Consider the following 57,671-nt stretch of genomic DNA (forward strand, 5'->3'; position numbering starts at 1 on the left):
AGAACCACCCTCAAGACCCAGACCCACAAGGGCGAGGGCAGCAACGAACTGCGATTCGAGGACGAAGCGGACAAGGAACAGATCTACGTCCACGCCCAGAAAGACCTGGACCTGCTGACGGAAAACAACCGCACCGAAGTCATCAAAAATGACAGCCACCTGACCGTGGACAACCACCGAAAGGCCCACATCAAGGGCAATGACCACGCCACCGTGGACGGCGAGAAGCGGGAATCCATCGGCGGTGATTACAGCCTCACCGTCAACGGCAGCCACCACAGCAAACAGGGCAAGGGCCAGCTCATCGAAGCCGGCAGCGAAATCCACCACAAGGCCGGCATGAAAATCGTCATCGAAGCGGGTGCGGAAGTGACCCTCAAGGCTGGGGGGAGTTTTGTGAAGGTGGATCCCAGCGGTGTGACGGTTTCAGGACCCATGGTGAAGATGAATTCCGGGGGTGGGCCTGGGAGCGGTAGTGGCGTTGGGGCACAAATGCCTGAAAAGCCCGACCTCATCGAGCCAGTGGTAGGTGCCAATGTGACGCAGGATTCGTTAGCCGAAACCGGCACACGAATCAATGCTAAGCCAGGTAGTGTTGCTGGAGCCAAGACTAAGTCCGGGGGCAGCAACGGGCCTACACCTTTCAGCGCTTCTCCGACGCAATCCGATGGTGTCTTAGAGGAAACCCCTGTTGTCAACGAATCTGGCCGGCTGGTCGACGTTCGTGGTCGGGGAACCGACGATGAAACAGTGAAAAGCGCATTGGCACCCGGTAAGGAGGGCACGGTATGAATCAACCCCTGAACCTCAAACGTGAGCCTCTCGATAAAACGGTCCGCCTGAGGGCGGAAAATGACAAGGGCGAGCCTGCGGGGATGGCGCTTGCCATCCCCACTCAAGACGGCGGCTCCTTCATGGTGCCCGTTCTGGACGACTGGCAATCCACGGAAGAAAAGCCGGAAGGTGAATTGGGCAATACCTTGATGAGTGTTTGCCCTGTTGCTGAAATTCATAGCAAACGCCCCATTGAGTCCGGTGGCGTAACGGTCTTCGGTGGCCGCGCGGTGTCCCTTATGCGCCCGGGTTACCTCTATGTATTCAGGGGCCAGACACTTTGGCGCGAATTCGAGATTGGTCCGGAAGGCACTCTCAGCGAAGTCGATCTCGTGACCGCGCGCCAGAATAAGGCCTCCGCCCGTTTGGCGGCGGGTAAACCAGCGACCGATTTTCTGGTGCCAGTATTGCTGCAGAATCGATTTGAACTGACGGACTGCCGCATTGCCTATAGTGAAATCCAGTGGCCATGGTCCTATATTGAAAAGCTGGAAAACGCGCCAGCCGTTCTGGAGAAGAAGGCCCTGTCCATCGCGCCTGCCTGGGCCGCAGCCGTCGACGATAGCCTAAATTTTGACAGCGGTTTTCCGGCTTCAACCATCACATCGGTATCCAAGTTGCGCCCCAGGGATCTGGGCATTGAACTGATGCTCAGGGACCCTTCCGGATTTACGCCCGAGTTTCGGGTGCCGGGCAGTGGTGAGTTGATTTCCCGAGTCGTTGAACGATGGAAGCGGATTCCTACGGATGACGAGGATCCGGGTAGGGAACTGCCGGATCTGGATTTGCAGGCCGAGGCCGCAGAGGACGCATTGGTCGGTGCCCGGGAGCACAGCGCCATCGTATGCGTGGCCATCCCCGACCCGCTGTTTCGCCTACGTCATGCCCTGGCTCAATTGCACCTGGCCCTTCATTACCTCGATGCGATTGACCTGTCGCTTAAAGATCAACCGTTGATTCACTCCGCCACGCTAATCCGCCAGGCCTTGTTCGATCCGCAGGTTTCAGCCTCCAGCGATCAAGTCGAAACCCTGCGAGCGGCGGTGGACCGGGAGAAACTCAACAAGACTCTGGACCATCCCGAGCGCCGGAAGGTGCTCGGAGAAATCGCTGCCCACCTGGAAACCCTGGAAACATTGGTCAACAGCGGCGACTTTGAAACCGTCTGTGATGACTACCTTAACCACGACGGGTTGGGGCCATGCGAAGCTTTTGCGCTACAGGCGGATCTGCTCAACCTGGCACAACAACTCCCCGGCGTGTTGAATGCCCATGGCCTGGAATCACCGGGCATCTTGTCACGGCTGCTCAAGCAGGGCCTGGGAAAGAACACCCTCATCAATGCCCTGGCTGACAGTGAAAACCCAGCCAACGACCTTCATCCCATGCTGGCGCAGCTCAAGGAACTGGCGAGGGACCAGAACACGCTGACAGAGGCGCAGCTGACCGGGGCGGGCCTGTCGTCTGTCAGTGCACTGGCCCAGCAACTGGCGCAGCAGGAGGGTGGGTCCAATGCAGAGAATGGCGCATCATCGGTTCCCAGCAGCGCGCCAGGCACGGCGGCGAGCATGGTGAACACCGCCGTGGGTGGCTGGAGCGCAGCCATACTCAAGGTAGTGGACAACCTGCGCCAGAGCGACGACTTGGCGGCCATCAAACTCAACCGAGTGTTCGCTTCCGTCAAACAAGCCGCTGACATTGCCGATCCTGGCCTGGATGGCGAGCTACAGGTGATGTATCGGGACGAGGTAGACCTGACCCGATACAGCATCGTCGGTGTTCATGGGGAAGGCCTCTCCTTCGGCCTGACCGATGAAGACCGCAGAAGCGAGGCCCTGACCAGGCGCAACGACTACCTGTTCGCCGACAGAACCGACGCCGCTGGCCAGCGGGTCGCCTCCACCAGCCCCAGCCGGCTGGCCGATGAAGGCGCGGAAACAATGGTGAAAGCCGCCGCCCATGCCTGGGTGTTTGTGCTGCCCATCGACCACCCCGAAGCCCGGAAATTCAGTGCATTAAAGATTGATTGGGCGAACAAGGCCAGAGCGTTCGTCGATGGGCCGGGGTTGTCCAGGGTGTTGGTGGGGTTGGCTGCTTTTAATTTTGCTTCCGAAATTTGGACTGCGAGACAAATAGAAACTGGAAAGGTTCTCAAAGTTTCGGGGGCCTTGTTGGACTTGTCGGCAGCGTTGATGAAACTTCATGTTGTTAGCTCCCCGGCGGGGAGTCGGTTAGCACCGAAGATAATATTAAGACCACTGTTTGAGGTGAAGGCTGTTCCGCTGATTGGACCGATTATCCAGAAACGTCTTTTGGAGGTTGGGGCAGGTACCATTGTCCGAACAATGGGGCTAGTGAACTTCGTCGCTGGTGTGTTTATGGTAGGCGCTAGCGCCTGGGATTACCGAAACAGTGTTAGTCGCGGGGATTTGGATGCTGCATTTGGTCACGGACTTGCTGTTGCCGGCGGTAGTGTCTTTCTCGTATCCCCCCTGTTAAGCGGATTGCTGGCGATACCTGGCTGGGGTTGGGCGCTGCTAGGGTTGGGGGTTGTGCTCGGCGGTAGCATTTTTGCGGCGTTTTCTACCGATAGTGAGATAGAGCGGGTGCTGAAGCAAGGGCCACTCGGTGTAGGGCCAGACCACAAGGGCCTTCCAGCGAAGGACTCCGCGTATTTCCCTCAGTTGCTAAGTCAGTTCTCGCCGGTCACAGTATCCGTGAATCGTTACGGTGACTTGAACAGTCAAGAACAGGCAATGTTTTCAAACCACACACCCTCATCAGACGACTATCGGATAACGGTCAGTTCGCCGCTTATCAGCCGTTTCAAACTGGGCCAGCGAATACAGGATAGGGCTGCGGATGCAGAGCCCGCACTGAGGCTGGGCGTTCAGGAACTGGAGTATACTGTCAGTACACTGAATACCCCGACGGGCCTGGTTGATGAATACAATCTAACCGGGAAAAGACAACTGAAACGGGTGGCTGCTTATGTGCCTGAGCCAGGTGCCAATGCTGTGCATTTTCTGGTCGAACAGCACTTAACCGGTGGCGAAACCCATGGGTTTGGTCTGAGTCAAAGACGCTACATCACGTTAAGAGTAGTGTTGCAGGCCAGTGTCGAAAGCGAAATGGGCGCGTTTAGGCTCCCCATGCCGGTTCTTGATACTTACGAACCGTTTGACACTGCTAGTCACGGCGAACTGCCTGATAAGAAGCGGAACGCCTTAAACCCGTTTGAAAATGAGCCGGTGCCCTACTGGATCGTAAAAGAGGTAGATGTGTGAGTGAAAAACACCGCCTAACCGAGCAGGGCGATACTGGTTTTCGGGCCGATCAAGTTCCGAATCTACCAGAATCTGAGACCAGCAGAAAACGGCTCGGTGAAGATCCGCAGCCGGTGGGTGATTACGCTGGCATCGCCCCCTATTACCGGACGTGTGAGGATGCAGCGGCAGTCCAGTATCAGGATCAGAACATCGTTGAGTCTGAGGATGGGTGGTGGAATCACCAGCAGATTCGCTTTGTAAGTGGAAAAGCCTTTGTCGGCATTTCGGCTCTACTGTTGCTAATACCTTATGCTTGGGGCACTGCGGTCCTAGGGGGGGGCGAGATGTTGGCTGTCTACTACTCATTTCTTTTGACGTCGGAGTCGCCCCGTATTGTTCAGCTTTTCGTTGTTCTCGTCGCGGGTCTCGGTTGGATAGCTCTCTCGATCTACATCCTCATAAAAACCATGCCCTGGGTCACGGGCGGCTTCGCCCTTTTGCTGCGCCCATTTGACAAACTGCTAGGTAAACTCCTGGACCGCGGACTGGAAGCAGGCGAGAGCGCCTTCAGCCGTGCCACGGGTGAGGTCAGCTTCGCCCTCCCGAGGGGTAAGAAACTGACCGCACCCTTCGAGGAGTTCGATGCCTATGTGGAACGCGTGATTCAGCATGGCGGTATCTTCTATCGCCTGATATTTGTTCACCGCTACACTGGCAAGCAGTTCACTCAGACGTCCTTAAGCCGGATTGAGCCAACAAAAGAAGAAGTCATGGCTCTATGGGATATGCTGCAGAGGTACATGGATGCATCCCAGCCGCTGCCGGATATGCCGAGGCTGGAACCCTTCCGCCACCTGGACCCCGTCACCGCCGAACACGATCAGCAAACCGGCCGTGATCCCCGTTTCTGGCGTGACCTGGATCTGGAAGTCTGGAAGCAGGGTGAGGGGGCCGAGTGGTTGAAGCGCCAGACTGAGTACCCCTGGAACAAACGCACCTGCAAACTCACACCGCAGATCGGCAAAATCTCAATGGAGGCCTACAGGGCTAAGATGACATCCTCAAGTGACCTCGGAGAGCTCAAAGAGTTTGCAGGATGAGGCCGAGGCATGAGCCTCTGCCTCAGAATACCTAAGCCTCCCGCAACTCCCGAGCCGCAGCCACCATCCCCTTGAGCGCCGGAATCACCTCCTCCCAGGACCGGGTTTTCAGCCCGCAGTCCGGGTTGATCCACAGCCGCTCGGCGGGGATCCGCTCTGCAGCCTTGTTCATCAGCGACACGATCTGCTCGGTACCCGGCACGTTGGGTGAGTGAATGTCGTAAACGCCGGGGCCGATGTCGTTGGGGTACTGGAAGCCCTTGAAAGCATCCAGCAGCTCCATGTCAGACCGCGAGGTTTCGATGGTGATGACATCGGCGTCCATGCGGGCGATGGCTTCGATGATGTCGTTGAATTCCGAATAACACATATGGGTGTGTATCTGAGTGTCGTCCTTCACGCCGTTGGACGTAATCCGGAAGGCTTCGATGGCCCAGTCCAGGTAGGTCTGCCAATCGCTCTGGCGCAGGGGCAGGCCTTCTCGAAGGGCGGCTTCGTCGATCTGAATGATGTTCACGCCAGCCTGTTCCAGGTCCAGTACTTCCTCACGGATGGCCAGTGCCAGTTGCAGGCAGGTGTCTTTCCGGGGCTGGTCGTCGCGCACGAAGGACCAGTTCAGGATGGTGACCGGGCCGGTGAGCATGCCCTTCAGAGGCTTGTCTGTCAGCGACTGGGCGTAGCGGATCCATTCCACGGTCATGGCTTTGGGCCGGGAGATATCGCCGAACAGGATGGGTGGTTTCACGCAGCGGGAACCGTAGGACTGTACCCAGCCGAAGCGGCTGAACACGTAGCCTTCCAGTTGCTCGCCGAAGTACTCCACCATGTCGTTGCGTTCCGCCTCACCGTGCACCAGCACGTCCAGTCCCAATTGTTCCTGTTCCCCAACGCAGTGGCGGATTTCCGCGCGGATTCGCTCGTGATATTCCTCGGGTGCGAGCTCACCCTTACGAAACTTGAGCCGTGTTTGGCGGATATCCTTGGTCTGGGGGAACGAGCCGATAGTGGTTGTGGGGTAGCGCGGCAGCTTCAGGTGGCTTGCCTGGATCGCCGAGCGCTGCTGGTAGCTGCTCTTGCGCTGACCCAGCTCAGGCGTGATCGCCGCGACCGCCTCGCGAACCTGTGGGTCCGTCACGCGGGTTGAGTTCCTGCGGCTGAGTGTGGCGTCTGCATTGCTCTTCAGTTCCCGGGTCACCGCATCCTGGCCATCGGTAAGTGCCGTGGCCAACAACTGCAGTTCTTCCAGTTTTTGCCGCGCAAAGGCCAGCCAGGAGCGTATTTCCGGGTCCATGGTGGTTTCGTTGTTCAGGTCCACCGGCACATGGAGAAGTGAGCAGGATGGCGCTATCCACAGCCGTTCTTGCAGCTTCTGGTAGACCGGTTCGAGCCAGTCGAGGGTTGCCTGCAGGTCTGTCTTCCAGATATTGCGGCCGTCAATCACGCCCAGTGAGAGTACCTTGTGCCCCGGCAGCCAGTCAGTCACGCGGGATACTTCGTCACGGGCGTTTGTCGCATCCAGGTGCAGGCCGGCAACCGGTAGTTCGCAGGCCAGTTGCAGGTTTTCCCGCAGTTGGCCGAAATAGGTGGCCAACAGCAGTTTTACCGGGCTGGTCTTGAGGTTGTGGTAAGCCAGGTTCAGGGCGTGCCGCCAGTCGCCTCCCAATTCTGTGACCAGGATTGGCTCGTCAACCTGCACCCACTCTGCGCCATTGTCGGCAAGAAGCTTCAACAGCTCCGCATAGACCGGCAGTAAGTCCTCCAGCAGGCTGAGCCGGTCTGTGTTGTCCTTGGATTTGCCAAGCCAGAGATAGGTGACAGGGCCGATGATAATCGGCTTGGCGTTAACGCCCGCAGCTTTGGCTTCGGCCAGTTGTTCCAGTAAACGCGATGGATTCAGGGTGAACTGTGTATCCGCGCCAAACTCCGGGACAATATAGTGATAGTTGGTGTCGAACCATTTGGTCATTTCTCCGGCATGCACGCCACAGCAATCGTCGTCCGCCGGAGAGCGGCCACGGGCAATGCGGAAGTAGCGGTCCAGTTCGTGGTCATCGGCCTTGCCTGAGCGCTTGGGCAGGTTGCCAAGTGTGGAGCTCATGTCCAGTACGTGGTCGTAGAGCGAGAAGTCCCCGACCGGCGCCAAGGTGAGTGGTCGCTGGTTCTGCCAAATGCTGGCGCGCAGCCCGGTGGCGGTTTGCTGCAGGCTGTTTTCGTTCAGTTCGCCCTTCCAGTAGCCCTCAAGGGCAAACTTGAGTTCGCGACGTTCGCCAATCCTGGGAAAGCCCAGGTTATGGGTGGTTACCATGATGAATCTCCTGTCGTCATTCAGTCAGGTCATCAAGGCTAGCGATGATCTGCCATGAAAAATAATGGTAAAATCTCATGAATCCATGATTTTTTTTCAAAAGGCTGGCCAATGATTGAGCGCAACCACCTGGAGATTGTCCGGGAAGTGGATCGGAGCGGCTCACTGACTGCGGCGGCGGACGCCCTGTGTCTGACCCAGTCTGCCCTCAGCCATGCCATGAAGAAGCTGGAGAAACAATTGGGGACGCCGGTGTGGGTGCGTGAAGGCCGTAAACTTCGGCCAACCCAGTCAGGGTTGTATCTGTTGTCACTGGCGAACCGTTTGTTGCCGCAGTTTGAGCACGCGGAGGAATTGGTAGGCCAGATTGCCCGGGGCCAACGGGGCAGCCTGCGAATTGGTATGGAATGTCATCCCTGTTACCAGTGGCTACTCAAGGTGGTTGGGCCGTATCTTGAGCAATGGCCAGGCGTGGATGTGGATGTGAAACAACGTTTCCAGTTTGGTGGCATTGGTGCTTTGTTCGGTTATGACATCGATGTGCTGGTGACGCCGGACCCGTTGCACCGCAAGGGGCTCGTGTACGAGCCGGTATTTGATTACGAGCAGGTATTAGTAGTGCCGAGCAATCACTCACTGGCCTCCAGGCCATGGGCAGAGCCGTCGGATCTGGAGAGTGAGACCCTGATTACCTATCCGGTGGATGCCGAGCGGCTGGACATTTATACCCGGTTTCTGGTGCCGGCCCACAGCAGCCCGGCCCGGCATAAGACCATCGAAACCACGGACATTATGCTGCAAATGGTCGCGGCAGGGCGGGGTGTCTCGGCACTTCCCCGTTGGCTGGTGGAGGAGTACGCCCATCAGATGCCGATCAGCCCGGTACGGCTTGGTCGAGAGGGTATTGATAAGCAGATTTTCCTGGGCCTCCGTGAGCGGGATGTGGACGTGGCCTATCTTCAGTCGTTCATGGAGATGGCTCGGGAGACAACCTGGGGGCTGGTTTGAAGCTGGAATGGGTCGCAACTTTGGTTGAGATGTTCGCGGGGGCGTCGTTCTTCGGTTAAAATGCGCGAAATTATTCATCGGGGATATCTGACCATGAGCGAAACACCCGCAGACCTGAAATACATTGAGACGCATCAGTGGGTGCGTGTAGCCGATGATGGCACTGCAACTGTCGGAATCACTGATTTTGCCCAGGATCAGTTGGGCGATATCGTTTTTATTGGTGTTCCGGATGTGGGAGCAACGGTGACCGGTGCTGAAGAGGCAGGGGTTGCTGAGTCGGTGAAGTCGGCGTCGGATGTGTTCAGTCCGGTGACCGGTGAGGTGATTGAGGTCAATGAGAGCCTTGAGGATGAGCCTGAGAAGGTGAATGAGGATCCTTATGGCGATGGCTGGTTGTTCCGTGTGCGGTTGGCGGATGCCGGTGAGCTGGATGGCCTGATGGATGCGGCGGCTTATGCGGAGCATGTTGCTGCCGAGGAGTAGGACTTCTAGTGTCCGGAGCATGGATTAAGCTGGGCAGGCTTTCCAAAACACGCCTCGAGACGTCCCTGTGCGGCTTGGGCTCCGCCATCCATGGCTCCGCACAGTTTTGGAAAGCCTGCCCAGCTTAATCCCCGGACCTGTGTGCTGGACTCGTTTCGAAAAGCCTTCCTTTTGTTTTTTCTTCAGGCGGTTATTTATGAATTTTCCGGTTTTATACCTCCGCAAAGGCGCCGAGCGCAGGCTCAGGGCTGGCCATCTTTGGGTCTACAGCAATGAAGTGGATACCCGTCGTTCTCCGCTGACGGAGTTTGAGGCCGGTGCCCAGGCTGAGCTGCGTGCGGCCAACGATAAGCCCATGGGAACGGTGTTTGTGAACCCGCATGCGCTGATCTGCGGCCGTTTGATCAGCCGGAATGCCGCCCATGGCATGACGCCGCAAAGGCTTACTGAGCGGGTTGAGACGGCGCTGGCGCTGCGGGAGCGGTTGTTTGACAAGCCGTTTTATCGCTGGGTGTTTGGTGACAGTGATGGGCTTTCCGGGCTGGTGATTGACCGGTTTGATGATGTTGTAGTGGTTCAGATTTCCACGGCCGGTATGGAGCAGATGAAGGAGTCGATTGTTCGTGCGGTTCAGAGGTTGGCGCATCCGCGGGCGATTATCCTCAAGAACGACGGCAAGATGCGGAAGGTGGAGGGGCTGGATACCTACGTTGAGCAGGCCCATGGCCCGGAGATTGATCTCCTGCCGGTTGAGGAAAATGGCGTGCGCTTTGAAGTCCCCATGGAGGGAGGGCAGAAAACGGGGTGGTTCTATGATCACCGCATGAACCGGCAGCGCCTTCAGGCCTATGCGCCGGGCAAGCGCGTGCTGGATGTGTTCAGCTATGTGGGTGGCTGGGGGATCCAGGCTGCCTGTGCCGGGGCGACGCAGGTGACCTGTGTGGACAGTTCCGCTGGTGCCATCGATTCTGTTCATCACAATGCGAAGATCAATGGCCTTGATAACATCGAGACGATCGAGGGTGATGCCTTCGACGCTTTGAAGGCCCTGTGCGATGAGAAGGAAAAGTTCGACATCGTCGTGCTGGACCCGCCGGCACTGATTCCTCGTCGGCGCGACCAGAAGGCCGGGGAAGAGGCTTATGCGCGCCTGAACCAGTTGGGACTCCGGTTGCTTGGTCGGGATGGACTACTGGTGTCGGCTTCCTGCTCCATGCACCTGTCCCAGGAAAAACTGACGGATATTATTCGCGGCAGTGGCCGTAAGATCGACCGATTTGTTCAGTTATTGGAGCAAGGCCATCAAGCGCCGGATCATCCGGTAGTGCCGGGGATTCCGGAGACCGATTATATTAAAAGCTGTTTTGTTCGGTCATTGACTGGGTTTCTTTGAGGCCGGGATTCTGGATTTCACTGCGATCTATTGGGCTTCCGAGAATGAAACTCAGAAGTAGCGGATTCACAGCGTATCCCGGGCACTCCCTCCCTGGGGCCTTCCCGGGCACATAGGCATATAGTTACCCGCGAAGGCTCATGACTTTCCAGCCGCTCTCTTTCGCAATTTTTTCAAGTGTGGGGTCCGGATCGACTGCGACCGGGTTGTCGACTTTGCGAAGCAATGGGGCGTCGTTATGGGAGTCACTATAGAACCAGGCGCCCTCAAGACTTTCTCCAGTTGATTCGAGCCAGTCATTCAGGCGGGTTACCTTCCCGTCCTGAAAGCTGGGAATACCTGCAACCTCTCCCGTATAACGCCCATTGACTATCTCTGGCTCAGTGGCAATCAGATGGTCAATGTCCAGCAGTTCAGCCACCGGCTCGGTTACGAACCGGTTGGTTGCAGTGATGATCATCAGCGTGTGGCCTTCGGCCCGGTGGCTATCCAGCAATGCCTTGGCCTTGACAAGCATCATTGGCTGGATTTTTTTCGCCACAAACTGTTTGCGCCAGGTCAGCAGCTGTTCCGTGTCATGCCGTGCAAGAGGCTGAAGGGCAAAGCTCAGGTAGCGCATGATGTCCATCTCGCCGTTCAAATACTCCTCATAGAAGCGGTCATTCGCCTGCCGGTATTCTTCTGCATCCACAATAGACTCTTCCACGAGGAATTCACCCCAGGCATGGTCGCTGTCTCCGGCGAGCAGGGTGTTATCGAGATCAAAAATCGCAAGCGTCAATTTGTTTACCTCCAGCAGGAACAACGGCCATTACAGGCGCGACAGTTTACCATGACATGCCGCAGTCGGCTCCGTTTGCCGAAGCCTTGGGATTCTGTAAGAATGAGAGCAACTTGGATAAATCCGGCCGGTGAATTTTTAATCCGGCCAACCGACTTTTAAGAGGACTGTGCCGTGATCGATTCGGACGGTTTCAGACCCAACGTCGGAATCATTCTGGCCAATCACAGGGGGGAAGTCCTCTGGGCAAGGCGAATAGGGCAGGACTCCTGGCAGTTCCCTCAAGGTGGTATCAAGCACGACGAATCACCAGAGGAGGCTCTCTACAGGGAGCTGGCGGAGGAAATAGGTCTCGGTACAGGCGATGTGGAAATCATCAGTTGTACCCGTGGCTGGCTGAGATACCGCCTCCCTCGCAGGATGGTGCGGCACAATTCGCACCCGGTCTGCGTGGGACAAAAACAGAAATGGTTCCTGCTGAGGATGCTTTCGCCGGATGCGCAGGTGCGCGTAGACGGCACGGACTCGCCGGAATTCGACGGCTGGCAGTGGGTTAGCTACTGGTACCCGCTTGGGCAGGTCGTCTCGTTCAAACGCGAGGTCTATCGACGTGCGCTGCGAGAGCTCGCGCCGCGGCTGTTTTATGACATGGAACAGTGGCGCCAGAGCGAGCCTTCCCGACGCGCGAAGGACACACAGAAATGACGGATTGAACCCGCCATGCTGAGCATACTGCGAAGTCTTGTACAAGAGGTAAACAGTGCCCGCGATTTGCAGGAGGCGCTGGATGTCATTGTTTCGCGGGTGCAGAAAGCCATGGATACCGAGGTTTGCTCGGTATATCTGCTTGATCCAGCCACAAATCGCTACATATTGATGGCGACAGAAGGCTTGTACCAGCAAGCAGTAGGGCAGGTCAGCCTGGCTTATTCCGAGGGCCTGATTGGTCTGGTTGGCTCCCGGGAGGAGCCTATCAACCTTGAAGATGCTCCGTCCCATCCCCGCTATCGTTACTTCCCTGAGACCGGCGAAGAGCGTTTTCGCTCATTCCTGGGTGTTCCCATCATTCACCATCGCCGGGTTCTTGGCGTTCTTGTTGTTCAGCAACGGGAAAGTTCGCGCTGCTTTGACGAGGGTGAAGAAGCCTTCCTGGTAACCGTTTCGGCCCAATTGGCAGGTGTTATCGCCCACAGCGAGGCAACGGGCGCCATCAGCGGTCTTTCCCTGACCGGTGAAGAAGCGACTGATGTCAGTTTCAGTGGTGTGCCTGGTGCGCCGGGCGTTGCCATTGGCAAGGGCGTGGTGGTGTACCCGGCCGCCGACCTGGACGTTGTGCCTGAGAAACCCACCGATGATGTTGAGCTGGAACTGTCGCTGTTTGAAGGCGCGGTGACAGCGGTTCGGGAAGACATTGAGCGGGTAGCGGCCCGGCTTGCTTCCCAGCTTCGCCCGGAAGAGCAGGCTCTGTTCGATGTCTATTTGCGTATGCTGGGTGATGACGCAATGCCGGGTGAGGTGGGCAACCGGATCAAGGAGGGTTTCTGGGCCCAGGGCGCATTGAAGCAGGTGGTTCAGCAGTACGTTCGCCACTTTGAAATGATGGACGACCACTACCTGCAGGAACGGGCTGTGGACATCCGCGACCTCGGCCGCCGTTTGTTGTCCCACTTACAGGAAGGTGAGCAGAAAGACACGGTCTATCCTGAGAACACAGTCCTTGTCAGTGAAGAGCTGACACCGGCCATGCTCGGAGAGGTGCCCAAGGGGCAACTGGTCGGTTTGGTGTCGGTTAAGGGCTCCAGCAACTCCCACGTTGCCATCCTGGCGCGTGCCATGGGTGTGCCCACCGTCATGGGGCTGGTAGATATTCCGGTCAACCAACTGGATGGCAAGGACCTGATTGTTGATGGCTTTGAAGGGCAGATTTTCGCGTCACCCTCCATGGATCTGAGGAACTTCTACCAAGAAATCTGTGACGAGGAAGACGAGTTGGTCAAAGGGCTGGAAGCCCTGCGGGATCTGCCTTGCGAAACCACCGATAACCACCGGGTGTCGCTGCTGGTGAATACTGGTCTGATGACAGATGTGGTGCGTTCTTTGAGCCATGGTGCTGAAGGTATCGGTCTGTACCGAACCGAAGTGCCGTTCATGATCAAGGACCGATTCCCGTCGGAACAGGAACAACGCGAATATTACCGCGAGCAACTGGAAGCCTTTGCGCCGAACCCTGTCACCATGCGTACGCTGGACATCGGCGGCGATAAGGCGCTGACGTACTTCCCGATCCAGGAAGAGAACCCGTTTCTGGGCTGGCGCGGTATCCGGGTAACCCTGGATCATCCGGAGATATTCCTGGTTCAGGTGCGCGCGATGCTCAAGGCGAGTGAAGGCCTGAACAATCTGCAGATCATGCTGCCGATGATCAGCAATATTTCAGAAGTGGAAGAGTCTCTCCACCTTATTTACCGGGTTTATCATGAGGTCAGGGAGGAAGGTTACAACATCCATATGCCCAAGGTCGGGGTAATGGTGGAGATTCCGGCGGCGGTGTATCAGATTCGCGAACTGGCGGATCGCGTGGATTTCCTCTCTGTGGGTTCAAACGACCTCACCCAATACTTGCTGGCGGTGGATCGCAACAATCCCAGGGTCGCGCAGCTGTACCACTCCTATCATCCCGCCGTGCTTCAGGCGCTGGTGCGCGTGGCCCAGGACGCCCATGCGGTCGGCAAGCCCGTCGGTATCTGCGGTGAACTGGCGGGTGACCCTGGCGGCGCGCTGCTATTGATGGCGATGGGCTACGATTCCCTGTCCATGAATGCGGCCAGCCTGCCGAAGGTCAAGTCCGTTATCCGTAGCGTGAGCCGCGAGTGGTCTGCGCAATTGCTCGAGGATGTTCTGCTGCTGGATTCTCCCCACGTTATCAAAAGTTGTGTGGACTTGGCGTTGCGCAATGCCGGATTTGGTCGCTACCTGCGCCCGGGCAAGACCAGCGCCATTGCCCATGCCGAAAGGGCCCTTTCGTGAAGGTGTATAGCCAATTGGTCCTATATAGGGTGTGGACTCTAAAACTGGCTGCTAGTGTTAATTGCAATGGCCAACCGCACCCGCATGGGGATATCGAATGACGGCAACCACAACAGCGATTAAGCCCGAACCTCGCATCGGCCTTGCCCTTGGCGGCGGTGGCCCGTTGGGTGGTATCTACGAAATCGGGGCGTTGCGAGCACTGGATGAGGTGCTGGACGGTCTTGATTTTAATAATATTGATGTGTACGTGGGAGTGAACGCTGGCTCTTTTGTTGCGGCCAATCTGGCAAACCAGATGACCACGGCCCAGTTGTGCCGGATTTTTGTGCGCAATGAAGCGGAAGTACATCCCTTCCATCCGGAAGTGTTTTATCGCCCGGCGTTCCGGGAGTTAGGTAGTCGCCTGCTGGCGGTTCCGGGGCTGGTGACGACCGCTGTGAGGCGGTTTGTGAACAACCCTTATGACCAGAGTCTTTTGGAAGCACTGACTATCCTCGCGCAGGCCGCGCCTGCGGGTCTTTTTGACAACGAAGGCTTGCATGAATATTTGCAGCGGGCCTTCACCATGCTTGGCCGCACCAACGATTTCCGTCAGCTCAAGCGCAGTCTGTACATCGTTGCGGCGGATGTGGAAAGCACCGAGGCGGTTTGTTTCGGTGCCCCCGGTTTTGATCATGTACCCATATCAAAGGCGATTCAGGCGAGTACATCGTCTCCGGGTATCTATGTTCCGGTCACTATCGATGGGCGCTACTACGTGGATGGCACCCTGAGAAAGGGACTGCATGCGTCTGTGGCGTTTGAGGACGGTGCGGATCTGGTTTTTGCGGTCAACCCCCAGGTTCCCATTGATGCGAGCTCAGCTGTACGAGCCGGTACCATGGGGCCGGGGGAGCTGACCCGGTCAGGTATGCCAAACCTGCTGTCCCAGATGTTCCGCACCATGGTGTACTCCCGAATGCAGTCGGGCATTGCGCAGTACACCCGGGATTACCCGGAAAAGGATATCCTGCTGTTTGAGCCGACGCGTGACGATGCCAAGTTGTTCTTCTCCAATGTGTTCAGTTTCCAGTCCCGTCGAATGGTATGTGAGCATGCCTACCAGATGACGCGGCGCGATCTGCTGAACCGTGCGGACGAGCTGGAGCCGAAGCTTGCGAAGTACGGTATTCGTTTGCGTCGGGATCGCCTGGAAGATGAGCAGCGTACGATCAGTACCAGCCTGTACGGCGAGATGCTTCCCCTCTATGTGGCGAAAGGTCGCAAGAAACGGGCTCAGAAAGGAAAGCTGGCAACGGGCTTTGACAATGTGTCGGAGCTATTCAGCAAGGCGCTGTAGTGGGCGTGATTCAGCAATCTGGAGGGAGCTAGGAGGGCGCGCGAAGAACGCGCCCCCCAATCGGGTACATTCGGGCCTTCCAGCCCTTGCGGGTCACAGGATATAGCGGCTCAGGTCTTCGTCTTCAGCCAACTCACCCAGCTTCTCGTCCACAAACGCCGCGGTAACCTCGAAGCTGTCGGTAACCTGATCACCCGCCTCGTAAGACAGACTTTCCAGCAGTCGTTCCAGCACAGTATGCAGGCGTCTTGCACCGATATTTTCCGTGGTCTCGTTGACCTTGTACGCGACCTCGGCAATACGGGCGATGGCGTCCTCTGTGAAGGTCAGCTTGACGCCCTCGGTGTCCATCAGGGCTTCGTACTGTTGTACCAGAGAGGCGTCTGGCTCTGTGAGAATGCGCTTGAAGTCATCGGGGGTCAGTGCCTGCAGTTCAACGCGGATCGGCAGGCGGCCCTGTAATTCCGGGATCAGGTCAGACGGCTTCGACAGGTGAAACGCGCCGGACGCGATAAACAGGATGTGATCCGTTCGCACGGAACCATACTTGGTGCTGACGGTGCTGCCTTCAATCAGGGGCAGCAGATCCCGTTGTACACCTTCCCGTGATACGTCCGATGAGGTGTTCTCTGAGCGCTTGGCCACCTTGTCGATTTCGTCGATGAAGACGATGCCATTCTGCTCGACTGTCTGGATGGCTTTTTGCTTGATTTCCTCTTCGTTGACCAGCTTGGCGGCTTCCTCGTCGCGAACGTGCTTCATGGCGTCAGCGACCTTCATCTTGCGGGTCTTGCGCTTATCAGAGGACATGCTCGAGAACATGTTCTGTAGCTGGCTGGTCATCTCCTCCATGCCCGGAGGTGCCATGATTTCAACGCCGGCGCCGCTGTTGCGCAGGTCGATTTCGATTTCCTTGTCGTCCAGCTCGCCCTCACGCAGTTTCTTGCGGAACAGCTGGCGGGTGGAAGAGTCTTCGGTTTTCTGACTGTCTTCCTTGAAATCCCGGGGTGGCGGGATAAGGGCATCGAGAATACGTTCCTCGGCTGCATCCATGGCGCGATGCTCGTGGCGTTTCATTTCCTTCTCGCGCAGCATCTTGATGGCCATGTCCGCCAGATCACGGATAATGGACTCGACATCCCGGCCCACATAGCCCACTTCGGTAAACTTGGTCGCTTCCACTTTCAGGAAAGGGGCGTCTGCCAGTTTGGCGAGACGGCGTGCGATTTCAGTTTTGCCAACACCAGTGGGGCCGATCATGAGGATGTTTTTCGGTGTGATCTCCTCGCGCAGACCACTGTCCAACTGCATCCTGCGCCAGCGATTGCGCAGGGCGATGGCCACGGAACGCTTGGCCTCTTCCTGGCCCACGATGTGTTTGTTGAGCTCGTGGACAATCTCACGGGGGGTCATTGCAGACATGCTAGCTCCGGATCAGTCGTTGGCTGACAGCACTTCGAGGGTGCGATTGTGGTTGGTGTAGATGCAGATGTCGGCCGCTATATCCAGGCCTTTTTCCACAATCTCATTGGCTTTCAGGTCGGTGTTCTCCAGCAGGGCCCGCGCGGACGCTTGTGCAAACGGACCGCCGGAGCCGATCGCGATCAGCCCCTGTTCTGGTTCGATAACATCGCCGTTGCCAGTGATGATAAGCGATGCGGTTTTATCCGCGACGGCCAGCAAGGCTTCCAGGCGGCGAAGAGCCCTGTCTGTTCGCCAGTCTTTGGCCAGCTCGACAGCAGCGCGCGTAAGGTTGCCCTGGTGTTTCTCAAGCTGGGCTTCAAAGCGCTCGAACAAGGTGAATGCGTCGGCAGTACCACCTGCAAAACCGGCCAGCACCTTGTCGTTATAGAGTCGGCGAACCTTGCGGGCATTGCCCTTCATTACAGTATTGCCGAGGGAGACCTGGCCGTCGCCACCCATGGCCACTTCGTCGTCACGCCTGACAGAAAGTATGGTAGTCATTCTGGCTCCACTTGCCTGATAGAAAACAGTATTCAGCAGTTATGGAGGCGGGGGGGCGGTTTTCAAGGGTGGGAGGAAAGAGAGTCAGGAGGGCGGCTTAACCCTCCTTGGGAATCTTCCTGACCAGAGGCTGAATGTTGAGGTTGACCAGCTTGTCGATAGCCGCATTCATCTGGCTGCGAGAGGTGAAGGGGCCCACATTGACGCGGTACCAGATGCTTCCGCTGTCGAGGTCGATGCGTTTGACCTGGGCACGGAGGCCCTGGAACGCGATTTCGGCTCGCTGCCTCTCCGCATCTTGCTGTTGTCGGAAAGACCCCGTCTGCACCAGGTAATCAAACGTTTGCTGTCCGGGCCCTGGGGTATATTCCTCAACCTCGGGAGGAACCACCTCCGAGTCAGGAAGCATGTCGTAAAAGCGAAAGCCGGGTTTTTCTTTTGCGGCGGTTTCCGGAGGCTTTTCCTTTACCGCAGGCGTTTCGGCTGCTGTGGCTTTTTCATCCTGGCGAGGCTCGGATGTCGGAAGTGAGTTGAGATAGGCAATAAAGCCGATAAAACCACCCACGGCTGCCAGTGACAGGATCCACTTCAATGACAAGCCGCCCCGCTGTGACTTGGCTGCAGCAGGGCGTTTGGGGGGCTGCTTTTGCTTACGCACAGGCCTCGCGGATTTTTTTGATGTTGCCGGTTTGCTGGCCGGTCTGGATTTGCGGGCATAGTCTCGGGACATGGCCGGGTTAGTTCCTGTTGCGTGCCTGATTATTCAGATCATGAAGCCTGACTTGCTACATTTCGTCGGGAGCGCTTACGCCAAGCAGGTCAAGACCATTGGCGATCACCTGCCGGACCGCAAGATACAGGGAAACGCGAGCATCCCGGACAGCGGTATCCTCGATCAGAACTTTGTGGGCGTTGTAGTAGGTATGAAACTGACCAGCAAGATCCCTGAGATAGTGCGTCAGGTGATGTGGTTCTCTCAGTTTGGCTGAGCTTTCTATCAGCTCGGGGTACTTGGCTAGCTGATTAGCGAGATCCTTTTCCTCGTCGAGTGTCAGCAAGGACAGGTCGCCGACACATTCGTTCAGACCACGTTCAACCCCTTCTTCTTTCAGCTTTCTGAGCACGCTGCAAATACGTGCATGGGCATACTGAATGTAATAGACCGGATTTTCATTGGTCTGGGAGCGGGCCAGATCGATATCGAAGGTCAACTGGGAGTCGACTCTGCGGGCCGCAAGGAAGAAGCGGGTGGCATCGCGGCCCACTTCGTCGATCAGGTCGCGGACCGTCACGTAACTGCCCGCGCGCTTGGAAATCTTCACTTCCTGCCCAGACCGGGTCACCATCACCATCTGGTGAAGAACGTAATCCGGCCAGCCCTGGGGGATGTCAGCGTTCAGCGCTTGCAGACCGGCACGGACCCGCGTGACGGTAGAGTGGTGGTCGGCACCCTGCTCATTGATAACCGTGGTAAAGCCCCGCTGCCACTTGTCCAGGTGGTAGGCCACGTCTGGCAGGAAATAGGTGTAGCCGCCATCTTTCTTGCGCATCACGCGGTCTTTGTCATCACCGAATTCGGTGGTTTTCAGCCACATGGCGCCGTCGTGTTCGTAGGTATAGCCATTTTCCTGCAGGCGCTCGACAGCTTCCTCTACCTTGCCATCTTCATACAGCGAGGACTCAAGGAAGTACACGTCGAATTCCACGCCAAAGGCTTTCAGGTCGAGATCCTGCTCACGACGCAGGTAGGCTACGGCGAATTCCTGGATGGCTTGCTGATCGTCCGGATCGGCTTTAGCGGTGACTTCCCGGTCGTCCGCGGTAACGGTTTCGCCGGCGAGATAGGCGTTGGCCACATCGGTGATGTAGTCACCGCGGTAGCCATCGGCAGGCCAGTTTTCGTCTTCCGGTGTCAGCCCTTTCACTCGAGATTGCACTGAAAGCGCCAGGTTGTTGATCTGCGCGCCCGCATCGTTGTAGTAAAACTCGCGGGTGACTTGGTAACCATTGGCTTCCAGCAGGCGGCTCAGGCAGTCACCTATCGCTGCACCACGGCCGTGGCCCACGTGCAAGGGGCCGGTTGGGTTGGCAGAGACAAATTCCACCTGGACCTTCTTGCCTTCGCCGTTGTTGTTGCGGCCGTATTGCCCGGCGTCGTCGAGAATGGTGTTGACCACTTCAAAGGCGCTGGCAGTACTCATGAAAAAGTTGATAAATCCGGGGCCCGCAATTTCAACCTTCTCGACAGCGCTGCTGTTCGGTAGCCGTTCGACCAATGCTTCTGCCAGTTTTCGTGGCGGGCAACCGGCAGCCTTCGATGCCACCAGGGCAATATTGCAGGCGTAATCGCCATGGGATTTGTCCTTGGTGTTGCCTACCTGTGGTGTAAAGGTCTGATCTGCGGGCAGAGTGCCTTCAGATTGCAGGGTCGCCAGCGCAGACTGGAGAAGTTCGGATACGGTCTCTTTCATGCTGTCGGATGACTCGAGTTGCAAGAGAATGGAAGAACGGCGGCAAGCGTCCCGCCGGAGATGTCGAAGGACGCTATTATCGCGGAAAGGTGCGGGCGACTCAAATTACGCTGTTCGAGGCCAGTTGCGTTCCCCCGGGGGGGCGAAGGGCTCCCGATGCTACAGGGTGTTGTTGGTACTGCTTTAGTCTCCTTGGAAAGGAAGGATCACCGTATTATTGGCACTCATGAAGCTTATACGGAGGTTGATGCTGTCGTAGGAGCCCAAACCGTTATAGCGGCCATTGCGTTCGGACGGCGATGAGGTAGGTGTGGTCCCACAGTTGGTGGCTTCAAACGTGACGTCAAAGACGTTGACGCTTGAGGACTGGATTGAAATCTGCCCATCAAAAACACAGCCTGTTGAATCCGATCCGGTAAGGCAGCCTTGGCTGCACTCCCGCTGAATTGGGCGCCTTCAGAGTCTGATTCAACATTGCCAAACACGGAATTTACCGAGTTGATGGCCTTTGGCAGGTTGTAAAATATTGCAAAAAGGCCCTCGTTGTCACAGTTTTGGTGGGTCATCCGGTTTCTAGCGGATCAACGTCGATTGCCCACCTGATATCCGCGGGAAGTTTCATCAGGTCAAGTTCCTGGCAAAGCGCTGCCAGTTGACGGTTAAGCCGGATTCGGTTGCTTGAAACCATGATCAGTTGGGCCCGGTGACGATCAGCCCTGCGCGCGATCACAGCAGGTAATGGCCCCCAAGACTCAACGCCGCAGTCTGATGCCTTAGACTTCATGTCATCAAGTAGTTTGAGGCTCGATGCCATGATGTTCGACTCGGCTCGAAGTATGGCCATTGACCGGAAGGGTGGGAGTTGGCCGGTTTCCCGTTCGGCAAGCAATTGGTCGGCAACAGGGAGATAATAGCCCGCCGCTAAAGATCGCAGTAGTGGGTGGTCGCTATGGCAGGTTTGCACCAGTACTTCCCCTGATTTTTCACCACGTCCGGCCCGTCCGCTAACCTGCAGTAGGGTCTGGATCAATTGTTCGGGCGCGCGAAAGTCTACGCTGAACAGTCCGCCATCAGCATTAACAACAACGACGAGCGTAACGTTTGGGAAGTCGTGCCCCTTGGCCAGCATCTGTGTGCCCACCAGTATGCAGGGGCTGCCGCTGTTCACTGTCTCGAGAATACCCTGAATGCTGCCTTTGCGTTGAGTGCTGTCCCGATCGACCCGCACGACGGGGACGTCCGGAAACTGTGTTGCCAATACATCTTCACTTCTTTCAGTGCCTTGGCCGACTGGCTTGAATGAATCGCTGCTGCATTTTGGACAGTGGTCTGTCGCGGCGGTCTGAAAGTCGCAATGGTGGCACCGCATGGCACGGTCGCGGCGATGATAGGTAAGGCGGGTGTCGCAGCGGGGGCACTCAACCATATGGCCGCAGTCGAAACACATCATGACCGGAGCAAACCCTCGGCGATTTACGTACACCAGAGCTTGCTGTCCGGCGTTCAGGCATTTCTCGATAGCACGCATCACAGGTCGTGAGAGGCCGCCTTCCAGAGGTCGGCTGCGAATGTCCAGTAACTTGATCGTCGGCAGTTTGGCATTGCCTGCACGCTCCTCAAGTCGAACCAGCGTGTATTTGCCGGTCAGGGCGTTGTGGTAGGACTCCATAGAGGGGGTTGCGGAGCCAAGAATAATGGGGCAATTATTGAGGTGTGCACGATAGACTGCGGTGTCCCTGGCGGAATAGCGGAATCCTTCCCCCTGTTTATAGGAGCTGTCGTGTTCCTCATCCACGATGATGGTTTTCAGCTCGGTGAAGGGGAGCAACACAGCCGAGCGGGTACCGATCAGAATGACCGGCTCACCATTACGGATTCTCAGCCAGGTTGAGAGTCGCTCGCTGTCTTTTAGTGCCGAGTGCCACACTGCGATACGGGATCCGAAATAGTACTGGAAGCGGGCAACGGTCTGCGGCGTCAGGTTGATCTCAGGAACCAGAACGAGCGCCTGGTGCTTGTTGTCCAGGTGAGTCTTGAGGTAATGGAGATAAAGCTCGGTTTTCCCGCTGCCTGTGATACCGAACAGGAGTGTCGTCGTGAAGCCGTCATCAGACGATGCAAGTTGGTCAGCAGCTTCTTGTTGGGCCGGAGACAGCACGGGGATACGATTCCGGGTTTCCGCCGCCGCACCGCTTGGTGAGGGTGGCGTGGTCTCAACGATCAGTTCTTTTTCCTGAAGGCTCCGGATTTGCGATTGTGTGAAACCAGCGCGCACAATCTGTTTGCTGCCCGCGCCTCCGGGTTGGCGCTTCAGCCAGGCCAGCAGCTCTCTCTGTCGCGTTGCGTTGCCGGGCAGCAGCGCCGGATCGCCGCAGGCTTGCCAATAAGGTTCGGCATGCTCCACGGCAGGTCTGCCGCGACGCAGGGCGGGCGGCAGTGCGGTAAAAAGGCATTCGCCGAGCGGGTGCTGATAGTAATCCGACGCCCAACTGAGTAGGCGGAAGGTTTCCGGGGGCAGTGCAGGCCATGTCTCGCTGGCTGATCGGACCGGCTTGAGAGTGATGCCCTCTGGTGGTCGAGCGTCAGTCTCGACCACCAGACCGGTGGCCGATTGCCTGCCGAAAGGGACGGTGACGCGTTGGCCCTTTTGTAATGTCAGGTGGTCTGGTACCAGGTAGTCGAACAGCCGCCGGAGAGGGCGATTCAATGCTATACGCGCAGTTCGGGGCACATCTGGCTCCATGGCGATGAAGGTGTCACGGTATCTGCCTATCCTTAAAAAGGGCTGCAATCCGGCGTGTCCCGTGTCGGGCGGGATGATAAGACGGTCCGGGGCTTGCCTGATACCGCATTTGCAAGTAAGATTCGCGGTCTGTTTCCGGCAGGGCATGATTGTGCCCCGTCTTGTCAATTGATTCAAACATGCGGTGCCTGACACCCGGATTGCGCTGAAACCCAGGCAATCCCGTGATCTGGTAGCGGCATGACCGACAGAGGTTCGCCATGAAAGAAGGTATTCACCCCAAGTACGAAGAGATTACCGCTACCTGTTCCTGCGGTAACGTTCTCAAGACCCGCTCTACGTTTACTCAGGACCTGACTCTGGATGTATGCTCCCAGTGTCACCCTTTCTACACAGGTAAGCAGAAAGTGATGGACACCGGCGGCCGTATCGACCGTTTCCAGAAGCGTTTCGGTGGTCGCATCGGTGGCAAGAAAGCCTGATCCGAATGCTGATAGTGGAAAAAGCGCCTTGCGAGGCGCTTTTTTTGTATCTGCAGGCCCCCGCTGTAGGGCGCGCCTGTTGTGAGTGCATACGCAAAAAGCCGTATTGACTGATTAACAAGTGGCCAATCCGGCCTTGTCTGATGCAGCCCTTCGCGCCATAATGTCGCGCTCCGCTGGGCAAGGCCCGGTGGCTTATTACCTCTTAAACGTGACAAACGGAACAGTGGCAATGTCTCAAGATCTGAAAGAAGCAGCCCTTGAATACCACGCCAAGCCGCGGCCTGGTAAGCTGAGTGTTGAAATCACCAAGCCCACCAAGACCTCCCGCGACCTTTCCCTGGCGTACAGCCCCGGGGTTGCCGAGCCGGTCCGCGAGATCGCGAAGGACCCCGAGAACGCATACAAATACACCGCCAAGGGTAATCTGGTAGCCGTGATTTCAGACGGCACTGCAATTCTTGGTCTGGGTAACCTGGGTCCGCTGGCGAGCAAGCCGGTTATGGAAGGCAAAGGCGTACTGTTCAAGCGCTTTGCTGGAATTGATGTGTTCGATATCGAGGTCAATTCCGAAAGCCCCCAGGCATTTATTGAAACGGTTGAGCGTATTGCCGACACCTTCGGTGGTATTAACCTTGAAGACATCAAGGCTCCCGAATGCTTCGAAATCGAGCGCGCGCTAATCGAAAAGTGCAGTGTACCCATCTTTCATGATGATCAGCACGGCACGGCCATCGTAACAGCGGCAGGCATGATTAACGCCCTGGAGTTGCAGGACAAGAAAATCGATGAAGCCAAAGTGGTCTGCCTCGGAGCTGGCGCAGCGGCTATCGCTTGCATGAAGCTGCTGATCAGCTGTGGCGTTCGGTCCGAAAACATCTACATGCTGGACCGCAAGGGCGTGATTCATTCCGGTCGCGAGGACCTGAACCAATACAAGGCGATGTTTGCCAACGATACTGACAAGCGCACGCTTGATGATGCGATGGACGGTGCAGATGTATTTCTCGGGCTTTCCGGCCCGGATCTGCTGAGCGCGGACCAGCTTAAGCTGATGGCTCCGAACCCGATTGTGTTTGCCTGCTCCAACCCGGACCCTGAGATCAGCCCTGAAGTGGCGCTGGCTACCCGCGATGACCTGATCATGGCTACAGGCCGCTCAGACTACCCGAATCAGGTGAATAACGTGCTTGGCTTCCCGTTCATCTTCCGTGGTGCTCTGGACGTGAGGGCGACCGCAATCAACGAAGAAATGAAAGTGGCGGCTGTTCACGCGATTCGCGAGCTGGCGAAAGAGCCGGTTCCGCAGGAAATCTGTGAAGCCTATGACGTTGCAAGTTTCGAGTTTGGTCGGGAGTACATCATTCCCAAGCCGATGGACGTGCGCCTGCTGGAAGTTGTTCCGGCGGCAGTCGCTCGCGCGGCGGTCGACTCAGGCGTTGCCCGTAACGGCTACCCGGCCCATTACCCACTGAAATCAATGGACGATATCATCTGATATAGTCCAATCGAATGTTGGGAAATAAAAAAACCGGCGATTGTTAAGTCGCCGGTTTTTTTGTGGCCGCGAGAATTTTTTTCGCCCCGCTTGCTGGTGTCAGAATATCTGTCTCGACAGGTCATCGCTACTGCCATTGTTGCCGCCGGCCGATGACTCATCCTGAGGGTCTAGCGGCGGCGGGGCATCCTCTTCACGGAATATTTCGAACATGGCACCTTCTTGCCCTGGCCTTGCTCGCCTGCCTGTTTCCGGGTCGATGCGGATGTTAACGATGCCATTGGGTCTTGCCATCAATGATGGCGGCTCGCCCTTTAGTGCCACTTTCATGTAATCAATCCAGGCGGGCAGGGCAGTACTGGCGCCGAACTCTCGACGGCCAAGGGGTTGTGGTTGATCAAAGCCAACCCAAACAGTGGTGGCTACGTCATGGTTGAAGCCGCCGAACCAAGTGTCTCTCTGTTCATTGGTGGTGCCGGTTTTGCCGCTGATGTCATCCCGCCCCAAGGCCTGAGCCCGTCGGCCTGTGCCCCGCTTGATTACATCCCGCATCATGGAGTGCAGGATGTATACGGAGCGTTCATCAGCCAGGCGTCTCGCAATGCGAACTTCTTTCTCGTCGTCGGAGTTGTTCTCCTGTTTCTCTGTGCAGTTTTCATCGCAGAGTTTGACGTCCGGTGCTTCGAAGATTGTTTCGTTGTTGATATCCGAGATCTGGCTGATGAGGTAGGGCTCGACGTCATAGCCGCCGTTGGCGATCACCGCGAACCCCCGGGCCAGGTCCATCGGTGTCAGAAGCCCGCTGCCCAATGAGAGTGACAGATCTTTTTGCATGTCCTCCGTGGGGATCTGAAGCTGCTCAAGGTAGTCTATGGTGTTCTGGATGCCCAGGTCCCGAAGCAAGCGTACTGACACCAGGTTGCGGGATCGATACAGGGCTTCTCGCAGGCGAGTGGGGCCGTAAAACTGTCCTGATGAATTCTGTGGGCGCCATGTGGTCTCCAATTCGGAGTCGTCAAACACAATTGGTGCGTCGTTGTAGATGGTTGCGGGTGTCATTCCGCTTTCCAGCGCGCTCAGATACAGGAACGGCTTGAAGGTTGAGCCCGGCTGCCTCCTCGCCTGGGTGGCGCGATTGTATTTGTTTTGACTGAAACTGTATCCGCCAGCGAGTGCTTCAATGGCGCCGGTTTGTGCGTCAAGGGAGATCAGTGCGCCCTGTACTGCAGGTACCTGCGAAAGCGCAACGCGCCGGACTTCGGCAATATCCAGGGTTTGCTGATCATCGCTTTGTTCCTGGATGTCGGATTCACTTGGCTGCTCGGGTGTCATCACCACCATGGGTTTTACGTAAATGATATCGCCCGCAGCGACTACGTCGGATGGCTTTCCCGGCTCGGGTCCGGTTAAATTTTCGGTTTTGTATCGTTTGGCCCAGGTCATTGTGGAGAATGCCATTACGGACTCGCCAAGCTGGCGGGCGTAAAGATCGACCTCGCTGTCTTCGTCTCTCACCCGGGTTACAACTGCGGGCACGAGCTCGGCTACGCGGGGGTAGTTTGCCATCAGATTGGGGAGGTTGTCGGGGACCAGTTGTTCTTCATCCACCTGCCCAATGGGGCCGCGGAAACCGTGGCGCCGGTCGTATGCTTCCAATCCTGCTCTTAGGGCTCTCGTCGCTTCTTGTTGCTTCTCGCTTTCAACGGTCAGTTTGACTTCATAGCCGTCGGTGTAGGCGGCATCGCCGAATCGCCTGACCAGTTCGGCTCGGGCCATTTCCGCAACGTGGTCGGCATCAACCTCAGTGGACGGGGCGTTAAAGCTTGCGGTCAGGGGGGCGCTGGCAGCCAGCTCATAAGCGTCACTGGTGATGTATTGGAGGTCGCGCATGCGCCCCAGTATCCAGTTACGACGAATCTGTGCTCGCTCGGGGTTTGCCAGGGGGTTGTAGGCGGAGGGAGCCTTGGGCAGCCCGGCAAGCATGGCCATTTCTGCCAGAGAAAGCTCGGTCACGGGTTTGTCGTAATACACCTGGGCGGCTGCAGCGATACCATAGGCGCGATTGCCCAGGTAGATCTTGTTGAGGTAGAGCTCCATGATGCGGTTTTTGTCCAGTTCACGCTCTATCTGAAGAGCCAGAAGTATCTCGTTGAACTTGCGAATAAACGTCCTATCGCGTGACAAAAAGTAATTTTTTGCAACCTGCATTGTGATGGTGCTGCCCCCGGACTGGATCTCGCCGGTGGAGATCAGTTCGATGGCAGCCCGCATCAGGCCTTTAAAGTCGACCCCAAAGTGTTCGTAAAAACGGGCGTCTTCGGCTGCCATAAAGGCATGTAACTGAATTGTAGGGATCTGTTCTATTGTGACCGGTGCCCTTCTCTTTTCACCGAATTCTGCTATTAATTTGTCGTCTGCGCTGTAGACCCTCAAGGGGGTCTGCAACTTGATGTCCAGGAGTTGCTCCACAGGAGGCAAACCTGGGCGGAGATAAAGGTAAAATCCTGACGCCACGATTGTGGCGAGACTGAGTCCAGTGAGAAATAGCCATGCAAACAGGCGAGATGTACGCAACAAATGAGACATTTTTTTCTGACAACTGTTGGATATAGGTCTATCATTTGAGAAATTGCTTTAGGAAGGGCTAGCCGCTTCCCGGGTGCAATGCTTCTCAATTAAAGAAGAACGAGCATTGTAGACGGAAAACTAAAGAAATTCTCTTAAATAAAAAACACATATGAAAGAACTCCGTCGGGAGTTTTCATAACCCGGTGCATGTAACCAGGTATAGGGTGAGCGCGTGTTCGGATTGTTAGGAAAAAAATCCAGTTCGGTGCTGGGCGTGGATATCAGCTCCAGCTCGGTCAAGCTACTGGAACTATCGAAGCAGGGTGACCGCTACAAGGTCGAGAGCTACGCAGTGGAGCCGCTACCGGCCAATGCTGTGGTAGAGAAAAATATCACGGATGTCGAAGCGGTGGGCGAAGTGCTCAAACGTGTCGCATCTAAATCACGTACGAGCGTCAAGCAGGTGGCTGTAGCCGTCTCCGGTTCCGCCGTTATTACCAAGCTGATCCAGATGGACAGTGGTCTCAACGAGTTTGAGATGGAAGACCAGATAACGCTTGAGGCCGATCAGTATATCCCCTATCCGCTGGATGAAGTGGCGATCGACTTCGAGGTTCAGGGGCCGTCTGAGACCAACCCGGACCAGGTCGATGTACTTCTTGCGGCGTGCCGGAAAGAAAACGTCGATATTCGGGAAGATGCTCTAGAAATTGGGTCTTTGACCACCAAGATCGTGGACGTAGAGGCCTATGCACTTGAGCGCGCATACGCACTCATTGAGTCCCAGCTTGATTCCCAGGGTGAAGAACTCGTTGTGGCGATCGTCGATATCGGCGCCACCATGACCACGCTGAGCGTGTTGGCGGAAGGCAAGACGGTTTACACCCGCGAGCAGATTTTCGGGGGGAAACAACTCACCGAAGAAATTCAGCGTCGTTATGGTTTATCCCTTGAAGAAGCCGGTCTGGCCAAGAAGCAGGGTGGTCTTCCAGACGACTACGATTCCGAAGTTCTGACGCCTTTCCGCGAAGCGGTCGTTCAGCAGGTTGCTAGGGCGCTGCAGTTCTTCTTCGGCGCAAGCCAGTACAATGCGGTTGACTACGTGGTCCTGGCAGGTGGCACGGCATCTATTCAGGGGCTGACAGAAATGGTCGAGGAAAAAACAGGCACACCAACGCTGGTCGCAAATCCTTTCGCGGACATGGCGGTGGGGTCAAGAGTGAATGCGTCTTCGCTGAGCAATGATGCACCTTCACTCATGATTGCCTGCGGGCTGGCAATGAGGAGCTTTGACTGATGGCAAAGATTAACCTCAGACCCTGGCGCGAAGAACTCCGGGCGGAGAAGCAGAAGCAGTTTGTGGTGATGATACTGGGGGCGGCTTTTATAGCTGTCGGCCTGACTTTTCTCTGGAAAACCGATATGGACAACCGTATCGCCTACCAGGAATCCAGAAATGCCTACATCGAAACCGCAACCAAGCAGCTGGATAAGCAGATTAAAGAGATCGAGGATTTGAAGCGCAAGCGGGACGAGCTACTGTCGCGCATGCAGGTCATTCAGGATCTCCAGGGCAAGCGCCCGGTTATTGTGCGGGTTTTTGACGAACTGGTTCGCACGCTGCCAGATGGACTTTTTTATACGAACCTCAAAAAGACCGGAGACACAGTGGATGTCGTTGGTATGTCGGAGTCCAATAGCCGAATTTCCGCCCTTATGAGGCGTTTTGAAGAGTCCGACTGGTTCACTAATCCTAACCTGTCAAACGTGTCTGCCGCCGATAACCGTCGTGCTGGTTATAGCCAGTTCAACCTGTCGGTGCAGCAACAAACACCAGAGCCCGAAGGGGAGGACAAGTAATGAGCCTCGCGGACTCACTCAAGAACCTCAATGAATTTGATATCAATGACCTGGACGTCAACAATGCCGGTATTTGGCCCGCCCCGATCAAGGCAATCGTAGCGCTCATCATTTTTGGCCTGATACTGGGTGGTGGTTACTGGTTCTTTATCAAAGATCAGTATGTCCAGCTTGACCGGGTCGAAAAGACCGAGCAGGAGCTTCGGAAGCGCTACGAAGACAAAGCTTACCAGGTGGCTAACCTTGAAGTATTCAAGGCGCAAATGGAGGAAATGGAAGAAACCTTCGGCGCGCTTGTGCGTCAACTCCCGAGTGAAACCGAAGTGCCTGGTCTGCTGGAGGATATTACCAATACGGCGTTGGGTAGTGGCCTTTCGCTCCAGGAGGTCAAGTTGCAGGGTGAGCAGCGGCGTGATTTCTACGCGGAGCTTCCGATCAACATCCGGGTATCGGGTTCGTATCACGAATTGGCGACGTTTGTCAGCAGTGTGGCGAGCCTGCCACGGATTGTGACGTTGCATGACCTAACGATAACACCAACAGGCGGTGATGGAGAGCAGCTAAATATGCAGGTTCTTGCACGTACCTACCGCTACCGGGCTGGAGAATGAGCATGGCGCGACAGCATGCGGCAAAAGCCTGGATGGGTATTTGTCTGGTATCTTTTCTGACGGCGTGTTCTCAGGGAAGTGGCTTTTCCGATCTCGATAAGTTTATGGCAGATACCCGGGCCAAACCTCGGGGGCATGTTGAACCCTTACCGGAGTTCAAGGCTTACGAGGCTTTCAGTTATTCGGCAGCGGATCGTAGAGCGCCTTTCGAGCCGCCTATTGATGTGCAGCTCACCATGGTTGATCAGGAACCCGAAAGCGATATCGAGCCAGATCTTGATCGGCCGAGAGAGGTTCTTGAGAACTTTGATCTGAAGGGGCTCTCCATGGTGGGTACTTTGAGTGACGCATCCGGAAATCTGTTTGCTCTGATAAAGCACAACACGGGTGGCATCCACAGGGTGCGCACTGGGAACTACATGGGGCAGAATTATGGCCGGATTGTTGGTGTCAATGAAACCCGGATAGAGCTAATTGAAATCGTTCCCAATGGCCGGGGCGGATGGGTCGAGCGTCCACGCTCGCTGTCGCTGGATGAGAATGAGGGCTAAGGAGCGGCATTATGAATATTGAAAGAAACATGCATGAACAAAAAAGTTTGGGGTCGAGGCTAGCGATGTTCAGAAAACTCAATGTATACGTCGGCGTGATTGCTTTTGGGTTGTTATCCGGCCTGGCCAATGCGGTCACGCTGGAAGACGTGTCGTTTTCATCGCTGTCCGGGGATCGGGTCGAGGTGACGCTGTCGTTTGACGGCCAGCCACCGGAACCTACCGGGTACACGATCGAGCGACCTGCCAGGATCGCAGTGGACCTCCGGGACACGACCAGCGGCCTCGACAGTCGCAATATTTCGCTCGGGGGAGGTAACGCCCAGAGCATGACGGTTGTCGAAACCAAGGATCGCACTCGCCTGATCTTCAATCTGGCAGAGTTGGCCCCCTATGAGACGGTGCGTGCCCAGAACCATCTGGTCGTGACGATCGGCAGTCAGGGCAGCGGTGTTGCTGCTTCCGGCTCGGGTGCTTCTTCCATGTCCACCGCAACTTCAGGTGGACAAACAAGTTCATCCGCCTCGTCCTCTGGTAGCGGGCTCGCCGGGGTTGATTTCAGGCGCGGACAGGGCGGTGAAGGTCGTGTGATTGTGGATCTGGGCAGCGCCAGTACTTCCGTGGACTTGTCCGAACTAGGAGGTAAGATTCGCCTGACGATGGATGGCACCAGTGTGCCTGACAATCTTCGCCGGCGCCTCGATGTAACTGACTTTGCAACGCCTGTGACCCGTATTGATACCTTTACGGAAGACGGCAATGCGGTTGTGGAAATTCGTCCGGAAGGTAATTACGACTATATTGCCTATCAGTCTGGTTCCCAGTTTACTGTCAGCGTGGAAAGGCTGACGGAAGAGGAAGCCGAGTCTCGTCGTGAGGAGAAGTTCCCGTACACTGGCGATAAGCTCTCTCTTAACTTCCAGGACATCGAGGTTCGTTCTGTATTGCAGTTGATTGCAGACTTTACCGGCTTGAACCTTGTTGCCAGCGATACGGTCAGTGGCAGTATTACGCTGCGTCTGCAGAATGTGCCCTGGGACCAGGCTCTGGACCTGATCCTGAAGACCAAGGGGCTGGACAAGCGCCAGATCGGCAATGTACTGCTGGTTGCGCCGGCTGATGAAATTGCCGCCCGTGAAAAGCTTGAGCTGGAAACCTCCAAGCAGATCGCTGAACTTGCGCCGGTTCGCCTGGATATCATTCAGGTGAACTACGCCAAGGCCGGGGATGTTGTTGCGCTGATCGAGGCGGATGAGGAATTGATCTCCTCTCGGGGATTTGTGTCTTCGGATGCTCGCACCAACACCATCAGTGTTCGTGAAACCTCGGAAAAGCTTGATGAGATTCGCCGTCTGGTTTCGACCTGGGATGTTCCGGTTCGTCAGGTTTCCATTGAGGCGCGAATTGTAAGGGCGCAGACCAATGTTGCCGAAAACCTGGGGGTTCGCTGGGGTGGTGCTGCCTATGACGTCAGGGGCGATGGCAGTGTTATCTCTGTCGGTGGCTCTCAGGGAGCTGTTGGCGAGGCTCGTGATGCGGCCAATGGCACCAACAGTACTATTACTTTCCCAGGCGCGCTGGCAGTTGATCTTGGTGTTTCAGGTCAGGGAGCGTCGTCCTTCGCGATTGGTTGGGGGAGCGATGACTTTCTTGTGGACTTGGAGCTCTCTGCATTGGAGAGTGACGGGCAGGCAGAAGTTGTATCCCAGCCCCGTGTTGTGACGGCCGATCGACAGACCGCCAGGATCAAATCCGGTGAAGAGATTCCATACCAGAAGGCCGCTTCCAGTGGTGCGACTTCTGTATCCTTCAAGGAAGCTGTATTGGCCCTCGAGGTAACGCCTCAGATTACCCCGGATGACAAGGTTATTATGGATCTGGTGGTTAATCAGGACTCTCGTGGCGATGTAACCGCCGGTATTCCGGCGATCAACACCAACGAGGTAACGACGCAGGTGTTGGTTGGAAACGGCGAAACTGTGGTCCTGGGGGGTATTTTCCAATCAGAAGTAGCTACCACAACTACCAAGACGCCGTTCCTGGGTGATATTCCCTACTTGGGCCGCCTCTTCAAGCGCACTGAGCATGTCGATGAACGTAGCGAGCTGTTGATTTTCATCACACCAAAGATCATCAAGAGCGACCTGATTCAATAGTCTGGTTGCGTCCGACAAAAAACCGCCGTGTTCGCACGGCGGTTTTTTTGTCTGTTCATTTCCTGAAGCTTATGGAAAACGTTACCCTGTGATATTCTCACGCGCCGGAATGTAGATGAGCGGAAGTTATGTCCTTGCCAAAACGAGTTGTCCTGGTTGGCCCAATGGGTGCGGGAAAAAGCACAATTGGTCGCATGCTGGCCAAGGAGCTGGGCTATCGTTTTCTCGATTCCGACCGGATTATTGAAGAGCGTTGTGGTGCCAATATTCCCTGGGTATTCGATGTGGAAGGGGAAGACGGTTTTCGGCAGCGTGAAACAGCGATGTTGGCTGAGTTGGCCGACTACTCACAGACAGTGTTGGCGACCGGCGGTGGCGCGGTGATGAAGGAAGAGAATTACGCGCACCTGAAGCGTGATTCTGTCGTGGTATACCTGAAAACCTCGATCGAGCAGCAGGTTGAAAGAACAAGGCGGGATCGAAATCGCCCCCTGTTGCAGAACGATGATCCCGAGGCGGTCCTTAAAAACCTGTTTGCTGTGCGGGATCCGATCTATTCGCGACTGGCCGATATCGTCATGTTTACTGATCGCAAGAGTCCGAGACTGGTCGTTCGGCAATTGGTAAATCGAATTAATCCGAGGACGCCGCGCCACAAAAGGCAAATACGTAAGGAAGGCAGAAATCATGCGTGACTCACTGCGGGAGTTGACGGTTGAGCTGGGCGATCGAAGTTACCCAATCGTTATCGGTCAGGGACTGCTAGGTAGCTACGATCTGAGCCCCTGTGTCTCTGGCTCTCAGGTCATGATCGTGACCAACGAAACGGTTGCTCCATTGTATCTCGAGTCAGCTCGCGCCTGTTTCCCCGGCAAGCAAGTGGATACGGTTGTGCTTCCTGACGGCGAAAAATACAAGGATTGGCAGACACTGAACCGTATCTTCGACGGTTTGCTGGAGAAGCGTCATTCCCGCAAAACCACGCTTGTTGCGTTGGGGGGTGGCGTGGTCGGCGATATGACCGGGTTTGCCGCCGCTTCCTACCAGCGTGGTGTCCCTTTTATTCAGATTCCGACGACATTGTTGTCGCAGGTGGACTCCTCAGTCGGAGGAAAAACCGGCATCAATCACCCGTTGGGCAAGAATATGATTGGTGCCTTCCATCAACCGGAAGTCGTACTGATCGATACCGACAGCCTGAGAAGCCTTTCTCCACGGGAGGTGTCGGCTGGCCTTGCTGAAGTCATCAAATACGGCCTGATTCGAGACACCGATTTTCTGGCCTGGCTAGAGCAAGAAATTACGTCGCTCATTGATCTGGAAACGTCGGCTCTGGTGGAGGCCATCTATCGTTCATGCGCCTGTAAGGCGGACGTTGTTGCGAAGGATGAAAGGGAAGGCGGGTTGCGAGCGATACTCAACCTGGGGCACACGTTCGGTCATGCCATCGAGACGTTTGCTGGGTATGGCAACTGGCTGCACGGTGAAGCTGTCGGCACCGGCATGATGATGGCAGCGGATCTTTCCCTGCGCCAGGACATGATAACGGAAGAGGACCGTGCCAGGGTGGTGCGCATTATCGAGCGAGCCAGGCTTCCGGGGCGTGCGCCGGTGGGCATGTCGCCCGATGACTTTTTACGCTTGATGGCGGTCGATAAGAAGAATGTGGATGGTTCGCTACGCCTGGTTCTCCTGCGCAGACTCGGGGATGCGGTGGTGACGGATGCGGTGGATAGACGAGAACTGGATGCCACGCTTCGAGTATTTTGCGATGAAGTCTGACAAGGTCTGATCAGGGAAAAGACAGGGAATGACGGTGAATGACGAAGGGCTCAACAGTCATGACGGTGGCGGCCTGTTTCCGCGACTCCAGGAGCGTTATGGGTTGAGGGCCGATCCATTGGATATGGAAACACCCTTCTTTCCGGATGCCTCCCGCCACCATGCCCTGGAAACGCTTCGCCACCTCTGTGGCTTTGGTGACCTCGCTTTGCTTCTCACTGGTGATGTCGGGGCGGGCAAAAGCCGGTTGCTCGCGGAACTGGTGAGGAGCGAGTCCTCCCGTCTCGATTTTCATCGAGTGTCGGCCGCCGCACTGACGAGTACGCAGGCGCTGTCACGGGCGCTACTCGGTATTGCACATAAAGGGTTGAACCCCGGCGAAGGTGCGCGCGACGCCATCTACGGCTTTTTTCGATGGTCTGAAATCAAAGCTCGGAAGGGCCAGCGAATGGTTCTGTTGATTGATGATGCGGATCGTGCACCTGCCGAGTTGCTGAGGCTGTTGTTTTCGGCCTTTGAGGCTGCAGATCGCTCTGCGACGGCGGTTCCCGTGTTCAGTGGCAGCGGGCGATTGATCGAAATGCTTGGGTTGTCAGGAGACGGTGCCGGAGTGCATCAGATTCATCTTCGCCCACTGACAAAAGAGGAAGTCGCTGCGTACCTGGAGCCCCGGGTGCACCGCGCTGGTGGCAGTGCCAAGGACTTGCTGTCGCCAGGGAAGTTGTCACAGTTGCACAGTTTGAGTCAGGGGAGTTTTTCCCGTCTCAAGCGAGTGACACCAGCCGTATGGCTGGATATGGTATCGACTGAAAATGGCGCCAAACGGACGTTTTCGGTGCCGATTAATCTGCGTTGGCCTGCGCTGGCTTTGGTTATGCTTGCCGGTTCCTGGTGGCTTGTATCGCAGCAATATGATGATTCTGTGGCACGAGAGCAGGCAGAACCTGAGCCTGAAGTCATACGCAAGAGTGTCACCATTGGTCCTGGCAATCCGGATATTGACCCGGTTGATACCGGCGCAGGATTGTCAGAGCCGGCCGCTGAGCCAGAGTTGCCCCTGACGGACGAGCCTGATAAGCCTGTTCCAGAGCCAGAGCCAGAGCCAGAGCCAGAGCCAGAGCCAGAGCCAGAGCCAGAGCCAGAGCCAGAGCCAGAGCCAGAGCCAGAGCCAGAGCCAGAGCCAGAGCCCGATTTTGAACCCTCCCGTCCGGCTGTGTTTATGGAGCTTGAGAGCGTAAAGGCACGTGAGGGCTGGACTGTCCAGTTGATAGCCGGGAATCAGGAACAAACGGTGCTGAATCTGATGGATCGGTACGAGTCCATTTCCGGTATACTCTATACCTATACCCAGAGACAGGACCAGGACTGGTTTGTCGGCTTCTACGGCGAGTTTCCCTCGCGCGATGAAGCTCGAAAAGCAGTTGAACGTCTTCCTCAGGCCTTGCGGGACCAGTCTCCCTGGATTCGGCAATCACGCGATTTTTGATTGTCGGTGCCTGCCTGTTTTTTCTACTTAATTCCATAAAAACAATAACCTGAGTCTCTGTTTCATGGTGCGTGCTGTCTGACGCAGTACTCGTATTGAGCGTGCTCGCCCCCTAAAATAAAAACGCTTTGGTTTGAGTACGTATTTCTACGCGTGTAAAATAGCCAGCCCCCATTTTCAGTGTCGAAGGGTGAGTTTATTGTCTGATTGCCAATAACCCTTTGATTGAAAAGCATTTCTACGCGAGAGAACGCTTATGATGACAGGTTTGTATCATCCCGATGAATTCAGGGACAACTGCGGCTTCGGTCTGATCGCCCATATGAAGGGTGAGGCCAGCCACAAGTTGTTGCAAACTGCCATCGAGTCACTGACCTGCATGACCCACCGAGGTGGTATCGCTGCAGACGGAAAGACCGGCGATGGTTGTGGCCTCCTGATCCAGAGCCCGGATGCCTTTTTGCGCAAGGCCGCCAAAGCAGAATTTGGTAAAGAGCCTGAAGAGCTGTTCGCTGTGGGTCAGGTATTTCTTAACCCGGACGAGAACAAGGCCGCTGCTGGCCGTGCTGCAGTGGAAAAGCGCCTGGCAGAGCAGGGATTGGAAATCATGGGTTGGCGCAAAGTGCCTACGGACGACAGCTGCCTGGGGCCGATGGCGCTCGACTGTTTGCCATGGATAGAGCAAATGTTTGTGGTTCCCGCCGGTAAAACCGAGCAGGAATTCGCCATTGCGCTGTTTGTGGGTCGCCGTCACGCTGAGCGGGACATGGCCGATGACTCCGAATTCTATATCTGCAGCCTGTCCCACCGCACTCTGGCCTACAAGGGCCTGATGATGCCGGCAGACCTGGCGAACTTCTACAAGGACCTGGGTGATCCGGACCTGCAGACCGCTATCTGTGTCTTCCACCAGCGCTTTTCCACCAACACCATGCCGCGTTGGCCACTGGCGCAGCCGTTCCGCTATCTCGCCCACAATGGCGAGATCAATACCGTTGACGGCAACCGTAACTGGGCGATTGCCCGTGCCGCCAAGTTCAGCGCACCGGAACTGCCGGACCTACAGACGCTGCAGCCGCTGGTTAACCTGACGGGCTCTGATTCCTCCAGCATGGATAACATGCTGGAAGTGCTGCTGGCCGGTGGTGTCGACCTGTTCCGTGCCGTGAGAATGATGATTCCGCCTGCCTGGCAGAATGTGGATACCATGGATTCCGAGTTGCGGGCATTCTATGAGTACAACTCCATGCATATGGAGCCGTGGGATGGGCCAGCTGGCCTGGTTCTCTCCGACGGTCGCTATGCCGTCTGTATGCTGGATCGGAACGGACTTCGCCCGGCTCGCTGGGTTATCACCAAAGACGATTTCATTACTCTGGCGTCCGAGATCGGCACCTATGACTATAAGCCCGAAGACGTGGTGGCCAAGGGGCGTGTGGGTCCGGGGCAAATGCTTGCTATTGATACCGAGTCCGGCGAAGTCCTGCACACGAAAGACGTGGATAATCGCCTGAAGTCGGCGCAGCCCTACAAGCGCTGGCTGCGGGAGAATTCCCTACGGGTGGAGACCACGCTGAATCAGGACACGCCTGACTTCAAGCTGATGCAGTCAGACGAACTCCATATTCACCAGAAGATGTTCATGGTGTCTTATGAGGAGCGCGATCAGGTACTGCGCCCGCTGGCGGAAAACGGCCAGGAAGCCGTAGGCTCCATGGGCGACGATACTCCCATGGCTGTGCTGTCGAGCCGCGTCCGGCATGTGGCGGACTACTTCCGTCAGAAATTTGCCCAGGTGACCAACCCGGCCATTGATCCACTCCGGGAATCCATTGTGATGTCCCTGGAGACGTGCATTGGCGCGGAACGTAACGTGTTTGAAGAAACGCCGGAGCACGCCAACCGAATCATACTGACAACACCGGTGCTCTCGCCGGCCAAATACCTGAAGATTGCCAACAATGATCGGCCCGGATTCGAAGTTGCTCGTATCAACATGAGCTACAGTCCGGAGTTGGGGCTTGAGCAGGCCGTGCGTACCGTGTGTGACGAAGCTGAGCAGGCAGTCCGTAGTGGCAAGGTCATACTGATCCTGACCGACAAGGACCTGAAAGAGGGTGAGCTGCCGGTCAATGCCATGATGGCAACCGGTGCCGTTCACCATCACCTGGTCAAGAAAGGCCTCCGTTGTGATTCCAATATCCTGGTTGAGACCGGCTGGGCCCGCGATCCGCACCAGTTTGCTGTGCTGTTTGGCTTTGGTGCTACGGCGGTCTATCCGTACCTGGCGTACCAGGTGCTTAACGACCTGATCCGCACCGGCGAATTGATGATGGACCCCATCGATGCGAAGAATAACTATCGCAAGGGCATCAACAAGGGCTTACTGAAGATCCTGTCCAAAATGGGAATCTCCACCATTACCTCCTACCGGGGGGCACAGCTGTTTGAGGCGATTGGCCTGGCGGACGACGTGGTGGATCTGTGTTTCAAAGGTGTTCCCAGCCGTATCCAGGGCGCCGGTTTCTTTGATTTCCAACAGGATCAGGAACAGCTGGCGGCCGTGGCCTGGAAACATCGCAAACCCATCACCCAGGGCGGTCTGTTGAAGTACGTCCACGGCCAGGAGTACCACGCTTTCAATCCGGATGTCGTTGGTAAGCTGCAGGAAGCCGTAACCAGTGGTGATTACGGCCAGTATATGGAGTACGCGGGGCTGGTAAACGAACGCCCTGTTTCCACGCTGAGGGATCTGCTGGGATTCCGCAAGGACATTAAAGCCATTGATTTGTCGGAAGTTGAGCCGGTGGAAAATATATTCCCGCGCTTCGACTCTGCAGCCATGTCTCTTGGTGCGCTTTCCCCGGAGGCTCACGAAGCCCTGGCAGTGGCCATGAACACTCTGGGGGGGCGATCAAATTCCGGAGAGGGTGGGGAAGATCCGGCCCGTTATGGCACGGAGAAACGTTCCAAGATCAAGCAGGTGGCTTCTGGCCGCTTCGGCGTCACCGCAGAGTACCTTCGCAGCGCCGATGTCATGCAGATCAAGGTGGCACAGGGTGCCAAGCCGGGAGAAGGCGGTCAGTTGCCTGGTGGCAAGGTCAATGACCTGATCGCCCGCCTGCGTTATTCAGTGCCCGGTGTGACGCTGATTTCGCCACCACCGCACCACGATATCTATTCGATCGAGGATCTGGCGCAGTTGATCTTTGATCTCAAGCAGGTTAATCCGAGTGCGCTGGTTTCCGTAAAACTCGTATCCGAGCCTGGTGTAGGCACCATCGCAGCCGGAGTGGCGAAAGCCTATGCGGACCTGATTACGGTTTCCGGCTACGACGGTGGTACGGCGGCCAGCCCTTTGACCTCCATCCGTTACGCCGGTTCGCCCTGGGAGCTGGGCCTGAGTGAAACTCAGCAAGCGCTGCGTGCCAACGACCTGCGGGGCAAGATCCGCTTGCAGACCGATGGCGGTATCAAGACCGGTCTGGACGTGGTCAAGGGTGCCATCCTCGGCGCTGAAAGCTTCGGTTTCGGCACTACTCCAATGGTGGCCCTGGGTTGTAAGTACCTGCGTATCTGTCACTTGAACAACTGCGCCACCGGCGTCGCGACCCAGAACGAGCACCTGCGGGAGGAACACTTCAAGGGCACGGTTGAAATGGCCATGAACTTCTTCCGGTTCGTGGCGACCGAGACCCGGGAGTGGATGGCCAGACTGGGCGTTCGCAACCTGGAGGAACTGGTGGGACGTGTAGATCTGTTGGAGCGTCTGCCCGGCGACACCCCACGCCAGAAGAAGCTGGATCTGACGCGTCTGTTGTCAAACGACCACATTCCGGCGGACAAGCCCAATACCTGTCAGGTGGAGCGTAATCATCCGTTTGACGAAGGCAAACTTGCCGAGCAGATGGTGAAAGACACTGCGGAGGCAATAGCTGAAAAGGCCGGTGGTAACTGGTCTTACCGAGTCACAAACTGTGATCGGTCGATTGGCGCTCGCCTGTCGGGTGAGATTGCCCAGTTGCACGGCAATCAGGGCATGGTTTCGGCACCCATCACTCTGGATCTGGCTGGCACCGCCGGCCAGAGCTTCGGTGTCTGGAACGTGGGCGGACTTAATCTGCTTCTGGAAGGGGACGCCAACGACTATGTCGGCAAAGGCATGACCGGTGGCAAGCTGGTGATTCGGCCGCCTGCCGGAAGCGACTTCAAAACCCAGGACACCTCGATTGTAGGTAATACCTGTCTTTACGGTGCAACCGGTGGCAAATTGTTTGCCGCTGGCACCGCCGGTGAGCGTTTCGGTGTTCGTAACTCCGGCGCCCATGCGGTGGTAGAAGGTGTGGGCGATCACTGTTGTGAATACATGACGGGCGGCCTGATCACGGTTCTTGGCAGCACCGGTCACAACTTCGGTGCCGGCATGACGGGTGGTTTTGCCTACGTGCTGGATTTGAACAACACCTTCGTGGATAAGTACAACCATGAGCTGGTGGAGATTCAGCGGATATCCAGCGAGGAAATGGAGTCCTACCGTAATCACCTGCGCGGTGTGGTCCGCGAGCACATTTCTGAAACCGCGAGCGAGTGGGCAGAGCATATTCTTGACAATTTCGATGATTACATTGGCCGCTTCTGGCTGGTCAAGCCCAAGGCGGCGAACCTTCGCAGCCTGCTGGCCAGCACCCGGGCACGTCCCGAGTAAAGGCGGTTGAAACAGGTTGAGGGCGTTGCCGGTGAGGCAGCGCCCGCGTCGAAATTGAGTCTGATGAGAGCGTCACAATGAAAGAACGACTGAGTAACGACTTCCAGTTTGTCGAAGTAGGGCGTGTCGACCCGAAAAAAGTACCGGCAAAGAAGCGCAAAAAAGAGTTTGGTGAAATCTATCACCCATACACCCAGGATCATGCTGCGTCACAGTCGCATCGCTGCCTGGAGTGCGGCAATCCGTATTGTGAGTGGAAGTGCCCGGTACACAACTACATCCCGAACTGGCTGAAACTGGTGTCCGAAGGCAACATCATGAGGGCTGTGGAGCTCTGTCACCAGACCAATTCCCTGCCTGAAGTCTGCGGCCGCGTCTGTCCGCAGGATCGGCTGTGTGAAGGGGCCTGTACCCTGAACGACGGCTACGGCGCAGTAACCATCGGGTCAGTGGAAAAATACATTACCGACACAGCCTTTGCTCTGGGCTGGAAGCCGGATGTGTCTGCCGTCAAATGGACAGACAAAAAAGTGGCGGTGATTGGTGCCGGTCCTGCTGGCCTTGGCTGTGCCGACGTTCTGGTGCGCAATGGTGTAAAACCGGTGGTTTTCGATATCTATCCGGAAATCGGCGGCCTGCTGACTTTCGGTATCCCTGAATTCAAGCTTGAAAAGTCTGTGATGACTCGCCGCCGCAAAGTCTTTGAGGAAATGGGCGTGGAGTTCCGCCTTTCCACTGAGGTAGGCAAAGACGTAATGATGGCGGATATCCTCGAAGAGTACGACGCTGTCTTTATGGGCATGGGAACGTACACATACATGAAAGGCGGTTTCCCGGGCGAAGATCTGCCTGGCGTTCACGATGCACTGCCGTTCCTGGTCTCGAACGTGAATCGTCGTCTTGGGTTTGAGAAAGACGCCGACGATTTCATCGACATGAAAGGCAAGCGAGTGGTTGTGCTCGGTGGCGGCGATACCGCCATGGACTGCAACCGCACCTCGATTCGTCAACAGGCAGCGAGTGTTACCTGTGCCTACCGTCGTGACGAGCAGAACATGCCGGGTTCGCGCCGGGAAGTGTCCAACGCCAAGGAAGAAGGCGTTAAGTTCATGTTCAACCGTCAACCGATCGCTATTATTGGCGAAGACCGGGTTGAGGGGGTCAAGGTGGTTCAGACTCGCCTCGGCGAGCCTGACGAAAACGGGCGTCGTCGTCCGGAAGTGGTCGCTGGCAGTGAAGAAGTGATTCCGGCCGATGCGGTTCTGGTAGCTTTCGGATTCCGCCCAAGCCCGGCCGACTGGTTTGACGAGCTGAAGGTAAACACCGACGACTCTGGCCGTGTCAGCGCCCCGGAGGAAGTGGAGTTCGGCTTCCAGACCAGCAACCCCAAGATATTCGCCGGTGGCGATATGGTCCGTGGTTCGGATCTGGTCGTAACGGCTATCTGGGAGGGCCGCCAGGCGGCGGAAGGTATCATGGATTACCTGGATATCTGATAGCCTCCGGTTTTATCTGGACGAGAAGGGCGGCTTGCGGATGGCGGGCCGCCCTTTTTTATTGCCACAAACCGGGTATCATTGCCCTCCTAACTTTTGACAGACAGCAGACTGGGAATGCTATGACCGAGCTGAAAAACGACCGTTTCCTGCGTGCGCTGATGCGTCAGCCCGTTGATCGCACACCGGTATGGATGATGCGTCAGGCAGGCCGATACCTGCCAGAATACCGCGCGACCCGGGCGAAAGCCGGCGATTTTCTCAGTCTGTGCAAGAACACACCATTGGCCTGTGAGGTGACGTTGCAGCCACTGGAGCGTTTCCCTCTGGACGCTGCCATCCTGTTTTCAGACATCCTTACTATTCCTGATGCACTGGGGCTGGGCCTGTACTTTGAAACCGGCGAGGGCCCGAAATTCCGCAACACTGTCCGCTCTGCTGCAGATGTAGCCGCGTTGCCCAAGATCAATGCGGAAGTAGACCTGGATTATGTGATGAATGCAGTGTCCACCATCCGTGGCGCGCTCAATGGCAGCGTTCCGCTGATCGGCTTCTCTGGCAGCCCCTGGACGCTTGCCACTTACATGATTGAAGGTGGCTCCTCCAAGGATTTCCGCGAGGCCAAGAAGCTGATGTACGGCCAGCCGGAGGTGATGCATCAGTTGCTGGATCACCTGGCGGACTCGGTGATTGATTATCTCAATGGCCAGATTCGCGCCGGTGCTCAGGCGGTCCAGATTTTTGATACTTGGGGCGGTGTGCTGAGCAGTTGGGCGTACCAGGAGTTTTCCCTGAATTACATGAAGAAAATCGTCGCCGGCCTGATTCGTGAAAATGACGGTCGCCGTGTGCCGGTGATCCTGTTCACCAAAAACGGCGGCCAATGGTTGGAGTCGATTGCGGAATCCGGTGCTGACGCGGTCGGTCTGGACTGGACCACGGATATTGGCAGCGCCCGTGCTCGCATTGGCGATCAGGTTGCCCTGCAGGGCAATATGGATCCGGCCATGCTGTACGCGCCGCCCGAGCGTATTCGCCAGGAAGTAGCGGATATCCTGTCCCGCTACGGCACCGGCCCCGGCCACATCTTCAACCTCGGGCATGGCATCACCCCGGACGTTGACCCGGAGCATGCCGGGGCGTTTATCCGTGCGGTGACTGAGCTGAGTCCGGAGTATCACCTGCAAGACTGATGGTTGGGAGTGGCGGGCGGTTGTTGGGGCTTTCCAAAACACGCCCGTAAATACGTCCATGTAGGGCTCGGTCGCGCCATCCTTGGCGCTCCACGGTTTTGGAACGGCCCGGCAACCACCCTTTTTCGCACATTCGCGTTAACGCTCCGAAGATCTTCGTTGTTTAGTAATAGCGCTAGATAGAACCTCCTGTGCGGTCTATAGTCATATCAAACATGACCGCTCAACAGGAGGCACCCGTTGGCCGCAAAAGCTCCCGAAAAACGCCGTTTCCACAGAATCTCCTTCGATGCCGAATGCGAGCTGCATTGGCAGGATGAAGTGTGGGTCAGTGAAGTGCTGGATATTTCACTGAAGGGTGTACTGGTAAAACGGCCAGAGGGGTGGAATGTGCCGCTGAAACAGCCCTGTGAAGTAATAATCCATCTTGACGATCATGAGACTGGAATCGTGATGGCAGTGGAGTTACGGCATATTGAGAAAGAGCGGCTGGGGTTCAAGTGCCAGTACATTGATCTTGAGAGCGCTACCCATTTAAAACGACTGGTAGAGTTGAATCTTGGCGATCAGGCGTTGCTGGAGAGAGAGTTTGCGCATTTGATTGATTAATTCCGGAGAAAACTGCCAGGTTTGCAGGCGGGATTGGAAGGGCCTTTCCAAAAATGTGCGGAGCCATGGATGGCGGAGCCCAAGCGCACATGGATGTGCTAGAAGCGTTTTTTGGAAAGGCCCTTCCAATCCCGCCAAGCACCAAACAAGCAGACTACGAACTGAGCCTCAAAGCTCCTCCAAAGCCGAGAGTGCATCGCTGAGTTTGGTAACGGGAATCACCTTCATCCCCTCAATAGCCTTACGAGGCGCATTGGACTTGGGCACCAAAGCGCGGGTAAACCCATGCTTGGCAGCCTCGTAAATGCGTTCCTGACCACTGGGCACCGGCCGAATCTCGCCGGAAAGGCCGACCTCGCCGAAAATCACCAGATCCTGGGGCAGGGCACGGTCGCGGAAAGACGACACAATCGCCGCCAGTAACGCCAGATCCGCACTGGTCTCGTTGACCTTCACGCCGCCCACCACATTCACAAACACATCCTGATCCGATACATGCATACCACCATGGCGATGCAGCACCGCTAACAGCATCGCCAGCCGGTTCTGATCAAGCCCCACGGCAACGCGTCTCGGGTATCCCCCCTGAGCCACATCCACCAGCGCCTGAATCTCCACCAGCATAGGACGAGTGCCTTCCCAAACCACCATCACTACGCTACCGGGAGCCGCTTCCTCGCCGCGGTTCAGGAAGATTGCACTGGGATTCTTCACCTCCTTCAGGCCCTGTTCCAGCATCGCAAACACGCCCAGTTCGTTAACCGCGCCAAAGCGGTTCTTAATACCTCGTAGCGTGCGATAGCGACTGTCGCTGGAACCTTCCAGCAGGATGGAGCAATCGATCATATGCTCCAGCACCTTCGGCCCCGCAAGGCTGCCGTCTTTGGTAACGTGGCCTACCAGAAACAGAATGGTGCCAGTCTGCTTGGCAAAACGGGTCAGATAGGCTGCACTTTCGCGGACCTGGGAAACACTGCCCGGCGCGGATTCCGACTCGGCGACATGCATCACCTGGATACTGTCCACCACCAGGATGCGGGGTTTTTCCGCCTCTGCAACCTGCATGACCCGTTCAACGCTCGTTTCCGAGAGCATCTTCAGGTCTTTGGTGGGCAGCCCCAGGCGCTTGGCGCGCATGGCGACCTGCTGCAGCGATTCCTCGCCAGTGACGTACAGGGCCGGAACGCTCGACGCCAGGTGGCAGACCGCCTGAAGCAACAGCGTGCTCTTGCCGGCGCCAGGATGGCCGCCCATCAGGATGGCGGAACCCTCCACCAAGCCTCCTCCGAGCACGCGATCGAACTCCTGCATGCCGGAGCTGATGCGGGGCTGCTCTGCAAGACTGACGTCGTCCAGGCTTTTCACTTCCGACAGACTGCCTGCGAAGCCCTCGAAGCGGCTCCCGCGGGCACCTCTGGCGTTACCCCCACTGATCCCGCGAACTTCGCTGATCGTGTTCCAGGCCTGGCAGGCGGTGCATTGTCCCTGCCACTTGGAATAGTCTGCACCGCACTCGGTGCAGACGTAGGCGGTTTTCGCTTTTGCCATCAGGCCAGCTTCTTGTACTTCATGCGCTGGGGCACCATGGCGGAATCCCCTTTGCGCTTCTTATGATCTTCATCGTAATCACTGAAGTTGCCCTCGAAATAGACCACCTCGCCATCGTCCTCAAACGCCAGAATATGAGTGGCCACACGGTCGAGGAACCAGCGGTCGTGCGAGATCACCAAAGCGGAGCCGGGGAAGTTGAGCAGGGCTTCTTCCAGGGCGCGCAAAGTTTCAACGTCCAGATCGTTGGTGGGTTCGTCCAGCAGCAAGACGTTGCCGCCTTCCTTCAGCAATTTCGCCAGGTGCAGTCGGTTGCGCTCACCGCCGGACAGATCGGCGACCCGTTTCTGCTGATCCGAACCCTTGAAGTTGAAGCGGCCCACGTAGGCCCGTGACGGCGTCTCGTAATTACCGATCTTGATGATGTCGTTGCCGTCACTGAGCTCTTCCCAGACAGTATTGTCCCCGTTCAGATCCCGCATCTGGTCCACATAGGCCAGCTTGACGGTTTCACCCACGGTGATGGTGCCGGAGTTCGGTTTGTCGTAGTCGCCAATCATCCGGAACAGCGTGGACTTGCCTGCACCGTTGCCGCCGATGATGCCGACAATCGCACCCGGGGGAACGCTTAGCGACACGTCTTCGTAAAGCAGACGGTCATCGAAGGACTTGCTGATACCATCAATCTCAATCACCTTGTCGCCCAGGCGAGGGCCAGGTGGAATATACAGCTCATTGGTCTCGTTGCGCTTCTGGAATTCCTGGGAACTCATTTCCTCAAAGCGGGCCAGGCGGGCCTTGCTCTTGGACTGGCGGCCCTTGGCGTTACTACGTACCCACTCCAGCTCGTGTTTGATGGTCTTCTGGCGCGACGCTTCCTGTTTGGCTTCAACTTCCAGGCGTTTTTCCTTGTTCTCCAGCCACTGACTGTAGTTGCCCTCAAACGGAATGCCCTGACCACGATCCAGCTCCAGTATCCAGCCGGCGACGTTGTCGAGGAAGTAGCGGTCGTGGGTGATGGCGACCACGGTGCCGGTATAGTCGTGAAGGAAGCGTTCGAGCCAGGCAACGGATTCCGCGTCCAGATGGTTGGTGGGCTCGTCCAGCAACAGCATGTCGGGGCTGGACAGCAACAGGCGGCACAGTGCCACGCGGCGACGCTCACCGCCGGAGAGATTCTTAACCATGGCGTCCCAGGCCGGCAGACGAAGGGCATCAGCCGCCACTTCCATCTTGCGCTCAATATCGTGGCCGTCAGACGCCTGTATGAAGGCTTCCAGCTCGCCCTGTTTCTTGGCGAGGGCGTCAAAGTCGGCATCCGGCTCGGCATAGGCGGCATAGACCTGGTCCAGCTCCGCCAGCGCGTCATGGACGCCCGAGACCGCCTCATCGACGATTTCCTTGACGGTCTTGGCGTCGTCCAGCTCCGGCTCCTGAGGCAGGTAGCCGACGTTGATACCGGGCTGGGGGCGGGCCTCGCCAATGTAATCCTGATCGATACCGGCCATAATACGTAGCAACGTAGACTTACCGGCACCGTTCAAACCCAGTACGCCGATCTTGGCGCCCGGGAAGAAGCTCAGGGAGATGTCCTTGAGAATTTCGCGCTTGGGCGGAACCACTTTACCCACGCGGTTCATGGTATATACGTACTGGGCCATGTTGTCAGAATCCTTCTTGCGAAGTGTGTTTCGGAACTACCGAAGGTGTCGGGCTAAGGCCATCGGGTAGGGCGATCCGGGATCGTCAAAATCAGGGATGATTTTGTCGAGCGTACAGGGACGTATTTACAGCGTATCCCGGATCGCCCTGCCCGACGGCCGAAACTCCACCAGCCGGTAGCCGCAACCGATGAATATTGACCGAGTAAGGTATCGAAACCAACCGGGGATAGCAATTGAGCAAAAAGCGCAGGTGGCGGCGTGTCGGTATCTGCGGACGGCATAAAGGGTGATTTTTTACCCATTTGTAAGATAGAATAGCGGCCCATTTTTCGGGCAGCTAAGCACATAGGGGCAGCGCATCCATGTTTAATCGTGATATGAAAATCGCCGGCTTTGACGACGAGCTCTGGAACGCCATGCAGGCGGAAGAGAAACGCCAGGAGGCTCATATCGAGCTGATCGCGTCTGAGAACTATACCAGCCCCAGGGTGATGGAAGCCCAGGGTAGCGCGCTGACCAATAAGTACGCGGAAGGCTACCCCGGCAAGCGTTATTACGGCGGCTGTGAGTTTGTCGACATCGCCGAGGACCTGGCCATCAGCCGCGCCAAAGAATTGTTCGGCGCTGCCTACGCCAACGTGCAGCCGCATTCCGGCTCCCAGGCAAACTCCGCTGTGTTCATGGCACTGCTCAAGCCGGGCGAGACGGTTCTTGGCATGAGTCTGGCTCATGGCGGTCACTTGACCCACGGTGCCAGCGTCAACTTCTCCGGCAAGATTTACAATGCCGTCCAGTATGGCCTGAACCCGGACACGGGCCTGATCGATTACGATGAAGTGGAAAGCCTTGCCGTAGAGCACAAACCCAAGATGATCATCGCCGGTTTCTCTGCCTACTCCCAGGAGCTGGACTTCGCCCGTTTCCGTGAGATTGCGGATAAAGTCGGTGCCTACCTCTTCGTCGATATGGCCCACGTGGCAGGTTTGGTGGCAGCTGGCGTATACCCGGATCCGGTACCTCATGCACACGTGGTTGCAACGACTACCCACAAGACGTTGCGTGGCCCCCGTGGCGGCCTGATTCTGGCCTGCGATGACGCCGATCTGCAGAAAAAACTGAATTCTGCCGTATTCCCCGGAGGTCAGGGCGGCCCCTTGATGCATGTTATTGCTGCCAAGGCGGTTTGCTTCAAGGAAGCCATGAGCGACGAGTTCAAGGTGTATCAGAAACAGGTGATCAGGAATGCCAAGGCCATGGCCGAGGTGTTTGTGTCGCGTGGGTTTGATGTGATTTCCGGTGGTACAGAGAATCACCTGTTCCTGGTCAGCCTGATCAAACAGGACATCACCGGTAAGGACGCAGACGCAGCCCTGGGCCGAGCGCACATCACCGTGAATAAAAACGCAGTACCTAACGACCCGCGTTCGCCGTTCGTAACATCCGGACTGCGGATCGGTACGCCTGCGGTCACCACACGCGGTTTCGGAGAATCCGAGTGTCGCGATCTTGCTGGCTGGATGTGCGATATCCTGGATAACCTGGAAGATGAATCCGTCAATGACCGGGTTCGTGAGCAGGTAGAAGGCCTGTGTTCGCGGTTCCCGGTTTACGCCGGCTAAATAGCCTGATTGCGCCCTCGGGCAGGCCTTGTTGCCCGGCCCGATGGTTTGCAGGAGTTCCTGAGTATGCATTGTCCTTTCTGTGGTGAAGCGGATACCAAGGTAATCGACTCCCGGCTTGTGGCCGAGGGTGATCAGGTTCGTCGCCGCAGGGAGTGTCTATCCTGCCGTGAGCGTTTTACAACGTTCGAGTCGGCTGAGCTTGTGATGCCTCGGGTGGTCAAGCAGGACGGCACCCGTCAGCCTTTCGATGAGGAAAAACTCCGGGCCGGCCTGATGAAAGCCCTGGAGAAACGTCCGGTGAGCATCGAAGAAATTGAGGCGGCGCTGAATCGCATCCGATTCCGGTTACGGGCTACCGGCGAGCGGGAAGTCAAGTCCATGCAACTCGGTGAAGAAGTGATGACCGAATTGCGTCAGTTGGACAAAGTGGCCTATGTGCGATTCGCGTCGGTGTATCGCAGCTTTCAGGACGTCAACGAGTTTAAGGAAGAGATCGAGCGCCTTTCAGCGACTTCGGGCGAAGACCCGGTGGATGTGGCCAAGGCCCTGGCGGATAACCATTCTTCCGAAGGACAGGCATGATCGACGCTCAGGACACGGCGTTTATGGCTCGGGCGGTTCAGCTTGCCTGGCGTGGTCGTTATTCGACGCATCCCAACCCGCGGGTGGGTTGCGTCATCGCCCGAGGCAGCAAGGTTCTGGGCGAAGGCTGGCATGAGCGAGCAGGCGAGGCCCATGCAGAAACGCGCGCACTCAGCCAGGCTGGGCCTGATGCCCGTGGCGCAACGGCCTATGTCACGCTGGAACCCTGCAGTCATTTTGGCCGTACTCCGCCTTGTGCCAAAGCCCTGATAGAAGCGGGCATCGCCCACGTGTTTGCGGCGACCAAGGACCCCAACCCCTCGGTATCCGGTCGCGGCCTGGATATGCTCCGAGAGGCGGGCATTCGTGTAACGGAAGGCCTGCTGGCGGAAGAGGCCGTGCGATTGAATCCCGGCTTCATGAAGCGAATGAACGTCGGCAGACCCTATGTCCGGCTTAAAATGGCTGCGAGCCTTGACGGCAGGACGGCCATGGCCTCTGGTGAAAGTCAGTGGATTACCGGCTCGGAGTCCCGCCGCGATGTCCAGCGGCTCAGGGCCATCAGCGATGCCGTCCTGACAGGGGTGGGCACGGTGCTGGCTGACAACCCTTCACTGACAGTTCGTCGAACTGAGTTGGGTGACATTGGCGATGCTACGGAACCGTCCCGCCAACCCCTGCGCGTGATCGCGGACCGGGACGCGCGCACACCTCCTGGCGCTACGATCCTTCAGGGTGGCAATGTCCAGGTGTATTGTGCCTCCCCAGCACTGGCAACGGCGCCGGCACAGGACCTTGCCGCGTTGGGCGTGGGCCTGACGGGTGTGGCCTGGAAGGACAATGGAATTGATGTGCGCGAGTTGCTCGACTCACTGGGGGAGTTAGGCATCAACGAATTGTTGGTGGAAGCTGGTCCAACGCTGGCCGGCACCTTTATAAGTGAGCGCCTGGTCGACGAGTTGTGGCTCTACCAGGCGCCGGTGTTCCTGGGCAGTACCGGCCGCCCCACGGCCAATCTGCCGCTGGAATCCATGGCGGACAAGGTGCAATGGAAAGTGCTGGATCGCCGTCAACTGGGCGAGGACCAACGATTGATCCTCGCGCCGGGGTAACGGTTACTAAATTCATGGCTGCCGGCACCGATACTCGGGCGGACAGACCAACAGGATGCAAATACGGTATGGCACTGAACAGCATTAAAGACATTATCGACGATATCCGTCAGGGCAAGATGGTTATCCTGATGGATGATGAGGACCGGGAAAACGAAGGTGACCTGGTGATGGCCGCAGAGCATTGTACGCCAGAGGCCATCAACTTCATGGCCCGTTTCGGTCGTGGACTGATTTGTATGCCGATGACGCGCCATCGTTGCGAACAGCTTGGGCTACCGTTGATGGTGCAGCAGAATGCATCGGGTTTTGGCACCAAGTTCACTCTGTCCATTGAAGCGACGGAAGGTGTAACGACGGGTATCTCTGCCGCCGACCGTGCGCGAACGGTCCAGGCCGCGGTTGCCCGCGATGCAAAAGCGTCTGACCTGGTTCAGCCGGGACACATTTTTCCACTGATGTCAGACCCCGGCGGGGTGCTCAGCCGAGCCGGCCATACCGAGGCATCCTGTGATCTTGCAGCCCTCGCTGGTTGTGAGCCTGCCGGCGTGATCTGTGAAATCATGAACGACGATGGGTCCATGGCCCGCCGTGAAGATCTGGAAAAATTTGCCGAAACTCACGACCTCAAGATTGGCACGATCGCGGATCTGATTCACTACCGGACATTGAACGAGCGCACCATCGAGTGCGTTGAGCAGTATGACCTGGACACCGAGTACGGTGTATTCAACTTGCGAACCTATCGCGACAAAATCCAGGGTTCCACCCATCTGGCCATGGTGATGGGCGATATTGCGGCCGAGGATCCGGTATTGGTGCGTGTGCACATCACGGATACTCTGCGTGACCTGCTCGGCGCCCGCCGCGCCGATTCCCGTAGCTGGCCATTGCATCATGCTCTGGAAAAGGTGGCGAGTGAGGGTCGTGGCGTCGTTGTCCTGCTCAACAGCGCCGAAGACAGCTACAATCTTGAAGATCGTATCCACGAATTTTTCGAACAGGATAAGAAGTCCGCGGGTAAGGGCAGCTCCGGTGTTTATTTTACCGTTGGTACCGGCTCACAGATTCTGAGGGATCTCGGTGTTGGCAAAATGCGCCTGCTGAGCCCGCCCATCAAGTTTTCTGCCATTTCCGGATTCGAGCTGGAAGTTGTGGAATACGTGCCCTACACACCCGAATAATGAACCCCGGCAGCCTCGCATCGTAACGGCGGGGCTGCCAATGAAGGAGCCATGCATGGCAGATATTAAAGTAATAGAAGGCGATTTCACTCACTGCAGCGGTAAATATGCATTGGTTGTCGGTCGTTTCAACGGTTTTGTGGTTGAGAGCCTGGTGGAAGGTGCGGTTGATACCCTGCGTCGTCACGGTATCGCCGATTCCGATATCACGATTGTGCGGGTTCCCGGTGCCTATGAGATGCCGCTGGCGGTTAAACGTGTGGCGGAAACTGGCAACCACGATGCGATTATTGCACTGGGTGCGGTTATTCGTGGTGGTACACCACATTTCGACTATGTGGCAGGCGAAGCCTCCAGTGGTTTGGGCGCGGTTAGCCTCGAAACCGACGTGCCGGTGACGTTCGGCGTGCTGACGGTCGATTCCATCGAGCAGGCAATAGAGCGGGCCGGTACCAAGGCCGGTAACAAAGGCGCCGAAGCGGCGATCACGGCCCTGGAAATGGTCAGCCTCTTCAAAAAGCTGGGTGAATAATGAGCGCATCGGAAGACAGTGCCGCGCAACCGGCCCCGGCGGGCCAACCTAAGGCGGGCGACAGACGCAGAGCCCGGGCTCTGGCGATGCAAGGCCTTTACCAGCGCCACTTCAGCAAAAGCTCGATCACCGATATCGAATCCGAATTCATCGTCGACAACGACATGTCGAAAGTGGATGCGGCCTATTTTCGCGATCTCCTCCGGGGCGTCCACCGGGAGCAGGCTGAGTTAGACCGCCTGCTGGAGCCATTCCTTGATCGCCCGATCCAAGAGGTGGATGCCATTGAATTGGCGATCGTGCGCCTGGGCGCGTACGAGCTCAAGCATCGACTGGATGTTCCTTACAAAGTGGTGATCAACGAAGGCATCGAGATGGCCAAGAGGTTTGGTGGCACCGAAGGTCATAAGTTCGTCAACAGCCTTCTGGACAAGCTCAGTCATCGACTGCGACTGGCCGAGACCCGTCCCCGCTGAGTGATGGGTGAATTCGAGCTGATCCGCCGCTATTTCTTTCCCATCGCCGAGGTTGGAAACGCATCCGCGGTTATGCTGGGGCCCGGTGATGACTGCGCCATTCAGCGTGTTGGGTCAGGCCTGGACCTGGTTTTTTCCGTGGACGCCCTGGTTGAGGGCGTGCATTTCCCCTATCACTATGACCCCGAAAAGCTGGGTTGGCGAAGCCTTGCTGTGGCCGCGAGTGATCTTGCTGCCATGGGGGCCGATCCTGTTTGTTTTACCCTCGCGTTAACGCTTCCCGATGCCGACCCGGACTGGCTGAGCGCCTATGCGTGCGGACTGGCAAACGCTGCCAGACATTTTGGCCTGTCGCTCGCTGGAGGCGACACCACGAGAGGCCCACTGACCCTGAGCATGCAGGTTCATGGTACGGTACCGAAAGGTGAGGCCATCCTGAGGTCTGGAGCCCAGGTGGGGGACTACATCTGTGTTTCCGGAATGCTGGGAGAGGCCGGAGCGGCATTGGACCACCTTGAAAATGATAGCCCCGGGCCGGAAGTGCAGGCAGTCCTGCGAAGGTATCATTTTCCGGAGCCCAGGCTTGCGCTTGGCACGGCTCTGCGCGGATTCGCAACAGCAGCGGTGGATGTATCTGACGGCCTGGTGGCAGACCTGGGGCATATTCTTGAGGCCTCTGAGGTTGCGGCCAGTATCGATGCGAGCCGTGTGCCGGTGTCGCAACATCTGAAACGCCTTGTGGGCCAGTCTGCTGCCGGCCTGGCATTGAACGCCGGGGACGATTATGAGTTATGCGTTACAGTGCCTCCACGGGTTTGGGCTAATCTCCCCGAAGATATCCGGCGTGAGTTGACCGTTATTGGCGAGGTCGTTGCCGGGAAGGGTGTAACCATTGACTGGGGAGACCATACTGAGAACCTGTCAGCGGGAGGATACGACCATTTCAGGAACTGATTCATGAGCAGCGACAATAACCTCCAGGAACCGGAGTTCACTGAAGCACTGCTGCCGCCAGGGTTTCTTCGTAATCCCGTCCATCTGTTGGCGTTTGGGTTTGGTAGTGGTACTGCTGCCAGGGCGCCTGGCACCTGGGGCAGTCTTGCGGCGATTCCCGTCTGGTTCTGCTTTGCCTGGTTGCCGCCCGTCGCTTACTGGGTGATTGTCTTGCTGGCCTTCGTGGTTGGGATCTGGTTGTGTGGCAAGACAGCCGCAGATCTAAAGGTCCACGATCATGGGGGTATCGTCTGGGACGAGTTTGTGGGCATGTGGATCGCGCTGGGACTTTTTCCGGACAACGTTTACGGCATTCTGATGGCCTTCACGTTGTTTCGGCTTTTCGATGTGCTCAAGCCCTGGCCTATTAGTTGGTTGGATGAGTATTTGCCGGGCGGGCTGGGCATTATGGTGGATGATGTCGTGGCGGGTTTCATGGCGTTACTGTGCCTGCTCGCCATCGACCGGTGGTTGATGGCGGTCATTGTCTGAACATCGTTCTGAGACTGGAGGGCAGTCCAGATCAGTGGACTTGTTGCTCTTCCGGAAGAAGTCGCACAACATGCAGGAAGCGCCTGAGGCCGGTTTCTGCGCGTTGCCGGGAGGCAAAGGGACCGCTGTCGAAGCCCTCCCGCGTGGTGAAATACCACTTGCTCCCGACGCAGAAGAACCGACTGCTTCGGAACGGTGCGGGACCGTTTTCTCCGGACCGACGTTGGGTATCCATGTTGTCTCCTGAGCCCTTCGGTGCACTTTTACACCGGGTGGGCGCTATTTCGATTTCCTGACTGTTTAAAATTAAATCAATTCCCGCCGAATTCAACATTTTTTTACAATTTTTGGGTAGACTTGATGCCTTCCCCGTAACCGGAGTGTCATCGGGTTACTGTAAACAGGCTGCATGTCTTGCCCTTGGCTCGGCCACTCTTCAAAATGCCTTTCAACCACAAGTGATTATCCGCCGGTAGAAACTGGCGACCAGCACAAGGATATAGCATAAGTATCTATCACGTTTTAGTCTTTTTCAAAAAAGTACGATTCAGTGCAGTGGCCCTTGTTGCCATGGTTTTGCTCGCGGGCTGTAGCTCTACCATGAGCAACGTCCAAACCTGGGAGGGTGACGCCGTGGACTCCTCACAGGCCGCCGTCCTTGAATCCCCGGGCGAAATTCGGGTGCAGCAGGTGAATGGTCGCAATCTCGGTAACTTTCTAATGGATGACCTGGCCCTGAATTACGAGCTCTTACCGGGCGAAAATCAGGTTGTGTTTACCTATAAGACGATCTGGGCCAAGAGTGGCGTGGTCCGTAATGGCGAATCCAAAGTGCACGTCGTTGAAACAGCGCCCCAGGCAGTGATGATCAATGTGCAACCGGGTGATACCTACCGTTTCAGTTTTGAGCCTCCCGCCAACAAGAGCGATGCGGAGGCTTTCGCTAACAATTTCACGGCGGATGTCGTTGATGAGTCCGGTAACGTTGTAGCCACCGCCAGCGCCTGGAATGGTCAGCCCGCCGGCACCCGAACTGCTGCAAGGGCACCGGTCGGCTCTGGTGGCGAAGGAGAAAGTGTTGGAGGCGCGAGCACCGACTCCATGAGTACTCTGGGTGAGCTCAAGTCACTTTGGGGGCAGGCAAATGAGGAAGAGAGGCGGGCGTTCCTGCGCTGGGCCTTCGAGTAATGCGCAATCCGGACGGGCGGCGTTTCTGCCGCTCGCCACTGTCGTTCAGTTGCGAAATCGCCTGAACGTTCTCCGTAGAGCACCTTCCATGAGGTTCAGTGCCTCGTCGGTCAGAGTAGGGTGGCTGTCGGGGTGCTCGCACGTGTCTTCTTCATGCGGTGGCAGAGTCTCGGCCGCCGATTCGATCGATTTCAGGCTGTTTTCGAGCAGTTCCGGCAGTGAGTCGCCGTCAGCCACTACGTCGGGGCACAAGGTGAAATTGATCGTCAGATTGCCCTGATAGCTCACCGCGACAATCACCAATCCCATGCTGTCGAACAGGGGGGCGGAGTTAAATTGCCTCACCAGACGTGAGCCTTGTAAGTACAGCGGCACTTGCGGCCCGGGTACGTTGGTGATCGGAAGGTTGAATACCGGCTGGTACCGTTGCGCAATCTGCAGTTCAGAATACAGTCTTGCAGAGAGTGCCAGCATGGTGGAGGGCAGGAGTTCTGTCAGCCTGTCTGCTGCAATGGCTTCACGGTAGGGCTCGGATTCCACCGCATTCCAGTGTATGCGACGAATTCGTTCGGCGGGATTGGGCTCAGTGGTGGCCAGGTCCAGTAACATGGCGGACATCTGGTTGCCGGTGGCCTTGCGAAGGCTGCTTGAGCGCACGGAAATCGGTGTCATCGCTACCAGCGATCGTTCCGTTGTGGCGTCACTCATGGCCAGGTAGCGGCTTAATGTTTCAGCGCACAGACCGAGGACGACGTCGTTCAGGGTTACATCACCGAGTGCTGCTTTGATGGCCTTTAGCCGGGATAGATCCAGGCTGGCCGAAACGATCTTGCGGTTGGCGGTAATCTGGCGGTTAAACGGACTGTGAGGCGCGGAAAACAGGGGGAACGGCAACGGCAGCTTTCGCATCTGCTTTTGTATGAGCTCACGAGCAGTGGCTTCGGCGGCACTTATGGCGAGGGACGTCATTTGCAAGGGTTTGCGCAGCAGGTTTGCACCGGCCTGGAGAATAACCCTTTCTTCCGACGGTTCCGGCTGCGGGTACCAGGGGCGCGGTGTTTCTATCGTTCTCGCTTTTGGTGAGTATTCCAGAAGTTTGCCAATGATTTCCTCGCCACTGAACGCATCAATGGCGGCATGATGCAGTTTCACGATGAGGGCGAAACTTTTGCTGTCCGCATCGTCGTCGAGTTGGAACCCGTCCACAAAAGTGATATGCCACAGTGGGCGATCCCGTTTGAGTGGTTCTTCCAGAATTCGCGAGGCCAGTCCCATCAGGCTATCGACTTTTCCGTGGTTGCCGAGGTTCACATAAGCCAGGTGCCTCTCGATACTGAAATCTGGATCGTCAATCCAGTAGGGACGTCCTAGCCGCAGGGGTATTTCTTTCAGGCGCTGGCGAAAGAGAGGGACCACATGGAGCCGGCTTCGCAGATAGGCGACAAAGGTGCTGAAGGCCAGCGGTTTGTCGCGCTCCCGGGCATCAAAAAGATAGATGCCGCCAATGTGCATGGGGGCGGTTTCGGACTCCAGGTACAGGAATGAGGCGTCCAGCTCCGACAGCTGCCGCATGGTTTGAGCTCCGTTCACAGGTTCTTGTGTGGGGGCAGTATAAACGACTGTGCCGCTATTCTGTTGGCTGTTTTGCCCGGGAGACTTATGTGGTGGAGTCAGACCTGTTTTGACGGCTATTCAGGGGGCCAGCCAGTCAGCAATATCGGGTGAATCTCCCAGCTTATCCCAGAACCACATCAACGCTTTTCCCTGATCTTCGGCGTGGCGGGCCAGGTGAAGCTGGATGGCCTGTCTGGGCTCATGGACCCTGAGCGCTTTCAGGCTGCCATCCGCTAGCTGGTCGCGTACGCGTGCTTCTGGAAGCCATCCGACCGCAAGGCCGGCTGTTTGCACGGCGATCTTCTGGTCGATATTGGCGACGGTCACAGTTCGCTGACGGCGGAATATGCCGGCGTGGCCGGGGGGCAAGGAGCGGGAAGTGTCTGCGGCTACTGCCGCGGGGAAGCGAACAATATCCTCCTCCCTCAGAGGCTGAGAGGCCTTTGTCAGAGGGTGGTCCGGTGCTACTGCGTAGACGAACGTCATGTTTCCCAGCGGTTTTGTGGTGAAAGAGCCTGCAGGTTTGCTCACCTGATCGGCGCCAACAACCAGATCAATTCGTCGGCTTTGCAGCGCATCCCAGGAGCCCGCGAAAACTTCTTCCACCAGCTGTACCTCCACCGGTACGCCGAGTTCGTAAAACTCTTTTACAGCGGGAAACAGGCACTCAGCCGGTAACAGGGAGTTGAATCCGATCCGCAGTCGGGTTTCCCAGCCTTGTGCTACCTGGCGGGTGGTGTGGGCCAGGTTTTCAGCAGCTTCCAGCAGGGTGCGGCCCTCTTCCAACAGATAGCGACCGGCTGGGGTGAGGGCCGCTCGGTGGCCGGTGCGGTCGAAGATGGCGACGTTGAGGTCTTCTTCGAGTTTCTGGACGGTGTAGCTGATCGCGGAGGGAACGCGGAAGAGTTCGTTGGCGGCGCCGGCGAAGCTGCCTTTGCGGTCG

45 protein-coding genes (1 of these 45 running past the window's edge) are annotated in these 57,671 nt (G+C 56.7%); 32 read left to right on the plus strand and 13 right to left on the minus strand.

Annotated elements, in window-relative coordinates; all coding sequences use genetic code 11:
• From AC13D2_RS06470 to AC13D2_RS06480, 3 genes are all read left to right on the plus strand, one after another.
• The coding region (locus tag AC13D2_RS06470) for a bacteriophage T4 gp5 trimerisation domain-containing protein (protein ID WP_482938362.1) at positions 1-792 on the plus strand (792 nt) is incomplete at its 5' end.
• Entirely contained in the window at positions 789-4,121 is a 3,333-nt protein-coding gene (locus AC13D2_RS06475; protein WP_300498608.1) for a toxin VasX, read from the plus strand. The genes AC13D2_RS06470 and AC13D2_RS06475, both read left to right, overlap by 4 nt.
• Complete coding sequence (locus tag AC13D2_RS06480; RefSeq protein WP_300498610.1) at positions 4,118-5,203, plus strand: hypothetical protein; 1,086 nt, start codon at positions 4,118-4,120, stop codon at positions 5,201-5,203. Before AC13D2_RS06475 ends, AC13D2_RS06480 begins: the two co-directional genes overlap by 4 nt.
• A 31-nt stretch (positions 5,204-5,234) precedes the next feature.
• Here AC13D2_RS06480 and metE read toward each other — a convergent pair whose 3' ends face one another.
• Positions 5,235-7,508, minus strand: coding sequence for a 5-methyltetrahydropteroyltriglutamate--homocysteine S-methyltransferase (metE, locus tag AC13D2_RS06485; RefSeq protein WP_482938363.1), 2,274 nt, complete (start codon positions 7,506-7,508; stop codon positions 5,235-5,237).
• Positions 7,509-7,619: 111 nt separating this feature from the next.
• On the opposite strand from metE, the gene AC13D2_RS06490 reads away from it, so the two are divergent.
• The 3 genes from AC13D2_RS06490 to AC13D2_RS06500 all read left to right on the plus strand — a co-directional run bounded on the left by AC13D2_RS06490 (position 7,620) and on the right by AC13D2_RS06500 (position 10,395).
• Positions 7,620-8,516: a LysR family transcriptional regulator gene (locus AC13D2_RS06490; protein ID WP_286811230.1), complete on the plus strand. Its 897-nt coding sequence runs from the start codon at positions 7,620-7,622 to the stop codon at positions 8,514-8,516.
• A 93-nt stretch (positions 8,517-8,609) separates the two neighbouring features.
• Positions 8,610-9,002, plus strand: a complete 393-nt coding sequence (gene gcvH, locus AC13D2_RS06495; protein WP_273065729.1) for a glycine cleavage system protein GcvH — start codon at positions 8,610-8,612, stop codon at positions 9,000-9,002.
• Between the two features lie 196 nt (positions 9,003-9,198).
• Positions 9,199-10,395, plus strand: coding sequence for a class I SAM-dependent rRNA methyltransferase (locus AC13D2_RS06500; protein WP_273065731.1), 1,197 nt, complete (start codon positions 9,199-9,201; stop codon positions 10,393-10,395).
• Between the two features lie 124 nt (positions 10,396-10,519).
• On the opposite strand, the gene AC13D2_RS06505 is transcribed toward AC13D2_RS06500, so the two are convergent.
• A complete protein-coding gene (locus tag AC13D2_RS06505; RefSeq protein WP_482938364.1) occupies positions 10,520-11,176 on the minus strand; it encodes a histidinol-phosphatase in 657 nt (218 codons plus the stop codon).
• A gap of 174 nt (positions 11,177-11,350) precedes the next feature.
• On the opposite strand from AC13D2_RS06505, the gene AC13D2_RS06510 reads away from it, so the two are divergent.
• The 3 genes from AC13D2_RS06510 (at position 11,351) to AC13D2_RS06520 (ending at position 15,545) form a co-directional block, all read left to right on the plus strand.
• Entirely contained in the window at positions 11,351-11,881 is a 531-nt protein-coding gene (locus tag AC13D2_RS06510) for an RNA pyrophosphohydrolase (RefSeq protein WP_091643469.1), read from the plus strand.
• A gap of 15 nt (positions 11,882-11,896) precedes the next feature.
• A complete protein-coding gene (ptsP, locus tag AC13D2_RS06515) occupies positions 11,897-14,203 on the plus strand; it encodes a phosphoenolpyruvate--protein phosphotransferase (protein WP_286811233.1) in 2,307 nt (768 codons plus the stop codon).
• A gap of 97 nt (positions 14,204-14,300) precedes the next feature.
• Entirely contained in the window at positions 14,301-15,545 is a 1,245-nt protein-coding gene (locus AC13D2_RS06520) for a patatin-like phospholipase family protein (protein ID WP_286811234.1), read from the plus strand.
• A 93-nt stretch (positions 15,546-15,638) separates the two neighbouring features.
• Here AC13D2_RS06520 and hslU read toward each other — a convergent pair whose 3' ends face one another.
• The 5 genes from hslU to AC13D2_RS06545 form a co-directional block, all read right to left on the minus strand.
• Positions 15,639-16,967 carry an ATP-dependent protease ATPase subunit HslU gene (hslU, locus tag AC13D2_RS06525; protein WP_085681601.1) on the minus strand — a complete coding sequence of 443 codons (1,329 nt, stop codon included), beginning with the start codon at positions 16,965-16,967 and terminating at the stop codon, positions 15,639-15,641.
• A gap of 12 nt (positions 16,968-16,979) precedes the next feature.
• Complete coding sequence (hslV, locus tag AC13D2_RS06530) at positions 16,980-17,510, minus strand: ATP-dependent protease subunit HslV (protein WP_007154624.1); 531 nt, start codon at positions 17,508-17,510, stop codon at positions 16,980-16,982.
• Positions 17,511-17,607: 97 nt separating this feature from the next.
• Positions 17,608-18,240: an SPOR domain-containing protein gene (locus tag AC13D2_RS06535; protein ID WP_286811235.1), complete on the minus strand. Its 633-nt coding sequence runs from the start codon at positions 18,238-18,240 to the stop codon at positions 17,608-17,610.
• A 55-nt stretch (positions 18,241-18,295) separates the two neighbouring features.
• A complete protein-coding gene (argS, locus tag AC13D2_RS06540) occupies positions 18,296-19,981 on the minus strand; it encodes an arginine--tRNA ligase (protein ID WP_286811236.1) in 1,686 nt (561 codons plus the stop codon).
• Between the two features lie 562 nt (positions 19,982-20,543).
• Positions 20,544-22,724: a primosomal protein N' gene (locus AC13D2_RS06545; RefSeq protein WP_286811267.1), complete on the minus strand. Its 2,181-nt coding sequence runs from the start codon at positions 22,722-22,724 to the stop codon at positions 20,544-20,546.
• Positions 22,725-22,984: 260 nt separating this feature from the next.
• On the opposite strand from AC13D2_RS06545, the gene rpmE reads away from it, so the two are divergent.
• Positions 22,985-23,206 (plus strand): 50S ribosomal protein L31, encoded by a 222-nt coding sequence (rpmE, locus tag AC13D2_RS06550; RefSeq protein WP_286811237.1) that lies wholly within the window; start codon positions 22,985-22,987, stop codon positions 23,204-23,206.
• 232 nt (positions 23,207-23,438) lie between these two features.
• The gene (locus AC13D2_RS06555; RefSeq protein WP_286811238.1) at positions 23,439-24,704 is read left to right on the plus strand and encodes a malic enzyme-like NAD(P)-binding protein; all 1,266 of its coding nucleotides are present in this window, start codon (positions 23,439-23,441) and stop codon (positions 24,702-24,704) included.
• 99 nt (positions 24,705-24,803) lie between these two features.
• Here the strand turns inward: AC13D2_RS06555 and AC13D2_RS06560 are convergent, their stop codons facing one another.
• Positions 24,804-27,290 (minus strand): penicillin-binding protein 1A, encoded by a 2,487-nt coding sequence (locus tag AC13D2_RS06560; protein ID WP_286847911.1) that lies wholly within the window; start codon positions 27,288-27,290, stop codon positions 24,804-24,806.
• Between the two features lie 214 nt (positions 27,291-27,504).
• Between AC13D2_RS06560 and AC13D2_RS06565 the strand changes: the two genes are divergently transcribed.
• From AC13D2_RS06565 to AC13D2_RS06620, 12 genes are all read left to right on the plus strand, one after another.
• Positions 27,505-28,569 (plus strand): pilus assembly protein PilM, encoded by a 1,065-nt coding sequence (locus AC13D2_RS06565; protein WP_286811241.1) that lies wholly within the window; start codon positions 27,505-27,507, stop codon positions 28,567-28,569.
• Positions 28,569-29,132 (plus strand): PilN domain-containing protein, encoded by a 564-nt coding sequence (locus AC13D2_RS06570; protein WP_199448561.1) that lies wholly within the window; start codon positions 28,569-28,571, stop codon positions 29,130-29,132. Before AC13D2_RS06565 ends, AC13D2_RS06570 begins: the two co-directional genes overlap by 1 nt.
• Complete coding sequence (locus tag AC13D2_RS06575; RefSeq protein ID WP_199448562.1) at positions 29,132-29,743, plus strand: type IV pilus inner membrane component PilO; 612 nt, start codon at positions 29,132-29,134, stop codon at positions 29,741-29,743. Before AC13D2_RS06570 ends, AC13D2_RS06575 begins: the two co-directional genes overlap by 1 nt.
• 2 nt (positions 29,744-29,745) lie before the next feature.
• Positions 29,746-30,294, plus strand: coding sequence for a pilus assembly protein PilP (locus AC13D2_RS06580; protein ID WP_199448563.1), 549 nt, complete (start codon positions 29,746-29,748; stop codon positions 30,292-30,294).
• 65 nt (positions 30,295-30,359) lie between these two features.
• Positions 30,360-32,450, plus strand: a complete 2,091-nt coding sequence (locus tag AC13D2_RS06585) for a type IV pilus secretin PilQ (RefSeq protein ID WP_288354271.1) — start codon at positions 30,360-30,362, stop codon at positions 32,448-32,450.
• 128 nt (positions 32,451-32,578) lie between these two features.
• Complete coding sequence (gene aroK / locus AC13D2_RS06590; RefSeq protein ID WP_199448565.1) at positions 32,579-33,145, plus strand: shikimate kinase AroK; 567 nt, start codon at positions 32,579-32,581, stop codon at positions 33,143-33,145.
• The gene (aroB, locus tag AC13D2_RS06595) at positions 33,138-34,232 is read left to right on the plus strand and encodes a 3-dehydroquinate synthase (RefSeq protein WP_286811243.1); all 1,095 of its coding nucleotides are present in this window, start codon (positions 33,138-33,140) and stop codon (positions 34,230-34,232) included. The genes aroK and aroB overlap by 8 nt, the downstream gene beginning before the upstream one ends.
• A 28-nt stretch (positions 34,233-34,260) precedes the next feature.
• Positions 34,261-35,718, plus strand: coding sequence for an AAA family ATPase (locus AC13D2_RS06600; RefSeq protein WP_482938365.1), 1,458 nt, complete (start codon positions 34,261-34,263; stop codon positions 35,716-35,718).
• Positions 35,719-35,974: 256 nt separating this feature from the next.
• Positions 35,975-40,423 carry a glutamate synthase large subunit gene (gltB, locus tag AC13D2_RS06605; protein ID WP_286811247.1) on the plus strand — a complete coding sequence of 1,483 codons (4,449 nt, stop codon included), beginning with the start codon at positions 35,975-35,977 and terminating at the stop codon, positions 40,421-40,423.
• Positions 40,424-40,500: 77 nt separating this feature from the next.
• Complete coding sequence (locus AC13D2_RS06610) at positions 40,501-41,919, plus strand: glutamate synthase subunit beta (RefSeq protein WP_286811248.1); 1,419 nt, start codon at positions 40,501-40,503, stop codon at positions 41,917-41,919.
• 122 nt (positions 41,920-42,041) lie between these two features.
• Positions 42,042-43,112: a uroporphyrinogen decarboxylase gene (gene hemE, locus AC13D2_RS06615; RefSeq protein WP_286811249.1), complete on the plus strand. Its 1,071-nt coding sequence runs from the start codon at positions 42,042-42,044 to the stop codon at positions 43,110-43,112.
• A gap of 240 nt (positions 43,113-43,352) precedes the next feature.
• Positions 43,353-43,721, plus strand: coding sequence for a PilZ domain-containing protein (locus AC13D2_RS06620; protein ID WP_286811250.1), 369 nt, complete (start codon positions 43,353-43,355; stop codon positions 43,719-43,721).
• A gap of 168 nt (positions 43,722-43,889) precedes the next feature.
• Here the strand turns inward: AC13D2_RS06620 and radA are convergent, their stop codons facing one another.
• Positions 43,890-45,269 carry a DNA repair protein RadA gene (gene radA / locus AC13D2_RS06625; RefSeq protein WP_482938366.1) on the minus strand — a complete coding sequence of 460 codons (1,380 nt, stop codon included), beginning with the start codon at positions 45,267-45,269 and terminating at the stop codon, positions 43,890-43,892.
• Entirely contained in the window at positions 45,269-46,930 is a 1,662-nt protein-coding gene (gene ettA / locus AC13D2_RS06630; protein ID WP_300496979.1) for an energy-dependent translational throttle protein EttA, read from the minus strand. Before ettA ends, radA begins: the two co-directional genes overlap by 1 nt.
• 365 nt (positions 46,931-47,295) lie before the next feature.
• Here ettA and glyA point away from each other — a divergent pair, with 365 nt between their 5' ends.
• The 8 genes from glyA (at position 47,296) to AC13D2_RS06670 (ending at position 53,926) form a co-directional block, all read left to right on the plus strand.
• Entirely contained in the window at positions 47,296-48,552 is a 1,257-nt protein-coding gene (gene glyA / locus AC13D2_RS06635; RefSeq protein ID WP_300496981.1) for a serine hydroxymethyltransferase, read from the plus strand.
• Positions 48,553-48,618: 66 nt separating this feature from the next.
• Positions 48,619-49,137, plus strand: coding sequence for a transcriptional regulator NrdR (gene nrdR / locus AC13D2_RS06640; protein ID WP_007155557.1), 519 nt, complete (start codon positions 48,619-48,621; stop codon positions 49,135-49,137).
• Positions 49,134-50,249 (plus strand): bifunctional diaminohydroxyphosphoribosylaminopyrimidine deaminase/5-amino-6-(5-phosphoribosylamino)uracil reductase RibD, encoded by a 1,116-nt coding sequence (ribD, locus tag AC13D2_RS06645; protein ID WP_286811253.1) that lies wholly within the window; start codon positions 49,134-49,136, stop codon positions 50,247-50,249. Before nrdR ends, ribD begins: the two co-directional genes overlap by 4 nt.
• 68 nt (positions 50,250-50,317) lie before the next feature.
• Positions 50,318-51,433, plus strand: coding sequence for a bifunctional 3,4-dihydroxy-2-butanone-4-phosphate synthase/GTP cyclohydrolase II (gene ribBA / locus AC13D2_RS06650; RefSeq protein ID WP_286811255.1), 1,116 nt, complete (start codon positions 50,318-50,320; stop codon positions 51,431-51,433).
• Positions 51,434-51,488: 55 nt separating this feature from the next.
• The gene (ribH, locus tag AC13D2_RS06655) at positions 51,489-51,965 is read left to right on the plus strand and encodes a 6,7-dimethyl-8-ribityllumazine synthase (protein ID WP_286750035.1); all 477 of its coding nucleotides are present in this window, start codon (positions 51,489-51,491) and stop codon (positions 51,963-51,965) included.
• On the plus strand, positions 51,965-52,441 hold the full coding sequence (gene nusB, locus AC13D2_RS06660) for a transcription antitermination factor NusB (RefSeq protein ID WP_286811256.1): 477 nt from the start codon (positions 51,965-51,967) through the stop codon (positions 52,439-52,441). Before ribH ends, nusB begins: the two co-directional genes overlap by 1 nt.
• A gap of 3 nt (positions 52,442-52,444) precedes the next feature.
• Positions 52,445-53,395, plus strand: coding sequence for a thiamine-phosphate kinase (thiL, locus tag AC13D2_RS06665; RefSeq protein WP_286811257.1), 951 nt, complete (start codon positions 52,445-52,447; stop codon positions 53,393-53,395).
• A gap of 3 nt (positions 53,396-53,398) precedes the next feature.
• Positions 53,399-53,926, plus strand: coding sequence for a phosphatidylglycerophosphatase A family protein (locus tag AC13D2_RS06670; protein WP_286811258.1), 528 nt, complete (start codon positions 53,399-53,401; stop codon positions 53,924-53,926).
• A gap of 31 nt (positions 53,927-53,957) precedes the next feature.
• Here the strand turns inward: AC13D2_RS06670 and AC13D2_RS06675 are convergent, their stop codons facing one another.
• The gene (locus AC13D2_RS06675; RefSeq protein ID WP_027830997.1) at positions 53,958-54,161 is read right to left on the minus strand and encodes a DUF6316 family protein; all 204 of its coding nucleotides are present in this window, start codon (positions 54,159-54,161) and stop codon (positions 53,958-53,960) included.
• A 365-nt stretch (positions 54,162-54,526) separates the two neighbouring features.
• Here AC13D2_RS06675 and AC13D2_RS06680 point away from each other — a divergent pair, with 365 nt between their 5' ends.
• On the plus strand, positions 54,527-55,114 hold the full coding sequence (locus AC13D2_RS06680) for a DUF2057 family protein (protein WP_286811260.1): 588 nt from the start codon (positions 54,527-54,529) through the stop codon (positions 55,112-55,114).
• A 45-nt stretch (positions 55,115-55,159) separates the two neighbouring features.
• Here the strand turns inward: AC13D2_RS06680 and AC13D2_RS06685 are convergent, their stop codons facing one another.
• Positions 55,160-56,686 (minus strand): WS/DGAT/MGAT family O-acyltransferase, encoded by a 1,527-nt coding sequence (locus AC13D2_RS06685; RefSeq protein WP_482938367.1) that lies wholly within the window; start codon positions 56,684-56,686, stop codon positions 55,160-55,162.
• 120 nt (positions 56,687-56,806) lie between these two features.
• A protein-coding gene (locus AC13D2_RS06690; protein ID WP_286811262.1) for a LysR substrate-binding domain-containing protein crosses the window boundary here: on the minus strand, positions 56,807-57,671 show its 3' portion. Its footprint extends 47 nt past the window's final position; the window shows 865 of its 912 coding nt (coding positions 48-912); the start codon falls outside the window, past its right edge; its stop codon occupies positions 56,807-56,809.

It is taken from the genome of Marinobacter sp. B-12 (genome assembly GCF_056857915.1).

Excerpts from the sequence above, each read along its gene's own strand:
- AC13D2_RS06475 (WP_300498608.1), top strand. The coding sequence starts at position 789 with ATGAATCAACCCCTGAACCTCAAACGTGAGCCTCTCGATAAAACGGTC.
- metE (WP_482938363.1), bottom strand. The coding sequence starts at position 7,508 with ATGGTAACCACCCATAACCTGGGCTTTCCCAGGATTGGCGAACGTCGC.
- AC13D2_RS06490 (WP_286811230.1), top strand. The coding sequence starts at position 7,620 with ATGATTGAGCGCAACCACCTGGAGATTGTCCGGGAAGTGGATCGGAGC.
- gcvH (WP_273065729.1), top strand. The coding sequence starts at position 8,610 with ATGAGCGAAACACCCGCAGACCTGAAATACATTGAGACGCATCAGTGG.
- AC13D2_RS06500 (WP_273065731.1), top strand. The coding sequence starts at position 9,199 with ATGAATTTTCCGGTTTTATACCTCCGCAAAGGCGCCGAGCGCAGGCTC.
- ptsP (WP_286811233.1), top strand. The coding sequence starts at position 11,897 with ATGCTGAGCATACTGCGAAGTCTTGTACAAGAGGTAAACAGTGCCCGC.
- AC13D2_RS06520 (WP_286811234.1), top strand. The coding sequence starts at position 14,301 with ATGACGGCAACCACAACAGCGATTAAGCCCGAACCTCGCATCGGCCTT.
- hslU (WP_085681601.1), bottom strand. The coding sequence starts at position 16,967 with ATGTCTGCAATGACCCCCCGTGAGATTGTCCACGAGCTCAACAAACAC.
- hslV (WP_007154624.1), bottom strand. The coding sequence starts at position 17,510 with ATGACTACCATACTTTCTGTCAGGCGTGACGACGAAGTGGCCATGGGT.
- AC13D2_RS06535 (WP_286811235.1), bottom strand. The coding sequence starts at position 18,240 with ATGTCCCGAGACTATGCCCGCAAATCCAGACCGGCCAGCAAACCGGCA.
- argS (WP_286811236.1), bottom strand. The coding sequence starts at position 19,981 with ATGAAAGAGACCGTATCCGAACTTCTCCAGTCTGCGCTGGCGACCCTG.
- AC13D2_RS06545 (WP_286811267.1), bottom strand. The coding sequence starts at position 22,724 with ATGGAGCCAGATGTGCCCCGAACTGCGCGTATAGCATTGAATCGCCCT.
- rpmE (WP_286811237.1), top strand. The coding sequence starts at position 22,985 with ATGAAAGAAGGTATTCACCCCAAGTACGAAGAGATTACCGCTACCTGT.
- AC13D2_RS06555 (WP_286811238.1), top strand. The coding sequence starts at position 23,439 with ATGTCTCAAGATCTGAAAGAAGCAGCCCTTGAATACCACGCCAAGCCG.
- AC13D2_RS06560 (WP_286847911.1), bottom strand. The coding sequence starts at position 27,290 with ATGTCTCATTTGTTGCGTACATCTCGCCTGTTTGCATGGCTATTTCTC.
- AC13D2_RS06570 (WP_199448561.1), top strand. The coding sequence starts at position 28,569 with ATGGCAAAGATTAACCTCAGACCCTGGCGCGAAGAACTCCGGGCGGAG.
- AC13D2_RS06575 (WP_199448562.1), top strand. The coding sequence starts at position 29,132 with ATGAGCCTCGCGGACTCACTCAAGAACCTCAATGAATTTGATATCAAT.
- AC13D2_RS06580 (WP_199448563.1), top strand. The coding sequence starts at position 29,746 with ATGGCGCGACAGCATGCGGCAAAAGCCTGGATGGGTATTTGTCTGGTA.
- AC13D2_RS06585 (WP_288354271.1), top strand. The coding sequence starts at position 30,360 with ATGTTCAGAAAACTCAATGTATACGTCGGCGTGATTGCTTTTGGGTTG.
- aroK (WP_199448565.1), top strand. The coding sequence starts at position 32,579 with ATGTCCTTGCCAAAACGAGTTGTCCTGGTTGGCCCAATGGGTGCGGGA.
- aroB (WP_286811243.1), top strand. The coding sequence starts at position 33,138 with ATGCGTGACTCACTGCGGGAGTTGACGGTTGAGCTGGGCGATCGAAGT.
- AC13D2_RS06600 (WP_482938365.1), top strand. The coding sequence starts at position 34,261 with ATGACGGTGAATGACGAAGGGCTCAACAGTCATGACGGTGGCGGCCTG.
- gltB (WP_286811247.1), top strand. The coding sequence starts at position 35,975 with ATGATGACAGGTTTGTATCATCCCGATGAATTCAGGGACAACTGCGGC.
- AC13D2_RS06610 (WP_286811248.1), top strand. The coding sequence starts at position 40,501 with ATGAAAGAACGACTGAGTAACGACTTCCAGTTTGTCGAAGTAGGGCGT.
- hemE (WP_286811249.1), top strand. The coding sequence starts at position 42,042 with ATGACCGAGCTGAAAAACGACCGTTTCCTGCGTGCGCTGATGCGTCAG.
- radA (WP_482938366.1), bottom strand. The coding sequence starts at position 45,269 with ATGGCAAAAGCGAAAACCGCCTACGTCTGCACCGAGTGCGGTGCAGAC.
- ettA (WP_300496979.1), bottom strand. The coding sequence starts at position 46,930 with ATGGCCCAGTACGTATATACCATGAACCGCGTGGGTAAAGTGGTTCCG.
- glyA (WP_300496981.1), top strand. The coding sequence starts at position 47,296 with ATGTTTAATCGTGATATGAAAATCGCCGGCTTTGACGACGAGCTCTGG.
- nrdR (WP_007155557.1), top strand. The coding sequence starts at position 48,619 with ATGCATTGTCCTTTCTGTGGTGAAGCGGATACCAAGGTAATCGACTCC.
- ribD (WP_286811253.1), top strand. The coding sequence starts at position 49,134 with ATGATCGACGCTCAGGACACGGCGTTTATGGCTCGGGCGGTTCAGCTT.
- ribBA (WP_286811255.1), top strand. The coding sequence starts at position 50,318 with ATGGCACTGAACAGCATTAAAGACATTATCGACGATATCCGTCAGGGC.
- ribH (WP_286750035.1), top strand. The coding sequence starts at position 51,489 with ATGGCAGATATTAAAGTAATAGAAGGCGATTTCACTCACTGCAGCGGT.
- nusB (WP_286811256.1), top strand. The coding sequence starts at position 51,965 with ATGAGCGCATCGGAAGACAGTGCCGCGCAACCGGCCCCGGCGGGCCAA.
- thiL (WP_286811257.1), top strand. The coding sequence starts at position 52,445 with ATGGGTGAATTCGAGCTGATCCGCCGCTATTTCTTTCCCATCGCCGAG.
- AC13D2_RS06670 (WP_286811258.1), top strand. The coding sequence starts at position 53,399 with ATGAGCAGCGACAATAACCTCCAGGAACCGGAGTTCACTGAAGCACTG.
- AC13D2_RS06675 (WP_027830997.1), bottom strand. The coding sequence starts at position 54,161 with ATGGATACCCAACGTCGGTCCGGAGAAAACGGTCCCGCACCGTTCCGA.
- AC13D2_RS06680 (WP_286811260.1), top strand. The coding sequence starts at position 54,527 with ATGAGCAACGTCCAAACCTGGGAGGGTGACGCCGTGGACTCCTCACAG.
- AC13D2_RS06685 (WP_482938367.1), bottom strand. The coding sequence starts at position 56,686 with ATGCGGCAGCTGTCGGAGCTGGACGCCTCATTCCTGTACCTGGAGTCC.